Annotated in this window: 53 protein-coding genes, 4 tRNA genes, 1 rRNA gene and 1 pseudogene; 3 read left to right on the forward strand and 56 right to left on the reverse strand. The window is 54.1% G+C overall.

The genetic code is table 11. The features are described 5' to 3' along the window. The first annotated feature begins 75 nt into the window (after nucleotides 1–75). Nucleotides 76–765: a hypothetical protein gene (locus TU84_RS24420; protein WP_048373814.1), complete on the forward strand. Its 690-nt coding sequence runs from the start codon at nucleotides 76–78 to the stop codon at nucleotides 763–765. Nucleotides 766–1,329: 564 nt separating this feature from the next. On the opposite strand, the gene tnpC is transcribed toward TU84_RS24420, so the two are convergent. The 4 genes and pseudogenes from tnpC to TU84_RS26570 form a co-directional block, all read right to left on the reverse strand. Then, nucleotides 1,330–2,862: an IS66 family transposase gene (gene tnpC, locus TU84_RS24425; protein ID WP_048373816.1), complete on the reverse strand. Its 1,533-nt coding sequence runs from the start codon at nucleotides 2,860–2,862 to the stop codon at nucleotides 1,330–1,332. 18 nt (nucleotides 2,863–2,880) lie between these two features. After that, nucleotides 2,881–3,240, reverse strand: coding sequence for an IS66 family insertion sequence element accessory protein TnpB (gene tnpB, locus TU84_RS24430; RefSeq protein ID WP_019412232.1), 360 nt, complete (start codon nucleotides 3,238–3,240; stop codon nucleotides 2,881–2,883). A 69-nt stretch (nucleotides 3,241–3,309) separates the two neighbouring features. Next, complete coding sequence (locus TU84_RS26565; protein WP_241486435.1) at nucleotides 3,310–3,951, reverse strand: hypothetical protein; 642 nt, start codon at nucleotides 3,949–3,951, stop codon at nucleotides 3,310–3,312. A 404-nt stretch (nucleotides 3,952–4,355) separates the two neighbouring features. Further along, nucleotides 4,356–4,526, reverse strand: a pseudogene (locus tag TU84_RS26570) (site-specific integrase); the annotation flags it as partial. Nucleotides 4,527–4,562: 36 nt separating this feature from the next. Here TU84_RS26570 and TU84_RS24440 point away from each other — a divergent pair. Beyond that, entirely contained in the window at nucleotides 4,563–5,444 is an 882-nt protein-coding gene (locus TU84_RS24440) for an aldehyde dehydrogenase family protein (RefSeq protein ID WP_241486436.1), read from the forward strand. 293 nt (nucleotides 5,445–5,737) lie between these two features. Here the strand turns inward: TU84_RS24440 and TU84_RS24445 are convergent, their stop codons facing one another. Beyond that, entirely contained in the window at nucleotides 5,738–6,259 is a 522-nt protein-coding gene (locus TU84_RS24445) for a single-stranded DNA-binding protein (protein ID WP_048373818.1), read from the reverse strand. 9 nt (nucleotides 6,260–6,268) lie between these two features. Further along, nucleotides 6,269–7,660: an MFS transporter gene (locus tag TU84_RS24450; RefSeq protein ID WP_048373821.1), complete on the reverse strand. Its 1,392-nt coding sequence runs from the start codon at nucleotides 7,658–7,660 to the stop codon at nucleotides 6,269–6,271. A 227-nt stretch (nucleotides 7,661–7,887) separates the two neighbouring features. Between TU84_RS24450 and uvrA the strand changes: the two genes are divergently transcribed. Then, the gene (uvrA, locus tag TU84_RS24455) at nucleotides 7,888–10,722 is read left to right on the forward strand and encodes an excinuclease ABC subunit UvrA (RefSeq protein ID WP_048373823.1); all 2,835 of its coding nucleotides are present in this window, start codon (nucleotides 7,888–7,890) and stop codon (nucleotides 10,720–10,722) included. 70 nt (nucleotides 10,723–10,792) lie between these two features. Here uvrA and bfr read toward each other — a convergent pair whose 3' ends face one another. The 50 genes from bfr to rrf all read right to left on the reverse strand — a co-directional run. After that, nucleotides 10,793–11,257: a bacterioferritin gene (gene bfr / locus TU84_RS24460; protein ID WP_048373825.1), complete on the reverse strand. Its 465-nt coding sequence runs from the start codon at nucleotides 11,255–11,257 to the stop codon at nucleotides 10,793–10,795. 155 nt (nucleotides 11,258–11,412) lie between these two features. Beyond that, nucleotides 11,413–12,861: a catalase gene (locus TU84_RS24465; RefSeq protein WP_048373827.1), complete on the reverse strand. Its 1,449-nt coding sequence runs from the start codon at nucleotides 12,859–12,861 to the stop codon at nucleotides 11,413–11,415. 173 nt (nucleotides 12,862–13,034) lie between these two features. Beyond that, a complete protein-coding gene (rplQ, locus tag TU84_RS24470) occupies nucleotides 13,035–13,421 on the reverse strand; it encodes a 50S ribosomal protein L17 (RefSeq protein ID WP_047277870.1) in 387 nt (128 codons plus the stop codon). Nucleotides 13,422–13,463: 42 nt separating this feature from the next. Continuing rightward, complete coding sequence (locus TU84_RS24475; RefSeq protein WP_003176403.1) at nucleotides 13,464–14,465, reverse strand: DNA-directed RNA polymerase subunit alpha; 1,002 nt, start codon at nucleotides 14,463–14,465, stop codon at nucleotides 13,464–13,466. A gap of 22 nt (nucleotides 14,466–14,487) precedes the next feature. Then, a complete protein-coding gene (rpsD, locus tag TU84_RS24480) occupies nucleotides 14,488–15,108 on the reverse strand; it encodes a 30S ribosomal protein S4 (RefSeq protein WP_003444359.1) in 621 nt (206 codons plus the stop codon). An 18-nt stretch (nucleotides 15,109–15,126) separates the two neighbouring features. Continuing rightward, nucleotides 15,127–15,516 (reverse strand): 30S ribosomal protein S11, encoded by a 390-nt coding sequence (gene rpsK, locus TU84_RS24485; protein ID WP_002555466.1) that lies wholly within the window; start codon nucleotides 15,514–15,516, stop codon nucleotides 15,127–15,129. A 30-nt stretch (nucleotides 15,517–15,546) separates the two neighbouring features. After that, nucleotides 15,547–15,903: a 30S ribosomal protein S13 gene (rpsM, locus tag TU84_RS24490; RefSeq protein ID WP_048373831.1), complete on the reverse strand. Its 357-nt coding sequence runs from the start codon at nucleotides 15,901–15,903 to the stop codon at nucleotides 15,547–15,549. 129 nt (nucleotides 15,904–16,032) lie between these two features. Further along, a complete protein-coding gene (gene rpmJ, locus TU84_RS24495) occupies nucleotides 16,033–16,149 on the reverse strand; it encodes a 50S ribosomal protein L36 (RefSeq protein WP_002555468.1) in 117 nt (38 codons plus the stop codon). A 28-nt stretch (nucleotides 16,150–16,177) separates the two neighbouring features. Next, on the reverse strand, nucleotides 16,178–17,506 hold the full coding sequence (gene secY, locus TU84_RS24500; RefSeq protein ID WP_003444361.1) for a preprotein translocase subunit SecY: 1,329 nt from the start codon (nucleotides 17,504–17,506) through the stop codon (nucleotides 16,178–16,180). Beyond that, nucleotides 17,507–17,944 (reverse strand): 50S ribosomal protein L15, encoded by a 438-nt coding sequence (gene rplO / locus TU84_RS24505; protein ID WP_048373834.1) that lies wholly within the window; start codon nucleotides 17,942–17,944, stop codon nucleotides 17,507–17,509. Between the two features lie 3 nt (nucleotides 17,945–17,947). Further along, a complete protein-coding gene (gene rpmD / locus TU84_RS24510) occupies nucleotides 17,948–18,124 on the reverse strand; it encodes a 50S ribosomal protein L30 (protein WP_003176408.1) in 177 nt (58 codons plus the stop codon). Between the two features lie 2 nt (nucleotides 18,125–18,126). Beyond that, nucleotides 18,127–18,627 (reverse strand): 30S ribosomal protein S5, encoded by a 501-nt coding sequence (rpsE, locus tag TU84_RS24515; RefSeq protein WP_003186035.1) that lies wholly within the window; start codon nucleotides 18,625–18,627, stop codon nucleotides 18,127–18,129. Nucleotides 18,628–18,630: 3 nt separating this feature from the next. Continuing rightward, nucleotides 18,631–18,981 (reverse strand): 50S ribosomal protein L18, encoded by a 351-nt coding sequence (gene rplR / locus TU84_RS24520; protein WP_003444364.1) that lies wholly within the window; start codon nucleotides 18,979–18,981, stop codon nucleotides 18,631–18,633. Nucleotides 18,982–18,991: 10 nt separating this feature from the next. Next, the gene (rplF, locus tag TU84_RS24525; protein WP_003176412.1) at nucleotides 18,992–19,525 is read right to left on the reverse strand and encodes a 50S ribosomal protein L6; all 534 of its coding nucleotides are present in this window, start codon (nucleotides 19,523–19,525) and stop codon (nucleotides 18,992–18,994) included. 12 nt (nucleotides 19,526–19,537) lie between these two features. After that, entirely contained in the window at nucleotides 19,538–19,930 is a 393-nt protein-coding gene (gene rpsH, locus TU84_RS24530; protein ID WP_048373837.1) for a 30S ribosomal protein S8, read from the reverse strand. Nucleotides 19,931–20,142: 212 nt separating this feature from the next. After that, the gene (gene rpsN, locus TU84_RS24535) at nucleotides 20,143–20,448 is read right to left on the reverse strand and encodes a 30S ribosomal protein S14 (protein WP_048373839.1); all 306 of its coding nucleotides are present in this window, start codon (nucleotides 20,446–20,448) and stop codon (nucleotides 20,143–20,145) included. 13 nt (nucleotides 20,449–20,461) lie between these two features. Then, a complete protein-coding gene (gene rplE, locus TU84_RS24540; RefSeq protein ID WP_003186044.1) occupies nucleotides 20,462–21,001 on the reverse strand; it encodes a 50S ribosomal protein L5 in 540 nt (179 codons plus the stop codon). Between the two features lie 22 nt (nucleotides 21,002–21,023). Beyond that, complete coding sequence (rplX, locus tag TU84_RS24545; RefSeq protein ID WP_048373841.1) at nucleotides 21,024–21,338, reverse strand: 50S ribosomal protein L24; 315 nt, start codon at nucleotides 21,336–21,338, stop codon at nucleotides 21,024–21,026. Between the two features lie 11 nt (nucleotides 21,339–21,349). Further along, a complete protein-coding gene (gene rplN / locus TU84_RS24550) occupies nucleotides 21,350–21,718 on the reverse strand; it encodes a 50S ribosomal protein L14 (RefSeq protein WP_011063774.1) in 369 nt (122 codons plus the stop codon). Between the two features lie 23 nt (nucleotides 21,719–21,741). Further along, nucleotides 21,742–22,008 carry a 30S ribosomal protein S17 gene (gene rpsQ / locus TU84_RS24555; protein ID WP_003176419.1) on the reverse strand — a complete coding sequence of 89 codons (267 nt, stop codon included), beginning with the start codon at nucleotides 22,006–22,008 and terminating at the stop codon, nucleotides 21,742–21,744. A gap of 2 nt (nucleotides 22,009–22,010) precedes the next feature. Continuing rightward, nucleotides 22,011–22,202: a 50S ribosomal protein L29 gene (gene rpmC, locus TU84_RS24560; protein WP_003444371.1), complete on the reverse strand. Its 192-nt coding sequence runs from the start codon at nucleotides 22,200–22,202 to the stop codon at nucleotides 22,011–22,013. After that, nucleotides 22,202–22,615 carry a 50S ribosomal protein L16 gene (gene rplP, locus TU84_RS24565; RefSeq protein ID WP_019409905.1) on the reverse strand — a complete coding sequence of 138 codons (414 nt, stop codon included), beginning with the start codon at nucleotides 22,613–22,615 and terminating at the stop codon, nucleotides 22,202–22,204. The genes rpmC and rplP overlap by 1 nt, the downstream gene beginning before the upstream one ends. 12 nt (nucleotides 22,616–22,627) lie before the next feature. Then, a complete protein-coding gene (gene rpsC, locus TU84_RS24570) occupies nucleotides 22,628–23,314 on the reverse strand; it encodes a 30S ribosomal protein S3 (protein ID WP_003176422.1) in 687 nt (228 codons plus the stop codon). Nucleotides 23,315–23,327: 13 nt separating this feature from the next. Beyond that, nucleotides 23,328–23,660 (reverse strand): 50S ribosomal protein L22, encoded by a 333-nt coding sequence (gene rplV / locus TU84_RS24575; protein ID WP_003444373.1) that lies wholly within the window; start codon nucleotides 23,658–23,660, stop codon nucleotides 23,328–23,330. A gap of 13 nt (nucleotides 23,661–23,673) precedes the next feature. Then, complete coding sequence (gene rpsS / locus TU84_RS24580; RefSeq protein ID WP_003232420.1) at nucleotides 23,674–23,949, reverse strand: 30S ribosomal protein S19; 276 nt, start codon at nucleotides 23,947–23,949, stop codon at nucleotides 23,674–23,676. Between the two features lie 16 nt (nucleotides 23,950–23,965). Then, nucleotides 23,966–24,790 (reverse strand): 50S ribosomal protein L2, encoded by an 825-nt coding sequence (gene rplB, locus TU84_RS24585; protein WP_048373844.1) that lies wholly within the window; start codon nucleotides 24,788–24,790, stop codon nucleotides 23,966–23,968. 14 nt (nucleotides 24,791–24,804) lie between these two features. Next, entirely contained in the window at nucleotides 24,805–25,104 is a 300-nt protein-coding gene (gene rplW / locus TU84_RS24590; protein WP_003444375.1) for a 50S ribosomal protein L23, read from the reverse strand. Next, nucleotides 25,101–25,703 (reverse strand): 50S ribosomal protein L4, encoded by a 603-nt coding sequence (gene rplD, locus TU84_RS24595; protein WP_048373846.1) that lies wholly within the window; start codon nucleotides 25,701–25,703, stop codon nucleotides 25,101–25,103. Before rplD ends, rplW begins: the two co-directional genes overlap by 4 nt. Nucleotides 25,704–25,715: 12 nt before the next feature. Next, on the reverse strand, nucleotides 25,716–26,351 hold the full coding sequence (rplC, locus tag TU84_RS24600) for a 50S ribosomal protein L3 (protein WP_019409902.1): 636 nt from the start codon (nucleotides 26,349–26,351) through the stop codon (nucleotides 25,716–25,718). Nucleotides 26,352–26,432: 81 nt separating this feature from the next. After that, nucleotides 26,433–26,744, reverse strand: a complete 312-nt coding sequence (gene rpsJ / locus TU84_RS24605; protein ID WP_003186070.1) for a 30S ribosomal protein S10 — start codon at nucleotides 26,742–26,744, stop codon at nucleotides 26,433–26,435. Nucleotides 26,745–26,887: 143 nt separating this feature from the next. Further along, the gene (tuf, locus tag TU84_RS24610) at nucleotides 26,888–28,081 is read right to left on the reverse strand and encodes an elongation factor Tu (RefSeq protein ID WP_048373848.1); all 1,194 of its coding nucleotides are present in this window, start codon (nucleotides 28,079–28,081) and stop codon (nucleotides 26,888–26,890) included. Between the two features lie 35 nt (nucleotides 28,082–28,116). Beyond that, nucleotides 28,117–30,219: an elongation factor G gene (gene fusA, locus TU84_RS24615; RefSeq protein ID WP_048373849.1), complete on the reverse strand. Its 2,103-nt coding sequence runs from the start codon at nucleotides 30,217–30,219 to the stop codon at nucleotides 28,117–28,119. A gap of 30 nt (nucleotides 30,220–30,249) precedes the next feature. Beyond that, nucleotides 30,250–30,720 (reverse strand): 30S ribosomal protein S7, encoded by a 471-nt coding sequence (rpsG, locus tag TU84_RS24620; RefSeq protein WP_019409900.1) that lies wholly within the window; start codon nucleotides 30,718–30,720, stop codon nucleotides 30,250–30,252. A 124-nt stretch (nucleotides 30,721–30,844) separates the two neighbouring features. Further along, the gene (gene rpsL / locus TU84_RS24625) at nucleotides 30,845–31,216 is read right to left on the reverse strand and encodes a 30S ribosomal protein S12 (protein WP_002555494.1); all 372 of its coding nucleotides are present in this window, start codon (nucleotides 31,214–31,216) and stop codon (nucleotides 30,845–30,847) included. 214 nt (nucleotides 31,217–31,430) lie between these two features. Continuing rightward, the gene (gene rpoC, locus TU84_RS24630) at nucleotides 31,431–35,630 is read right to left on the reverse strand and encodes a DNA-directed RNA polymerase subunit beta' (RefSeq protein ID WP_048373851.1); all 4,200 of its coding nucleotides are present in this window, start codon (nucleotides 35,628–35,630) and stop codon (nucleotides 31,431–31,433) included. Nucleotides 35,631–35,694: 64 nt separating this feature from the next. Continuing rightward, complete coding sequence (rpoB, locus tag TU84_RS24635) at nucleotides 35,695–39,768, reverse strand: DNA-directed RNA polymerase subunit beta (protein WP_048373853.1); 4,074 nt, start codon at nucleotides 39,766–39,768, stop codon at nucleotides 35,695–35,697. A gap of 219 nt (nucleotides 39,769–39,987) precedes the next feature. Beyond that, complete coding sequence (gene rplL / locus TU84_RS24640) at nucleotides 39,988–40,353, reverse strand: 50S ribosomal protein L7/L12 (protein WP_048373854.1); 366 nt, start codon at nucleotides 40,351–40,353, stop codon at nucleotides 39,988–39,990. An 80-nt stretch (nucleotides 40,354–40,433) separates the two neighbouring features. Beyond that, nucleotides 40,434–40,934 (reverse strand): 50S ribosomal protein L10, encoded by a 501-nt coding sequence (gene rplJ / locus TU84_RS24645; protein WP_048373856.1) that lies wholly within the window; start codon nucleotides 40,932–40,934, stop codon nucleotides 40,434–40,436. Nucleotides 40,935–41,129: 195 nt separating this feature from the next. After that, a complete protein-coding gene (gene rplA / locus TU84_RS24650; RefSeq protein ID WP_048373858.1) occupies nucleotides 41,130–41,825 on the reverse strand; it encodes a 50S ribosomal protein L1 in 696 nt (231 codons plus the stop codon). Next, nucleotides 41,825–42,256, reverse strand: coding sequence for a 50S ribosomal protein L11 (rplK, locus tag TU84_RS24655; RefSeq protein WP_048362305.1), 432 nt, complete (start codon nucleotides 42,254–42,256; stop codon nucleotides 41,825–41,827). The genes rplA and rplK overlap by 1 nt, the downstream gene beginning before the upstream one ends. 120 nt (nucleotides 42,257–42,376) lie before the next feature. Next, the gene (gene nusG, locus TU84_RS24660; RefSeq protein ID WP_026014126.1) at nucleotides 42,377–42,910 is read right to left on the reverse strand and encodes a transcription termination/antitermination protein NusG; all 534 of its coding nucleotides are present in this window, start codon (nucleotides 42,908–42,910) and stop codon (nucleotides 42,377–42,379) included. Nucleotides 42,911–42,919: 9 nt separating this feature from the next. Beyond that, the gene (gene secE, locus TU84_RS24665; protein ID WP_016779165.1) at nucleotides 42,920–43,288 is read right to left on the reverse strand and encodes a preprotein translocase subunit SecE; all 369 of its coding nucleotides are present in this window, start codon (nucleotides 43,286–43,288) and stop codon (nucleotides 42,920–42,922) included. A gap of 45 nt (nucleotides 43,289–43,333) precedes the next feature. Then, nucleotides 43,334–43,409 (reverse strand) — tRNA-Trp (locus tag TU84_RS24670). A gap of 241 nt (nucleotides 43,410–43,650) precedes the next feature. Next, nucleotides 43,651–43,726, reverse strand: a tRNA-Thr gene (locus TU84_RS24675). Nucleotides 43,727–43,751: 25 nt separating this feature from the next. Continuing rightward, nucleotides 43,752–43,825: transfer RNA gene (locus tag TU84_RS24680), tRNA-Gly, on the reverse strand. Nucleotides 43,826–43,849: 24 nt separating this feature from the next. After that, nucleotides 43,850–43,934: transfer RNA gene (locus TU84_RS24685), tRNA-Tyr, on the reverse strand. A gap of 110 nt (nucleotides 43,935–44,044) precedes the next feature. Continuing rightward, on the reverse strand, nucleotides 44,045–44,524 hold the full coding sequence (locus TU84_RS24690) for a hypothetical protein (protein WP_048373861.1): 480 nt from the start codon (nucleotides 44,522–44,524) through the stop codon (nucleotides 44,045–44,047). Between the two features lie 7 nt (nucleotides 44,525–44,531). Continuing rightward, nucleotides 44,532–45,275: a pantothenate kinase gene (locus TU84_RS24695; protein ID WP_048373867.1), complete on the reverse strand. Its 744-nt coding sequence runs from the start codon at nucleotides 45,273–45,275 to the stop codon at nucleotides 44,532–44,534. After that, entirely contained in the window at nucleotides 45,265–46,212 is a 948-nt protein-coding gene (birA, locus tag TU84_RS25860) for a bifunctional biotin--[acetyl-CoA-carboxylase] ligase/biotin operon repressor BirA (protein ID WP_082148813.1), read from the reverse strand. Before birA ends, TU84_RS24695 begins: the two co-directional genes overlap by 11 nt. Before the next feature lie 203 nt (nucleotides 46,213–46,415). Beyond that, a 5S ribosomal RNA gene (gene rrf, locus TU84_RS24710) occupies nucleotides 46,416–46,517 on the reverse strand; the annotation flags it as partial.

Below are 46,517 nucleotides of genomic sequence, written 5' to 3' on the forward strand. Positions count from 1 at the left end.
TCTTTTCGGTCACTTGTTTGACCGCCTGGATTTTGAATTCTTCGGGATATCGCTGGTTGCTCATGGCACCTCCTAATGGGCCTCATTTTAAGGCTTGGAGGTGTCTACGAAACTAGGGGCGATTCAAGGGTGCTCGCATACCGAAGAATAATTTCTGAAGAGTTAGATAGCGATCTTCTCCAATTAAAAGAAAGCGCGGCTGCGAAAATCGCAATTGCGGCTTTTTTAGTTGGAAGAAGTACGTCCCACATGTTTTTATTGAAAGCAGTCGCTAAAAGAATTCCATCCGTCTACGTTTGGTTTGGACTTATTGCAGGGATTGTTGGTCCAACATATTGGGAGGTAGATTGGGCACGCGCTACCAAGGGAATTGAAAAAAACCTTAGAACGAAGCTTGACTGGTCGGAGCCAAACCAATCAGATCTTTCTTGGACAGAATACGAGTGGCTAACGTCGACGTTCAGAAATATCTCTCCATTCACCGAAATGCCAAAACAGCTTCCGAAAGTTCTTTCAATTGAAGTCATCCCTGGTGCCGCATGCCAGTTTAGGTTGGCCCTCGATAAAAATGGAACCACAGGCAAAAATGCGGCGAGCGATGCAGAGGCGCATGAACTAAATGCTCTTAAATCACTATTGTCAGATTTTTACTCATTAGCTGAAAAAGTAAAAAAACAACTCGGCAATAGCGAAAGTACTGGAAGACTCATTAGCACTAATGAGCACCCCACTAAATATTATTCAAAAAGGCCGAAAAAAACCTAGGCGACTCCGGAACTCCAAAGAGCAAATGAGTAAGGCCGCATGTATATGCGGCTACCTCACAACCCATACCAAAATTTAAAACAGCGTTCAGGCATCGGACAATTCAAAAAAGGAAATATAACTCCCGCGCTATTGCTCTATATTACAATTCCCACTCAATGACGAGTCACGGTCAATCATGGGCATTGGTACATCCAGCTTGTCTTTAGTCAGTCCATGCTTGCAAGCATTGTATTGCCATCTAATAAACTGCTCCAACAGACTAGTGTTTTCGGCTCTAATACGATCATTTTCATTTTCAAGACGCTTAATACGTTGTTCTGCAATACTCAGGCTGGCTGGCCTTTTGGTCGTGATGAAGCCGTTTTTTTTCTGTTCTTTCTTATGCCCGAAAGCAGTCTTAACTTGTTCATGAGAGCTGAGAGTCTGTCGAGTCGGCCGCCCCCAATCAGTGGCGCAACCGCATCACACAGCGCATCCCAACCCAGTTTTCCTTCCCATACATCGATCAAGTTAACTGTAAGCGATCCATGAACCCCACATTTTAAAGGTGGAAATCTATGGCTATCGTGGAATTTGCAGCGTGCAGTTCCACGGCAGCAAGGCCTCGAAGTCTTCTACGCTCGAGGCTTGTGGCAGGCGCTCAAGTGCGTGGCGCAGCCACGCATAGGGCTCTTGGCCGTTGGCTTTAGCCGTCTCGACCAAACTGTAAAGCTGAGCGCTGGCCATCGCGCCTTTGGGTGTGTCGCTGAACAGCAAGTTCTTGCGTCCGATAACGAAGGGCCTGATCGCACGCTCTGCCGCATTGTTGTCGATCGGCAAGTAACCAGCTTCGGTGTAGCGCACTAGCTTGATCCAGTTGCTAGCCAAGTAGCTGATGGCTTTACCCAGTGCATTTTGCGCCGTCACTTGTGGCTGGGTTTTCTCCAGCCATGTTTGCAACTGCGCCAACACCGGCAGGCTGTTTTGCTGTCGGCATTCGTGACGATGTTCATCGCCGACTTCTTTTAAATCTCGCTCGATACCGTATAGCTTGTTAATCAGATTCAGGGCGATATCGGCACGCCCGGTTTTGCCTTTCGGCTGCACCTTTTGCGCCTCGACAAACTTGCGTCGCGCATGAGCCCAACAGCCTAAACGTTCGACACCGGATTGCGCGCCCAAGGCGTTATAACCAGCGTAATCATCGGCCATCAGGTAGCCGCGATAACCTTCGAGCAGGCGCGACGGAACCTCCTGCGCCCGGCTGGTCGAGTAGTCAAAAAGGATCACAGGCTGATTCGGCGGCCCGCCGGTTTGCACCCACATCCAGGATTGGCTGCTCGGTTCTCGATCAGGTTCTTTCAGCACTTGCACACGCGTTTCGTCGCAGTGGGTGACGCGACTTTCCAGCAGTCGATCCCGCATCAAGTTGAGCAAGGGTTGCAGGTGTTCGCCGCACTGGATAACCCAGCGCGCCAAGGTTTGCCGTGGAATATTGACGCCGTGGCGACCGAGTACTTTTTCGAAGCGATGCAGTAGCAGGCCATCGACGTATTTGGTCGTCAGCAACATCGCCAAAACGCTGGGGCTGGCCATACTCTTTTCGATCAGCTGCGCCGGCTTGTCGGCCGTGACCAGCGCGGTTTCACAGCCACGGCAGGCGTAGACCTTGCGCACATGTCTGATCACGCGGATTTGCATCGGCACGATCTCGAGCTGCTCACTGATTTCCTCGCCAATGCTGTGTTTACGGCAACCGCAGGCGCAGGTCAGCTCGTGATCGGGCAGTTCGTGAATGACTTCGATGCGCGGAAGATCGGCGGGCAGAGGCTTGCGTTTGCCCCGTCGCTTGGTCGGAGCGACGACCTCTTCTTCAACCGTTTCGTCGACAGATTCGGCCACGCTTTCAGCTTCGTTGAACAAGGCCATTTGCGGAATCGTGGGACCGGCGGTCTGCTCTGACTTTCGCCCGAAAAGGCGCTGACGCAACAGCGCGTTTTCCTCTTCAAGATGAACGATCTTGCCCTTATCAGACTCGCGCTCACTCAGCATTTGCTCAAGCAGTTGCTTGAGCAAAACAGGGTCGTCAGGAAGGTCTTTGGGCATGAAAATCATGCCCTGGATTATACCGAATCAGGCGACGAATCGAGGCGTTAAAACTTGATGCGGACGGTTGCGCCACAAATCAAAACCGTCCAATAACCAGTTGAGTTCTTGAACCGTCAGCACGATGGCTTCATCCGAACAATCCGGCGATGTTTTGAAGCGCTCGGACTCCAGCCGCTTTAGCCAAAGGCAGAAGCCGTTGCGCTCCCAATACAAAATCTTAACTCGGTTTCGGGGCTTGTTGAGGAACACGAAAAGCACCGGGTCAAACACCGCGACCTTGATGTCCAGTTCGACCAGGGCGGCAAGGCCGTCGATGGATTTTCGGAAGTCGACGGGTTTGGGATACAGATAGACTTTTTCGACTTTTGCGTCGGGACGCATCATGAGGGGCTGGCTCCAGAAAGGAATCGGAGCACAGCATCGGGGATCAGATGGCGGCTTTGAATGTGGGGTTTATGGAGCGTTTACCAAGGTTTTATGTTGATGCTGGCTCCACCGATCTGCACCGTACAAACCGTCCTCACTGGCCTCTCGTGCCTTTTCTAACTGCATACGAACGCCATCCCGCTGCTGCATCAGGCGCTCTAGCCTTTCCTCGTCTCCCTTGATGCAAACCTGCTCAGTGCAGTTCAAGCAGTCGCGATGCTTCTGGCATGGCAGCATGGAGAAATCGTGAACACAGAAGCCATACTCGGTTACATGAGCAATTCCGTCTCCGACCGCATCCAGATCAGCAAACGTTACCGGAGCATTAGCCTTCACTTTATCGAGAACACCACCTAATCCAGACGACCGAGCCAGATCAACGTATTCATCGTCGCTCATGTGGTTGTAGGTAGCGTTCTGATGGATGTTCGCGCGACCTGACCACTTTGCGAGATCAAGCTGGCCGAGGTCGCCCCTTTGAGCAATTGTGTTTAAGCAGTGCCGCAACTGGTGCGAAGTCATGGAAATCTGCGAGCCATCCCGATTGGTGTAACCATAGCGACGCCAAATATTGCTTTCTTGGCCTGGGATGTAATTCAGATCTGTAGTAAAGGTGCTTTTGCCCGGAGTCCACAGCAGCAAAGGGCTGGTAGTACCGGCGTTTTTCAAGGTGCAACTCATGACGGCGAAAGCAGCAGAGTGCTTGCGAGTATCTGATGTGCCGTTCCTTGTTCTTCCACGGCCAGCCTTCCGGTAGTTGGCTATGAGCAAACTTGCTCAGGAACGCCAAGGTCAAAAACTCCCCGTTTACCTTCAGGATCTGATAAGGCTCATAGCCTTAAAATACGGACTGAGATTCAGATGCTCCACCGACAACCCTAGCGCCTTTGCCGCCTGCTCATCTGTTAATGGATCAAACTCGCCAACATTTGGACAGTCCACGTGACGATAGAACTTGTCAGGCTGCGTTTTATACCAGGTAGCCAGCCTACGCCCTTGTTCAGACATCTCGGTGAGGCGACGCACCGCCTCGACGGCTATCTCTCTCGTCACGGTTGAAACCCACTTGATATAAGCCCCTGCGGACCTCCCGATTTGTGCGTTACAAAGAGATAGCCGTGCTTCTTGGCGCCGGGCACTTTATTTCGATGACTGAGCACATAGCCACGAATCCGATCCACAAGTTCGGGCATCAACGGGAAGACACGTTCTCGTGTCTTTGCTACTGGCTCATAGGCGACGGCCACCTGTTCGGCCAAGCTCTGGTCAGCCATCCCGCGATCAAGGCCGTCGCCTTTACAGGTTCGCGACAAGACGGCCTGGCGCTGATGCGTACAGCGGCGCAACGCAGCGAACCGATTCCGGTGTACGCCGAAATGAGCTGCATCAATCCCGTGTTCCTGTTGCCTTATGCGCTGTCGATGCGCGCCAGCGAAATCGGCCGAGGATTCGTCGAGGCACTGACAATGAGTGCGGGGCAACTGTGCACCAATCCTGGCTTGGTGATTGCCCTGGAAGGCCAGCCTCTGACCCAGTTTTGCGATACAGCCCTGAATACTCTGCGCACAAAGGCGGCGGCAACCATGCTGACGCCGGGCATTCATCAGGCTTACCTCGCCGGTGTCGAGGAAACGGCCACTATCAACGGTGTTACGACGCTGGGCCAAGGTGGTCCCGCGCAAAAGCCATGTGCAGCGCAAGCCGCATTGTTCGTCACGGATGCAGCCACCTTTGTGACGACAGGACGACTGGGCGATGAAACATTCGGCCCCAGCTCGCTCATAGTCGCCTGCAAGAATGAAGAAGAAATGCTGGCGGTCGCCGAGCACCTGTCAGGCCAACTGACAGCGACCTTGCAACTGGATGACGCTGATCATGGGCTGGCAAGAAAACTGTTGCCCATTCTTGAGCGCAAAGCGGGGCGGATTTTGGCGAATGGTTACCCGAACAACGTCGAGGTCTCGCACGCGATGGTGCACGGCGGCCCGTTCCCGGCCAGTTCGGACAGTCGCAGCAGCGCGTTCGGCGCCAGCGCCATCGACAGATTCCTGCGGCCCGTGTGTTATCAGGACCTGCCTGCGGCCTTGATGCCCGCAGCACTACAGGATGGCAATCCGCTAGAACTCTGGCGGACGGTTAATGGTGAATGTGTGCTTGCCTGAGTCGAGGAGAGAGTCGGCGCTCTCTCGCCGGAGCATTTTCCTGATGGGAAAGCACTTCAAGGTTAAAAACTTCACGTCGTAAAACCATAAAAAAGCCCTATACAGGTAATGCTGTTCACTTATGAGATGCGTAAGAGTAAATGTAGGAGCGAGCTTGTCTCACGAGCTTTTAAAAGATCAAAAGATCGCGAGACAAGCTCGCTCCTACAGGGTTCGCTTTCGCTTATGTGAACAGCATTGCCCTGTACAGGGGCTTTCCGAAAGAAACCTTAGATTTAGGTCTCAGGTATTTTCTAGAACGGAATATCGTCGTCGAAGCTGTCGAAGTCCGCGGCTGGCTGTGGAGCCTGCTGTTGCGGCGCTGGACGCGACTGTTGCTGCTGTTGCTGCGGCGCAGGGCGTTGTGCCTGCTGACGCGGAGCGGATTGCTGGTAGTTGTTACCGCCGCCCTGGTTTTGCTGGTCGCCCTGTGGACGGCCACCCAGCAGCTGCATGGTGCCTTGCATGTCGACCACGATTTCGGTGGTGTAACGCTTGATACCGTCTTTTTCCCACTCACGGGTTTGCAGCTTGCCTTCGATGTACACCTGCGAACCCTTGCGCAGGTATTCGCCAGCGATTTCGGCCACTTTGCCGAACATCGATACACGGTGCCATTCAGTCTTTTCGACTTTCTGACCGGTTTGTTTGTCGGTCCATTGTTCGCTGGTTGCCAGACTCAGGTTGGTCACGGCATTACCGTTAGGCAAGTAGCGAACTTCGGGATCCTGGCCGCATGTGCCGACCAATATAACTTTGTTAACCCCACGGGCCATAACGTTCTCCTAGGCTTCGCGCACCGGCGCCGGGTTAACCAGCTGCTCAAGTGTCGCGCGATCCAATAGTTCGGTGTCCAATTTGATATAAATCGCAGACTCTTCAGTCACGACCACTGCATCTGTAACGCCCTTAACGGCCTTTAAACGCTCTGCCAGACCTGCTTCGCGCAACGCTTGAGGTGACAACGGCAAGCGCAGGCTTGTTACGTAAGGTGGTTCGCGCATGGTAACAGCAAAGACCAGCCAGAGTGCAGCCAGAGCTGCGCATCCCAGGAACACAGCCGACAAACCGCCATGCTGGAAAAACCAGCCGCCGAGTATGCCGCCCAGTGCCGAACCGAGGAATTGGCTGGTGGAATACACCCCCATCGCCGTCCCTTTGCCGCCCGCCGGTGACACCTTGCTGATCAATGAAGGCAATGACGCCTCCAGCAGGTTAAACGCGGTAAAGAACACCACCGTGCCGATCACCAACGTTCGTAAACTGTCACCGAACTGCCAGAAGAATAGCTCAGTCAGCATCAACGTACTGACGGCGCCGAGCAAAACTCGTTTCATTTTGCGTTTCTTTTCGCCGTAGATGATGAACGGGATCATGGCGAAGAAAGAAATCAGCAGCGCGGTGAGGTACACCCACCAGTGCTGCTCCTTGGGCAGGCCGGCTTTTTCGACCAGCGCCAGCGGCAAGGCAATGAAGCTGGACATCAACATGGCGTGTAACACAAAGATGCCCAAATCCAGGCGCAGCAGGTCGGGATGGCGCAAGGTGGGCAACAAGGCCTGCTTGGCCACACCGGATTCGCGGTGCTGCAAGGTGTCGGTAGAACGCGGCACCATAAACCGGATGATGACGATGCCCAGCAGCGCCATCGCCCCCGTGGCCAGGAACAACCCGGACAGGCCGAAGGCGCGGGTCAGCAGCGGCCCGACGACCATGGCAACGGCAAACGACAAGCCGATGGTCATGCCGATCATGGCCATAGCCTTGGTGCGGTGCTGTTCGCGGGTGAGGTCGGAGAGCAGCGCCATCACGGCCGCCGAAATGGCGCCAGCGCCTTGCAGGACGCGTCCTGCAATCACGCCCCAAATGGAGTCCGATTGAGCCGCCAGCACGCTGCCCAGGGCAAACACGATCAATCCGAGGTAGATGACCGGGCGTCGGCCAATGCGGTCGGAAATGATCCCGAAAGGGATCTGAAAGAGCGCCTGAGTCAGGCCGTAAGCGCCTATCGCCAATCCAATCAATGCAGGTGTAGCGCCTGCCAGGTCCATGCCATAGGTCGCCAGAACCGGCAACACCATAAACATGCCAAGCATACGGAACGCAAACACAAGTGCCAGACCGCTGGCTGCGCGGGTCTCGCTGCCACTCATGCGTTCGCTTTGGGGATCGTGCATGGAAAAACCTCATGTGAACCGGCGGCGATTCTATCAGTCCCATCGAGTAACAGCACACACAGGAGCGGGCCGCGACGCTTTGTCACGTAAAAGTTAAGAAACGCCTGACAGAACACACACCCAACGTCAGCAGCCGCTGATGACATGCAGCCATCAAGGACCTGCACAGTTTTCCCGCAGATACGTATACTCAGTCGTTTACGTTATGCCCGCCAAGCGAGGCCGCAGTGGACAAGATCCTGATACGTGGGGCACGAACCCACAACCTGAAGAACATCGACCTGACCCTGCCAAGGGACAAACTGATCGTCATCACCGGACTGTCTGGCTCCGGCAAATCATCCCTGGCGTTTGACACGTTGTATGCCGAAGGCCAGCGGCGTTACGTCGAGTCCTTGTCGGCTTATGCCCGCCAGTTCTTGTCGATGATGGAAAAGCCCGACGTCGATACCATCGAAGGGTTGTCACCGGCGATTTCGATCGAGCAGAAGTCGACCTCGCACAACCCGCGCTCTACGGTCGGTACGATCACCGAGATTTACGATTACCTGCGCCTGCTGTACGCCCGCGTCGGTATCCCGCGTTGCCCGGACCACGACATCCCGCTGGAAGCCCAGACGGTCAGCCAGATGGTTGACCTGGTGCTGGCTCAGCCCGAAGGCAGCAAGTTGATGCTGCTGGCGCCGGTGATCCGCGAGCGCAAAGGTGAGCACCTGTCGGTGTTTGAAGAGTTGCGTGCTCAGGGTTTTGTGCGGGCCCGTGTGGACGGCAAGCTCTGTGAGCTGGATGAGCTGCCTAAACTCGACAAGCAGAAGAAGCACACCATTGATGTGGTGGTTGACCGCTTCAAAGTGCGTGCTGACCTGCAACAGCGCTTGGCAGAGTCGTTTGAAACGGCCCTGAAGCTGGCGGACGGTATTGCGCTGGTCGCACCGATGGACGATGAGCCGGGTGAAGAGATCATCTTCTCTGCACGCTTCGCCTGCCCGATCTGCGGCCATGCTATCAGTGAGCTTGAGCCCAAGCTGTTCTCCTTTAACAACCCGGCTGGCGCGTGCCCGACGTGCGACGGCCTGGGGGTGAAGCAGTTCTTTGATATCAAGCGCCTGGTGAACGGTGAGCTGACCCTGGCCGAGGGCGCCATCCGCGGTTGGGACCGGCGCAACGTCTATTACTTCCAGATGCTCGGGGCGCTGGCCAAGCATTACGATTTCAGCCTTGAAGTGCCATTCAATGAACTGCCTGCCGACAAGCAGAAAGTCATTCTGTACGGCAGTGGCTCTCAGAATGTGGATTTCCGCTATCTGAATGATCGCGGCGACATCGTGAAGCGCGCGCACCCGTTTGAAGGGATTGTGCCGAACCTTGAGCGCCGTTATCGGGAAACCGAGTCCGCTACAGTGCGTGAAGAGCTGGCCAAGTTCCTTAGCACGCAGTCTTGCCCGGATTGCCGTGGCACCCGCCTGCGCCGAGAGGCTCGTCATGTGTGGGTGGGTGAGAAAAACCTGCCGGCCGTGACCAATATGCCGATTGGTGATGCGACTGAGTATTTCAGTAGCCTGAGCCTGACCGGACGGCGTGGTGAAATCGCGGACAAGATCCTCAAGGAAATCCGCGAGCGCCTGCAGTTTTTGGTGAATGTGGGCCTCGACTACCTGTCGCTGGACCGCAGTGCCGACACGCTGTCGGGCGGTGAAGCGCAGCGGATTCGTCTGGCCAGCCAGATTGGCGCGGGTTTGGTGGGCGTTCTGTACATCCTCGACGAACCCTCGATTGGTTTGCACCAGCGCGATAACGACCGTTTGCTGGGCACGCTCAAGCACCTGCGCGATATCGGCAACACGGTGATTGTGGTTGAGCACGACGAAGACGCGATTCGTCTGGCGGATTACGTGGTGGACATCGGCCCGGGTGCCGGGGTGCATGGCGGGCATATCGTGGCTGAAGGGACGCCTGCCGAAGTGATGGCGCACCCTGACTCGCTCACTGGCAAGTACTTGTCTGGCCGGGTGAAAATTGAAGTTCCTGCCAAACGTACGCCACGCAACAAGAAGCTGACCCTGTCGCTCAAGGGCGCACGCGGCAACAACTTGCGCAACGTCGACCTTGAGATCCCTATTGGTCTTCTGACCTGCGTGACCGGTGTTTCGGGTTCGGGCAAATCGACGCTGATCAACAACACGCTGTATCCGCTGAGTGCCACCGCACTCAATGGCGCCACCACCCTGGAAGCTGCTGCCCATGACAGCATCAAAGGGCTGGAGCACCTGGATAAAGTCGTCGACATTGATCAAAGCCCGATTGGCCGGACGCCGCGTTCCAACCCGGCAACCTACACCGGACTGTTTACGCCGATCCGCGAGCTGTTTTCGGGTGTGCCTGAATCCCGTTCGCGGGGTTATGGCCCGGGGCGTTTCTCGTTCAACGTGAAAGGCGGACGCTGCGAGGCGTGTCAGGGCGATGGCCTTATCAAGGTAGAAATGCACTTTCTGCCGGATATCTACGTGCCGTGCGACGTCTGCAAGAGCAAGCGCTATAACCGCGAAACCCTTGAGATCAAGTACAAGGGCAAGAGCATCCATGAAGTGCTGGAGATGACGATCGAAGAAGCGCGTGAGTTCTTTGATGCAGTCCCTGCATTGGCGCGTAAGCTGCAAACCTTGATGGACGTAGGTTTGTCGTACATCAAGCTTGGGCAATCCGCCACGACGCTGTCAGGCGGTGAGGCCCAGCGGGTCAAGTTGTCTCGCGAGCTGTCCAAGCGCGACACCGGCAAAACGCTGTACATCCTTGATGAGCCGACTACCGGCCTGCACTTTGCGGACATCAAGCAATTGCTGGAAGTGCTGCACAGGCTGCGCGACCACGGCAACACGGTGGTGGTGATTGAGCACAACCTGGATGTGATCAAAACCGCAGACTGGCTGGTGGACCTCGGCCCGGAAGGCGGCTCGAAAGGTGGGCAGATCATTGCCACCGGCACGCCGGAAGCAGTGGCTGAGATGACGCAGTCTCACACCGGCTTCTACCTGAAGCCGTTGCTGATCCGCGACCGCGCTTAATTCGCGGTATTAAAAAGCCCCTGTCATTGCGAAATGACAGGGGCTTTTTGTTGGGCGTGAAGACTGCCGATCAGAACTGCGATTGCAGGTAGTTCTGCAGACCGATGGACTTGATCAGGCCCAGCTGTTTTTCCAGCCAGTAGGTGTGATCTTCTTCGGTGTCTGCCAACTGAATGCGCAGGATGTCGCGGCTTACGTAGTCTTTGTGCAGCTCACACAACTCGATGCCTTTACACAGTGCAGCACGCACTTTGTATTCCAGGCGCAAATCGGCGGCGAGCATCTCTGGCACGGTGGTGCCGACGTCCAGATCGTCCGGGCGCATGCGTGGCGTACCCTCGAGCATGAGAATCCGGCGCATCAACGCATCAGCGTGTTGTGCCTCTTCTTCCATTTCGTGGTTGATACGCTCGTACAACTTGGTGAAGCCCCAGTCCTCGTACATACGGGAATGGACAAAATATTGGTCACGTGCAGCCAGCTCGCCGGTTAACAACGTGTTGAGGTAATCGATTACGTCCGGGTGCCCTAGCATCGCCCCACATCTCCCTGCTTGAAAGGCTGTAGTTTGAACCAAGCTGACTGTGAGGTCACGGCTAAATCGCAATAAAAACGCTAATTTGCACAGAAAACACGTCTAAATAACGCAAAAACCGCCCATTTGAGGGCGGTTCTGCTTCTCACTTAGACTTACTTCACCGTTACACCCAAGGCTTTGGCAACGCCTTGACCGTAGGCCGGGTCTGCTTTGAGGAAGTGCTGCAACTGACGCTGAACAACGTCGTCGGTCACGCCTTCCATCGCACCGGCGATGTTGTTGATGAGCAGGGCTTTCTGGTCATCATTCATCAAGCGGAACAGAGCACCGGCGTAGCTGTAGTAGTCGGTGTCTTCACGGTGGTCGTAGCGGTCTGCTGCGCCACTGAGCGCCAAGGGTGGTTCAGCATACTGCGGGGCCTGCTTGGGCGCGTCAGCGTAGCTGTTGGGTTCGTAGTTAGGCGCAGCACCACCATTGTTGCCATAGGCCATCGAACCGTCACGCTGATAGTTGTGCGCAGGCACACGTGGGGCGTTGATGGGCAGGTGCTGGTGGTTGGTGCCGACACGGTAGCGGTGCGCATCCGCGTAAGCGAATACACGGCCTTGGAGCATGCGATCAGGGGAGAGACCTACACCCGGGATCATATTGCTTGGGCCAAACGCTGCCTGTTCAACTTCTGCAAAGTAGTTGAGCGGGTTACGGTTGAGCTCAAGTTCGCCGATCTCGATCAACGGGAACTCTTTTTGCGACCAGGTTTTGGTGACATCGAACGGGTTGTCGCGATGCGTTGCCGCTTGGGCCTCGGTCATGATCTGGATGCATACACGCCATTTAGGATAGTCACCGCGCTCGATGGCTTCGAACAGGTCGCGCTGGGCGTAGTCCGGGTCAGTGCCTGCCAGACGTGCGGCTTCTTCTGGTGGCAAGTTCTTGATGCCTTGCTTGGTTTTGTAATGCCACTTAACCCAATGACGCTCACCGGCCGCATTGATCAGGCTGTAGGTGTGACTGCCAAAACCGTGCATATGACGGTAGCCATCAGGAATGCCGCGGTCCGAGAACAGGATGGTGACCTGGTGCAGCGATTCTGGTGAATGCGACCAGAAATCCCACTTCATCTGCGCACTTTTCAGGTTGCTTTGCGGCAAGCGTTTTTGGGTGTGGATAAAGTCAGGGAATTTCAGCGGATCACGAATAAAGAAAACTGGGGTGTTGTTACCCACGATGTCCCAGTTGCCTTCTTCGGTGTAGAACTTGAGGGCAAAACCACGCGGGTCGCGCTCGGTGTCAGCAGAGCCACGTTCACCGCCCACGGTTGAGAAGCGCAAGAAGGTCGGGGTTTGCTTGCCAACGGTGTCAAACAGCTTGGCGCTGCTGTATTGGCTGATGTCACGGGTCAGTGTGAACGTGCCATGGGCAGCCGAACCTTTGGCGTGCACACGACGTTCTGGAATGTTTTCTCGGTTGAAGTGCGCGAGCTTTTCGATCAGGTGAAAGTCATCGAGCAACAACGGGCCCCGAGGCCCAGCCGAACGAGAGTTCTGATTGTCAGCAACAGGGGCGCCGCTGGCGGTCGTCAGGGTTTTGGTCTGGCTCATGCTAATCCTTCCTCAGTCAGTCTTGATGCTGCCGGCTAATCGGCTGAGGAAGAGTATTGACCACGATACCTGTGTGGGCAAATGCATTAAATTGTCGAACTCAATAGCTTTTTATTATCGAACGGACACAAAAAACCGGGCACTAGGCCCGGTTCTTTGTAGAGACTGACGTCTTACTCAGCGGATACAGCTTCACCGCCAACTGGACGATCAACCAACTCGACGTACGCCATAGGCGCGTTGTCGCCAGCGCGGAAACCGCACTTGAGGATGCGCAGGTAGCCACCCTCACGAGTTGCATAACGCTTGCCCAGATCGTTGAACAGCTTACCAACGATAGCTTTCGAACGAGTGCGGTCGAAAGCCAGACGGCGGTTAGCAACAGAATCGTTCTTGGCCAGAGTGATCAGCGGCTCAGCAACGCGACGCAGTTCTTTGGCTTTCGGCAGAGTCGTTTTGATCAGCTCGTGCTCGAACAGCGACACTGCCATGTTTTGAAACATAGCCTTGCGGTGCGAGCTAGTGCGGCTCAGGTGACGACCACTTTTACGATGACGCATGGTTCATTCCTTACCAAACACAACGTTCGGTGATTACGACGATCAGGCAGTCGCCTTGTCGTCCTTCTTAAGACTTGCAGGCGGCCAGTTGTCGAGGCGCATGCCGAGGGACAGACCACGGGAGGCCAGAACGTCCTTGATTTCAGTCAAGGATTTCTTGCCCAGGTTCGGAGTCTTCAACAGTTCTACTTCGGTGCGCTGAATCAAGTCACCAATGTAGTAAATGTTCTCCGCCTTAAGGCAGTTGGCCGAACGCACGGTCAGTTCCAGATCGTCAACCGGACGAAGCAGGATCGGATCGATCTCGTCTTCCTGTTCGATAACCACTGGCTCGCTGTCACCTTTGAGGTCGACGAATGCAGCCAACTGCTGTTGCAGGATGGTTGCAGCACGACGGATAGCCTCTTCAGGATCCAGTGTACCGTTGGTCTCCAGATCAATTACCAACTTGTCCAGGTTAGTACGCTGCTCGACACGGGCGTTTTCCACCACGTATGCGATACGGCGAACCGGGCTGAACGAAGAGTCGAGCTGCAAGCGACCGATGCTGCGGCTTTCGTCTTCATCGCTCTGACGCGAGTCGGCTGGTTCATAACCACGACCACGAGCTACGGTGAGCTTCATGTTCAAGGCGCCGTTAGACGCCAGGTTGGCGATTACGTGATCGGGATTAACGATCTCGACATCATGATCCAGCTGAATATCGGCAGCGGTAACCACCCCCGAACCCTTCTTCGACAAGGTCAGCGTAACTTCGTCACGGCCGTGCAGCTTGATAGCCAGACCTTTAAGGTTCAACAGGATTTCAATTACGTCTTCCTGTACACCTTCGATGGCGCTGTACTCGTGGAGCACACCATCAATCTCGGCCTCGACTACTGCACAGCCTGGCATTGAGGACAACAGGATGCGGCGCAGCGCGTTGCCCAGGGTGTGGCCAAAACCACGCTCGAGAGGCTCGAGAGTGATTTTAGCGCGGGTTGGACTGACAACCTGCACATCAATGTGGCGGGGTGTCAGGAACTCATTTACCGAAATCTGCATGGATGCACCTATTTTCTAGCCCTTACTTGGAGTAGAGCTCGACAATCAGGCTTTCGTTGATGTCGGCGGACAGATCACTGCGAGCTGGAACGTTCTTGAAAACGCCCGACTTCTTCTCAGTGTCTACTTCTACCCATTCTACGCGACCACGTTGGGCACACAGATCGAGAGCTTGGACAATGCGAAGCTGGTTCTTTGCTTTCTCGCGGATAGCGACCACGTCACCAGCACGAACCTGGTAGGACGGAACGTTAACGGTTTGACCGTTTACGCTGATCGACTTGTGCGATACCAACTGACGGGATTCGGCACGAGTAGAACCAAAGCCCATACGGTATACGACGTTATCCAGACGGCATTCGAGCAGTTGCAACAGGTTTTCGCCAGTTGCGCCTTTCTTGCCAGCAGCTTGTTTGTAGTAGCCGCTGAATTGACGCTCGAGAACGCCGTAGATACGACGGACCTTCTGCTTTTCACGCAGTTGGGTGCCGTAGTCGGATTGGCGACCGCGGCGTTGGCCGTGGATGCCTGGAGCAGCTTCAATATTGCACTTCGATTCGATAGCGCGCACACCACTCTTCAGGAAGAGATCAGTGCCTTCACGACGTGCCAGTTTGCATTTTGGACCAATGTAACGAGCCATTCTTTACAGTCTCCTGGATTACACGCGGCGCTTCTTCGGCGGACGGCACCCGTTGTGCGGGATTGGCGTCACGTCGGTGATGCTGGCGATCTTATAGCCACAGCCGTTCAAAGCACGGACAGCGGACTCACGACCTGGACCTGGGCCCTTAACGTTAACGTCAAGGTTTTTCAGGCCATATTCCAGCGCAGCTTGACCAGCACGTTCAGCAGCTACTTGAGCAGCGAACGGGGTGGACTTGCGAGAACCGCGGAAACCCGAACCACCGGAGGTAGCCCAAGAAAGCGCGTTACCCTGACGGTCGGTGATGGTCACGATTGTGTTGTTGAAAGACGCGTGGATGTGGGCGATGCCATCAACCACTGTCTTTTTTACTTTTTTACGAGGACGAGCAGCAGGTTTTGCCATGACTAAATTCCTGTCGATTCGCTGGTGCGATTACTTGCGGATCGGCTTACGCGGACCTTTGCGAGTACGCGCGTTGGTCTTGGTACGCTGACCGCGCACTGGAAGACCACGACGATGGCGCAGACCGCGGTAGCAGCCCAAGTCCATCAAGCGTTTGATTTTCATGTTGACTTCACGACGCAGGTCACCTTCAGTGGTGAACTTTGCCACTTCGCCACGCAGCAACTCAATCTGCTCGTCGCTCAGATCCTTGATCTTAGCGGCTGGGTTTACACCAGCATCCACACAGATTTTCTGTGCAGTAGTGCGACCAACACCAAAGATGTAGGTCAGCGAGATAACAGTGTGCTTGTTATCTGGAATGTTAACGCCTGCAATACGGGCCATTCAGTGGGACTCCAATTGACAGCTACCTACGCCCCGGAAGCCAAGAAATAGGGCGCGAGATAATATCGCTGTAATAACAAATAATCAACCCAGCAGCGCACTAGCTGCTGGGCTTCAAACAGATCACACTCAGCCTTGGCGCTGTTTGTGACGTGGTTCCGCGCTGCAAATTACCCGAACAACACCTTCGCGGCGAATAATCTTGCAGTTACGGCACAGCTTTTTCACCGATGCACGAACTTTCATCACCAACTCCTCTAACCTTATGGGAACTTCAGCGCAGCATGCCGCTGCCGTAGCCCTTCAGGTTGGCTTTCTTCATCAGGGATTCGTACTGGTGCGAAACGAGGTGCGATTGTACTTGCGACATAAAGTCCATAACAACCACGACCACGATCAGCAACGAGGTCCCGCCAAGGTAGAACGGAACGTTTGCCGCAACCACCAGGAACTGGGGCAGCAGACATACGGCCGTCATATAAAGAGCACCGAACAGAGTCAAACGAGTCAAAACGCCATCAATATAGCGTGCCGACTGCTCACCTGGACGGATACCCGGAATAAAGGCACCGGACTTCTTCAGGTTTTCCGCTACGTCTTTCGGATTGAACATCAACGCCGTATAGAAGAAGCAGAAGAAAATAATCCCTGCACTAAACAGCAGAATATTCAACGGCTGACCAGGAGCGATCGACTGCGAGATGTCCTGCAACCAGCCCATACCTTCAGACTGACCGAACCAGGCACCCAGCGAAGCCGGGAACAGCAAAATGCTGCTCGCAAAAATAGCCGGAATAACACCGGCCATATTCACTTTCAGCGGTAGGTGGCTAGTCTGCGCAGCAAACACCTTGCGGCCTTGCTGACGCTTGGCGTAGTGAACAGCAATACGACGCTGACCACGCTCAATGAACACCACGAAACCGATAATCGCTACTGCCAGCAAACCGATAGCAACCAAGGCGAAGATATTGATATCGCCCTGACGCGCAGACTCAAAAGACTGCCCAATTGCTCTCGGAAGACCGGCGACGATACCCGAAAAAATCAACATCGAGATACCGTTGCCAACACCACGCTCAGTAATCTGCTCACCCAGCCACATCATGAACATTGCACCCGCCACAAATGTGGTTACTGCAACGAAATGGAAGCCTAGATCACCAGTGAACGCTACGCCCTGCCCCGCCAGACCAATGGACATGCCAATGGCCTGGACGAGAGCGAGAGCGACAGTGAGGTAGCGGGTGTACTGGCTTATCTTGCGACGACCAGCTTCACCTTCCTTCTTCAACTGCTCCAGCTGTGGGCTGACAGCGGACATAAGCTGCATGATGATCGATGCCGAAATGTACGGCATGATCCCCAGCGCAAAAATACTCATCCGCTCCAGCGCACCGCCGGAAAACATGTTGAACAAGCTAAGTATGGTCCCCTCATTCTGTCGAAACAGGTCCGCCAGCCGGTCGGGGTTAATGCCTGGAACTGGAATGTGTGCGCCTATCCGGTAGACGATAATCGCCAGGAATAGAAAACGCAGACGAGCCCAGAGCTCGGATAACCCGCCTTTGCTGAGCGCTGAGAGAGCACCTTGCTTAGCCATTTATTCCTCGAACTTGCCGCCAGCTGCTTCGATAGCCGAACGCGCACCTTTGGTGGCGCCGATTCCCTTGCCGATTGTGACAGCGCGAGTAACTTCACCGGACAGCATGATTTTCACACGCAGTACGTTGACGTTGATCACGTTGGCATCTTTCAGGGTCTGCAGAGTAACGATGTCGCCTTCCACTTTAGCCAGCTCGGACAGACGCACTTCTGCGCGATCCATAGCTTTCAGGGAAACGAAACCGAACTTAGGCAGACGACGATGCAGCGGCTGTTGACCGCCTTCAAAGCCTGGAGCAATAGTGCCACCGGAGCGGGAAGTTTGACCTTTGTGACCACGGCCACCAGTCTTACCCAAACCACTACCGATACCACGGCCCGGACGATGCTTTTCGCGACGGGAACCCGGCGCTGGACTCAGATCATTGAGTTTCATCGATTAACCCTCGACACGCAGCATGTAGTAAGCCTTGTTGATCATCCCGCGATTCTCGGGAGTATCCTGGACTTCTACAGTGTGACCGATGCGACGCAGACCCAGACCCTTAACGCACAATTTGTGGTTAGGGATGCGGCCGGTCATGCTTTTGATCAGCGTTACTTTTACGGTAGCCATGATCAGAAGATCTCCTTGACGCTTTTGCCACGCTTAGCAGCGATGGACTCAGGAGATTGCATAGCTTTCAAACCTTTGAAAGTGGCGTGAACCACGTTTACCGGGTTAGTCGAGCCGTAGCACTTAGCCAGAACGTTCTGAACGCCAGCAACTTCGAGGACAGCACGCATAGCGCCGCCAGCGATGATACCGGTACCTTCAGAAGCAGGCTGCATGTACACCTTCGAAGCGCCGTGAGCGGACTTCATTGCGTACTGCAGAGTTGTGCCGTTCAGGTCAACTTGAATCATGTTGCGGCGAGCAGCTTCCATTGCCTTCTGGATCGCAGCAGGCACTTCACGTGACTTGCCACGGCCGAAGCCAACGCGCCCTTTACCATCACCAACCACGGTCAACGCGGTGAAAGTGAAGATACGGCCGCCTTTAACGGTTTTGGCTACGCGGTTAACTTGAACCAGCTTCTCAATGTAGCCTTCGTCGCGCTTTTGGTCGTTATTTGACATAACTTAGAACTCCAGCCCAGCTTCACGAGCAGCCTCAGCCAGCGCTTTCACGCGGCCGTGGTACTTGAAGCCAGAGCGGTCGAAAGCCACCTGCGAGACGCCAGCGGCTTTTGCACGCGTAGCGACCAGCTGGCCAACCTTTGTGGCCGCGTCGATGTTGCCAGTGGCAGCATCACGCAGTTCTTTGTCCAAAGTCGAGGCGCTTGCCAGGACTTTGCTGCCGTCGGCCGAGATGACCTGGGCATAGATGTGCTGCGAAGAGCGGAACACGCAGAGACGCACGACTTCTAGTTCGTGCATTTTCAGACGTGCTTTGCGAGCGCGACGCAGTCGAGTAACTTTTTTGTCGGTCATTTGCTAGGCCCTACTTCTTCTTGGCTTCTTTACGGCGGACGACTTCGTCCGCGTAACGCACACCTTTACCTTTGTAAGGCTCTGGTGGACGGAAGTCGCGGATCTCAGCGGCCACTTGACCTACCAGCTGCTTGTCGATGCCCTTGATCAGGATATCGGTCTGGCTAGGGGTCTCAGCGGTGATGCCTTCCGGCAGTTCGTAATCCACTGGGTGCGAGAAGCCAAGAGCCAGGTTCAGCACTGTGCCTTTTGCTTGCGCTTTGTAACCAACACCGACCAGCTGGAGCTTACGCTCGAAGCCTTGGCTTACGCCTTGGACCATGTTGTTTACCAACGCACGAGTGGTACCAGCCATTGCGCGAGTTTGTTGATCGCCATTGCGAGCAGCGAAACGCAGCTCACCAGCTTCTTCAACGATTTCAACCGACGAATGGATGTTCAGTTCTAGAGTGCCTTTAGCACCCTTCACCGAAAGCTGTTGGCCGGCGAATTTAACTTCGACACCAGCTGGCAGCTTAACGGGGTTCTTAGCGACGCGTGACATGCTTATCCCCCCTTAGAACACTGTGCAAAGAACTTCGCCGCCGACACCGGCAGCGCGCGCAGCACGATCCGTCATCACACCTTTGTTGGTGGAGACGATGGACACACCGAGGCCGCCACGAACTTTTGGCAGATCATCGGAGGACTTGTACTGACGCAGACCTGGACGGCTAACGCGCTTAACTTCTTCGATAACCGGACGGCCTTCGAAGTACTTCAGCTCGATAGACAGCAGTGGTTTGATTTCGCTGCTGATCTGAAAATCCGCGATATAACCTTCGTCCTTCAGAACTTTGGCTACAGCTACCTTCAACGTGGAAGACGGCATGCTTACGACAGACTTTTCAGCCATCTGGGCATTACGGATTCGAGTTAGCATGTCCGCTAACGGGTCCTGCATACTCATGGGCTAGACGCTCCTGATACAAAAAGAATTAGCCTTGCGGCTACAACTGTCACCGAGTGACTCCGTGCTCAAAAAGCACAGGCTCTGGCGAGCCGGTCATTCTAGACACACGCCAGAAATGAATCAAGCCCCAATAGGGGCTTGATTCAAGTACAAGGTCACCGGCTGTCAGGATCTTGCGACCCCGACAGCGATAACTTTGTCGGTACGCCTTACCAGCTAGCTTTAACCAGACCTGGTACGTCACCGCGCATTGCTGCTTCACGCAATTTGTTACGGCCCAGGCCGAACTTGCGGTAAACACCGTGCGGACGACCAGTCAGGCGGCAGCGGTTACGCATGCGCGAAGCGCTTGCGTCACGTGGCTGCTTCTGCAGAGCGATTTGAGCTTCCCAACGTGCTTCTGGACTTGCGTTCAGATCAACGATGATAGCTTTCAGCTCAGCACGCTTCTTGGCGAACTTGGCAACCGTGAGCTGACGTTTCAGCTCGCGGTTTTTCATGCTCATCTTGGCCATGGTCCTACTCCAATCAGTTGCGGAACGGGAATTTGAAAGCACGCAGCAATGCGCGACCTTCGTCATCCGTCCGAGCAGTGGTGGTCAGGGTGATGTCCAGACCGCGAAGAGCATCGATTTTGTCGTAGTCAATTTCCGGGAAAATGATCTGCTCTTTAACGCCCATGCTGTAGTTGCCACGACCATCGAAGGACTTGGCATTCAGGCCGCGGAAGTCGCGAACCCGAGGCAGGGAGATCGACAGCAGACGATCCAGGAATTCGTACATACGCTCACGGCGCAGAGTTACTTTGACGCCGATCGGCCAACCTTCACGGACTTTAAAGCCAGCGATGGATTTGCGAGCGTAGGTCACAACAACTTTTTGACCGGTGATTTTTTCCAAATCAGCTACTGCGTGCTCGATGACTTTTTTGTCGCCGATCGCTTCGCCCAAGCCCATGTTCAGGGTGATTTTGGTAACGCGCGGAACTTCCATCACGTTCGAAAGCTTAAGTTCTTCCTTAAGTTTCGGAGCGATTTCCTTCCGGTAAATCTCTTTTAGTCGTGCCATGGTCTCATCTACCTAGCAGTGTTCAAGCATCAACCGCTTTTTGGGTCGACTTGAAGACACGAATTTTTTTGCCTTCTTCTACTTTGAAACCAACGCGGTCAGCCTTGTTGGTTTCGCCGTTGAAAATGGCCACGTTAGAAGCGTCCAGTGGAGCTTCTTTCTCGACGATACCGCCTTGCACGCCCGACATCGGGTTAGGCTTGGTATGACGCTTAACCAGGTTCAGACCACCAACAACCAGACGGTTGTTAGCGAGAACCTTAAGCACCTTACCGCGCTTACCTTTGTCTTTGCCGGCGATCACGATGATCTCGTCGTCACGACGAATCTTTTGCATGTCGGATCTCCTTACAGCACTTCTGGGGCGAGCGAGACGATCTTCATGAACTTCTCGTTGCGAAGTTCACGGGTCACTGGCCCAAAGATACGGGTGCCGATCGGCTCTTGCTTGTTGTTCAGAAGAACAGCAGCGTTGCCATCAAAGCGGATAATGGAGCCATCAGCACGACGTACGCCGTGACGAGTGCGGACTACTACAGCAGTCATCACTTGGCCTTTTTTCACTTTACCGCGAGGAATTGCTTCCTTGACGGTAACTTTGATGATGTCACCGATACCAGCGTAACGACGATGGGAGCCACCCAGCACCTTGATGCACATAACACGGCGTGCGCCGCTGTTATCGGCCACATCGAGCATGGATTGAGTCTGAATCATATAATTTCTCCGACCCCTAGTCCTTAGACTTCCACAGCGCGTTCGAGAACATCAACCAGAGCCCAAGACTTAGTCTTGGCCAGCGGACGAGTTTCACGAATAGTGACTTTGTCGCCGATGTGGCACTGATTGGTTTCGTCGTGCGCGTGCAGCTTAGTCGAACGCTTAACGTATTTACCGTAGATCGGGTGCTTAACGCGACGTTCGATCAGAACGGTGATGGTCTTGTCCATCTTGTCGCTGACAACACGGCCAGTCAGCGTACGGACAGTTTTTTCGGCTTCAGCCATGATTACTTACCTGCCTGCTGTTTGAGCACAGTCTTCACGCGAGCGATGTCACGCTTAACTTGCGAGAGCAGATGCGACTGCCCCAACTGGCCAGTTGCTTTCTGCATGCGCAGATTGAACTGGTCGCGCAGCAAGCCGAGCAGTTGCTCGTTCAGCTGCTGTGCGGATTTTTCACGAAGTTCATTCGCTTTCATCACATCACCGTCCGTTTAACAAAGGAGGTGGCGAGCGGCAGCTTTGCAGCAGCCAGGGCGAAAGCCTCACGCGCCAGCTCTTCAGAAACACCCTCGATTTCATACAGGACTTTGCCTGGCTGAATCTGGGCAACCCAGTATTCCACGTTACCCTTACCTTTACCCATCCGAACTTCGAGAGGCTTTTTGGAAATAGGCTTGTCCGGGAATACACGGATCCAGATCTTGCCGCCACGCTTAACGTGACGGGTCAGTGCACGACGCGCTGATTCGATCTGACGAGCGGTGAGACGACCACGAGCAACAGACTTCAGCGCATACTCGCCGAAGCTGACTTTGCTACCGCGCAGTGCCAAGCCACGGTTGTGGCCAGTCATTTGCTTGCGGAACTTCGTACGCTTAGGTTGTAACATTTTGCGTACCCCTTACTTAGCAGCTTTTTTACGAGGCGCTGGTGCTTGTGGCTTCAGCTCTTCTTGGCGACCACCGATTACTTCGCCTTTGAAGATCCAAACCTTTACACCGATCACACCGTAAGTGGTGTGAGCTTCGTAGTTGGCATAGTCGATGTCGGCACGCAGGGTGTGCAATGGCACACGACCTTCGCGATACCATTCAGTACGTGCGATTTCAGCACCGCCGAGACGACCGCTCACTTGGATTTTGATGCCTTTGGCACCAATGCGCATAGCGTTCTGTACAGCGCGTTTCATCGCGCGACGGAACATTACACGACGCTCCAGCTGCTGAGCTACGCTCTGCGCAACCAGCATACCGTCGAGTTCCGGCTTGCGGATCTCTTCGATATTGATGTGCACAGGCACACCCATTTGCTTGGTCAGGTCCTGACGCAGCTTCTCAACATCTTCACCTTTCTTCCCGATAACGATACCTGGACGAGCGGTGTGGATGGTGATGCGTGCAGTTTGGGCCGGACGATGGATATCGATACGGCTTACGGACGCGCTTTTTAGTTTGTCTTGGAGGTATTCACGCACCTTCAGATCAGCGAACAAGTAGTCCGCATAAGTCCGGCCGTCTGCGTACCAGACGGAGGTGTGCTCCTTGACGATTCCCAGGCGAATGCCAATGGGATGTACTTTCTGACCCATCTCTTCGACTCCGTTACTTGTCAGCAACCTTGACAGTGATATGGCAAGACCGCTTGACGATGCGATCAGCGCGGCCTTTGGCACGCGGCATGATGCGCTTCAGCGAACGCCCTTCGTTGACGAAAACGGTGGCGACTTTCAGGTCGTCAACGTCAGCGCCTTCGTTATGCTCGGCGTTGGCTACGGCCGACTCCAGCACTTTTTTGATGATCTCGGCGGCTTTCTTGTTGCTGAAAGCCAACAGGTTGAGCGCTTCGCCCACCTTCTTCCCGCGGATCTGGTCGGCGACCAAGCGGGCTTTCTGGGCGGAGATTCGAGCGCCCGACAACTTAGCGGCTACTTCCATCGTTCCTTACCCCTTAACGCTTGGCTTTCTTGTCAGCCACGTGCCCACGATAAGTGCGGGTACCGGCAAACTCGCCTAGTTTATGGCCAACCATGTCTTCGTTCACAAGAACTGGAACATGCAGACGACCGTTATGCACAGCGATGGTCAGACCGACCATTTGTGGCAGGATCATCGAACGACGCGACCAGGTTTTCACCGGTTTGCGATCGTTCTTTTCCGCCGCCACTTCGATCTTCTTCAGTAGGTGAAGATCAATAAAAGGACCTTTTTTCAGAGAACGTGGCACTGTCGTATCCCTCTATTTACTTGCGACGACGGACGATCATTTTGTCGGTACGCTTATTACCACGAGTCTTCGCGCCCTTAGTCGGGAAGCCCCATGGCGATACCGGATGACGACCACCAGAGGTACGACCTTCACCACCACCATGTGGGTGGTCAACCGGGTTCATGGCAACACCACGAACGGTTGGGCGAACGCCACGCCAGCGTTTGGCACCAGCTTTACCCAGCGAACGCAGGCTGTGCTCGGAGTTCGAGACTTCGCCCAGCGTTGCACGGCATTCAGCCAATACTTTACGCATTTCACCAGAACGCAGACGCAGGGTCACGTAGACACCTTCGCGAGCTACCAGCTGAGCCGAAGCACCAGCGGAACGAGCGATTTGCGCGCCTTTACCTGGCTTCAATTCGATGCCGTGTACGGTGCTACCTACTGGAATGCTGCGCAGTTGCAGCGAGTTACCTGGCTTGATCGGGGCCAAAGCACCCGAGATCAGCTGGTCACCAGCGCTCACGCCTTTAGGGGCGATGATGTAACGGCGTTCGCCGTCTGCGTACAGCATAAGAGCAATGTGAGCAGTACGGTTTGGATCGTATTCGATACGCTCAACAGTGGCTGGAATGCCATCTTTGTCGTTGCGACGGAAGTCGACCATACGGTAATGCTGCTTATGACCACCACCGATGTGACGCGTGGTAATGCGGCCATTGTTGTTACGACCACCAGACTTCGATTTTTTCTCGAGCAGCGGTGCGTGAGGAGCGCCTTTGTGCAGCTCCTTGTTGACCACCTTGACCACATGACGGCGGCCAGGGGAAGTCGGTTTGCATTTAACGATTGCCATGATGCACCCCTTCCTTACTCAGCACTGCTGCTGAAATCGAGATCTTGGCCTGGCTGAAGGGAGATTACTGCCTTCTTCCAGTCATTACGCTTGCCCACGCCGCGAGCGGTGCGCTTGCTCTTACCCAGAACGTTCAGGGTAGTAACACGCTCAACTTTCACGCTGAACAGGCTTTCGACGGCCTTCTTGATTTCCAGCTTGGTTGCGTCTGTAGCAACCTTGAAAACGAACTGGCCTTTCTTGTCTGCCAGAACCGTAGCCTTCTCGGAAACGTGCGGGCCAAGCAGAACTTTAAATACGCGTTCCTGGTTCATCCCAGCAGCTCCTCGAATTTCTTCACGGCCGACACGGTGATCAACACCTTGTCGTATGCGATCAGACTAACTGGATCGGAACCTTGCACGTCACGTACATCAACGTGTGGCAGGTTGCGAGCAGCCAGGTACAGGTTCTGATCAACAACTTCGGACACGATCAGGACGTCAGTCAGACCCATGCCATTCAGTTTGTTCAGCAGATCTTTGGTTTTTGGCGCTTCAACAGCGAAGTCCTGAACCACGACCAGACGATCAGTACGCACGAGTTCAGCAAGGATGGAGCGCAGTGCTGCGCGGTACATCTTCTTGTTGAGCTTCTGAGAGTGATCCTGTGGACGAGCTGCGAAAGTGGTACCGCCGCCACGCCAGATTGGGCTACGGATAGTACCAGCACGAGCACGGCCAGTACCTTTCTGACGCCAAGGGCGCTTACCGCCACCACGAACATCAGAACGGGTCTTTTGCTGCTTGCTACCTTGACGGCCGCCGGCCATGTAGGCCACGACTGCTTGGTGAACCAGCGTCTCGTTGAATTCGCCGCCGAAAGTCAGTTCGGAAACTTCGATCGCCTGAGCGTCATTTACGTTTAATTGCATGTCAGCTTCCCCTTAACCGCGAGCCTTGGCCGCTGGACGTACAACCAGGTTGCCGCCAGTAGCGCCAGGAACAGCACCCTTGACCAACAACAGATTGCGTTCAGCGTCGACGCGCACTACTTCGAGGGACTGCACGGTCACGCGCTCAGCGCCCATATGACCGGACATTTTTTTGCCCTTGAATACACGACCAGGAGTCTGGCACTGGCCAATAGAGCCCGGGACGCGGTGGGAAACGGAGTTACCGTGAGTGTTATCTTGGCCACGGAAATTCCAACGCTTGATCGTACCCTGGAAGCCTTTACCTTTGGACTGACCGGTTACATCAACCAGTTGACCAGCAGCGAAGATTTCAGCGTTGATCAGATCGCCAGCTTGGTACTCGCCTTCTTCAAGACGGAATTCCAGCACGGTACGACCAGCAGCAACGTTTGCCTTGGCGAAGTGACCCGCCTGAGCAGCGGTTACACGCGAAGCGCGACGCTCGCCGACAGTGACTTGCACTGCACGATAGCCATCGGTTTCTTCAGTTTTGAACTGGGTGACGCGATTCGGCTCGATCTCAATGACCGTGACCGGAATGGAGACACCTTCTTCGGTGAAAATACGGGTCATACCGCATTTACGACCGACTACACCAATAGTCATGTTGTAAACCTCATGAGTGTACGGGGCTTTCACCCGCTATGGCCGCCCATTTCAGAGCGTTACACGACTAAGACCCAAGTCTTAGCCGAGGCTGATCTGCACTTCCACACCGGCCGCAAGATCAAGCTTCATAAGTGCATCAACGGTTTTATCCGTTGGCTGAACGATGTCCAGAACGCGCTTATGAGTACGGATCTCGTACTGGTCACGCGCGTCTTTGTTGACGTGCGGGGAGACCAGAACGGTGAACCGCTCTTTACGGGTAGGCAGTGGAATTGGACCACGCACTTGAGCACCAGTACGTTTCGCGGTTTCCACGATTTCCTGGGTTGATTGGTCGATCAGGCGATGGTCAAAAGCCTTCAACCTGATACGGATTTGCTGATTTTGCATTGGATTTCAGACTCCAGATTGCTGTTCCCACCGAGCGCAATACGCCCGTTTAAAGGAGGCGCAATTCTATAGACGACCCCACTAGGTGTCAACTCAATAAAAAAAGCCCCCGCTGAGCGGGGGCTTTTTCATGCAATCATCGATTACTCGATGATTTTGGCTACGACGCCAGCGCCGACGGTACGACCGCCTTCACGGATAGCGAAACGCAGACCATCTTCCATTGCGATGGTTTTGATCAGGGTAACAGTCATTTGAATGTTGTCACCTGGCATTACCATTTCAACGCCTTCTGGCAGTTCGCAGTTACCAGTCACGTCAGTAGTACGGAAGTAGAACTGTGGACGGTAGCCTTTGAAGAACGGAGTATGACGGCCGCCTTCTTCTTTGCTCAGAACGTATACTTCTGCGGTGAACTTGGTGTGAGGCTTAACAGTGCCTGGCTTAACCAGAACCTGACCACGCTCAACGTCGTCACGCTTGGTACCACGCAGCAGAACGCCGCAGTTCTCGCCAGCACGACCTTCGTCGAGCAGTTTGCGGAACATTTCAACGCCGGTGCAAGTGGTAACAGTTGTGTCACGCAGACCAACGATTTCCAGTGGATCTTGAACGCGAACGATACCGCGCTCGATACGACCAGTTACAACAGTACCGCGACCAGAGATCGAGAATACGTCTTCGATTGGCATCAGGAACGGCTTGTCGGTCAGACGAACTGGTTCTGGGATGTAGGTATCCAGAGTTTCAACCAGTTTACGAACGGCAGTGGTGCCCATTTCGTTTTCGTCGTTACCTTCCAGAGCCATACGAGCAGAACCGATGATGATCGGAGTGTCGTCGCCTGGGAAGTCGTAAGTGCTCAGCAGATCGCGCACTTCCATCTCAACCAGTTCCAGCAGCTCAGCGTCGTCTACCAGGTCAGCCTTGTTCAGGAAAACCACGATGTACGGAACGCCTACCTGACGGGACAGCAGGATGTGCTCACGAGTTTGTGGCATCGGACCATCAGCGGCCGAACAAACCAGGATCGCGCCGTCCATTTGGGCAGCACCAGTGATCATGTTCTTCACGTAGTCAGCGTGACCTGGGCAGTCAACGTGAGCGTAGTGACGAATAGTCGAGTTGTACTCAACGTGAGCAGTGTTGATGGTGATACCACGAGCTTTTTCTTCTGGCGCGCTGTCGATCTTGTCGAAGTCAACACGAGCAGAACCGAAAACTTCGGAGCAAACACGAGTCAGAGCTGCGGTCAGCGTGGTTTTACCATGGTCAACGTGACCGATAGTGCCAACGTTGACGTGCGGTAGGGAACGATCAAATTTTTCTTTAGCCACGACAATTAACTCCTTGCCTAAAGGACTGAACTAAATCAGCCTTGTTTTTTAGTAACAGCATCGACGATGTGCGACGGCGCTGTATCGTATTTTTTGAATTCCATAGAGTAGCTTGCGCGACCCTGAGACATGGAACGAACGTCGGTCGCATAACCGAACATCTCGCCCAACGGAACTTCAGCACGAATAACTTTGCCGGAGACCGTATCTTCCATACCCTGGATCATGCCGCGACGACGGTTCAAGTCGCCCATCACGTCACCCATATAGTCTTCAGGTGTAACAACCTCTACCGCCATGATCGGCTCAAGCAACTCACCACCGCCCTTCTGGGCCAGTTGCTTGGTAGCCATGGAAGCAGCCACCTTAAACGCCATCTCGTTGGAGTCGACGTCGTGGTAAGAACCATCAAACACGGTAGCCTTCAGGCCGATCAGCGGATAGCCGGCAACAACACCGTTCTTCATCTGCTCTTCGATACCCTTCTGGATAGCCGGGATGTATTCCTTAGGAACCACACCACCTACCACTTCGTTCACGAACTGCAGACCTTCCTGACCTTCGTCAGCAGGTGCAAAACGGATCCAGCAGTGACCAAACTGACCACGACCGCCGGACTGACGAACGAACTTGCCTTCGATTTCACAGTTCTTCGTGATGCGCTCACGATAAGAAACCTGAGGCTTACCGATGTTGGCTTCAACGTTGAACTCACGCTTCATCCGGTCAACCAGGATGTCGAGGTGCAATTCGCCCATGCCGGAGATGATCGTCTGACCAGTCTCTTCATCAGTTTTAACGCGGAAAGACGGGTCTTCCTGAGCAAGTTTGCCCAGTGCGATACCCATTTTTTCCTGGTCATCCTTGGTTTTTGGCTCAACGGCAACCGAAATAACCGGCTCCGGGAAGTCCATGCGAACCAGGATGATTGGCTTGTCAGCGTTGCACAAGGTTTCACCAGTGGTGACGTCCTTCATGCCGATCAAGGCCGCGATGTCACCAGCGCGTACTTCCTTGATCTCTTCGCGGGCGTTAGCGTGCATCTGCACCATACGACCCACGCGCTCTTTCTTGCCTTTAACCGAGTTGATTACGCCGTCACCGGAGTTCAACACGCCCGAGTAAACACGGACGAAGGTCAAAGTACCCACGAATGGGTCAGTCGCGATCTTGAACGCCAGAGCCGAGAACGGTTCTGCGTCATCTGCATGACGCTCCAGCTCGATAGTCTCGTCATCCGGGTCAGTACCCTTGATGGCAGGAATATCTACCGGGGCCGGCAGGTAGTCGATCACGGCGTCGAGAACCAGGGGAACGCCCTTGTTCTTGAAGGAAGAACCGCAAACAGCCAAAACGATTTCGCCGGCGATAGTACGCTGACGCAGAGCCGCTTTGATTTCCGGGATGGTGAGTTCTTCACCTTCCAGGTACTTGTTCATCAGCTCTTCGCTGGCTTCGGCCGCAGCCTCGACCATGTTGCTGCGCCACTCTTCAGCCAACTCTTGCAGTTCTGCAGGAATAGCTTCACGACGAGCAGTCATACCCTTGTCAGCATCGCTCCAGTAAACCGCTTCCATGGTCATCAGATCGATCTGACCCTGGAAGTTGTCTTCGGAACCGATAGCCAACTGGATAGGCACCGGAGTGTGACCCAGACGAGTTTTGATCTGACCGATCACGCGCAGGAAGTTCGCACCAGCACGGTCCATCTTGTTTACGTAAACAAGACGCGGAACGCCGTACTTGTTGGCCTGACGCCATACGGTTTCGGACTGAGGCTCAACACCCGAGGTGCCGCAGAACACAACAACCGCGCCATCGAGTACACGCAGGGAACGCTCAACTTCAATAGTGAAGTCTACGTGGCCCGGGGTATCGATTACGTTGAAGCGGTAGTTATCGTACTGCTTGTTAGAACCCTGCCAAAAGGTAGTGATCGCAGCAGAAGTAATGGTAATACCACGCTCCTGCTCCTGCACCATCCAGTCTGTGGTCGCGGCGCCATCATGCACCTCGCCCATCTTGTGACTTTTGCCAGTGTAAAAAAGTACCCGCTCAGTAGTCGTGGTTTTACCCGCGTCCACGTGTGCACAGATACCAATGTTACGGTAGCGGTTAATCGGTGTAGTACGAGCCATAAAGCCCTCGCAAAGTGAATAGCGCTGAAATTAGAAGCGGTAGTGCGAGAAAGCTTTGTTAGCTTCAGCCATACGGTGCACGTCTTCACGCTTCTTAACTGCTGCGCCCTTGCCTTCAGCAGCGTCCAGCAGTTCGCCAGCCAAGCGCAAAGCCATAGACTTTTCGCCACGCTTACGTGCGAAGTCTACCAACCAGCGCATTGCCAAAGCGTTACGACGGGAAGGACGAACTTCGACCGGAACCTGGTAAGTAGCACCGCCTACACGGCGCGACTTCACTTCGACCAGCGGAGCGATGGCGTCGAGTGCTTTCTCGAAGAGTTCCAGGGGATCGCCGTTCTTACGTTCTTTAACCTTTTCCAGCGCGCCATAAACGATACGCTCGGCAACGGCTTTTTTACCGCTTTCCATCACGTGGTTCATGAACTTGGCCAGGATTTGGCTTCCGTATTTTGGATCGTCAAGCACTTCGCGCTTGGCTGCTACGCGTCTTCTTGGCATGGATAAGCCCTCAAACGGTCTTCAGGTTAGCTCGGGACCATTACACCCTGCGGATGCACGCCCGACCTTACTCTTATCGACTCAGAAAAAAAGAAATCTGCATTTATTTACCAGCGACCGAAGACTACTTCGGCTTCTTGGTACCGTACTTCGAACGACCTTGGTTACGACCTTTAACGCCGGAAGTATCCAAAGAGCCGCGAACGGTGTGATAACGAACACCTGGCAAGTCTTTTACACGACCGCCACGGATCAGTACCACGCTGTGTTCTTGCAGGTTGTGACCTTCACCACCGATGTACGAGGAAACCTCGAAACCGTTGGTCAGGCGCACACGGCATACTTTACGCAGTGCCGAGTTAGGTTTTTTCGGCGTAGTTGTATACACACGGGTGCATACGCCACGACGTTGCGGGCAGTTTTGCAGCGCAGGTACGTCGGATTTCTCGACGATACGCTTACGCGGCTGACGTACCAGCTGGTTGATAGTTGCCATCTACTAGCTCCACTGTTGTCTTGCGACGCTATTGTCTTGCAAGAAAAGCAAAATGGCAGGAACGAATCCCCGCCAAATTTAGGGGTACAAGAGTCTAAAGAGGATCCTGCCCCCAGTCAAGGCAAAGCCCCGACCCCTCCCCCATCAAAGCTCGACTAATTGTCTTGATTCGATGAACGGAAAGACCGGGGCCTACCCTTATTTATCGCAGAACTCAGTTACCGCTAGAGTTCAGCGCTTCGGTCAGTGCAGCTTCCACTTCACTGGCGCTTACGCGCAATGGCTTGTCTGCATCACGGCGACGCTTACGCTCGCTGTGGTAGGCCAAACCAGTACCTGCCGGGATCAAACGACCCACGACAACGTTTTCTTTCAGGCCGCGCAGGTAGTCGCGCTTGCCAGTTACCGCTGCTTCGGTCAGTACGCGGGTTGTCTCTTGGAAAGAGGCCGCGGAGATGAACGATTCAGTCGACAACGACGCTTTGGTGATACCCAACAGAACGCGAGTGAACTTGGAGACAAATTTGTCTTCGTTACCCAGGCGCTCGTTTTCGACCAGTACCTGCGTGAGCTCCATCTGGTCGCCCTTGATGAAGGAGGAATCGCCAGACTCGGAAATTTCAACTTTACGCAACATCTGACGCAGGATGGTCTCGATGTGCTTGTCGTTGATCTTCACGCCTTGCAGACGGTAAACGTCTTGAATCTCGTTAACGATGTACTTGGCCAGCGCACTCACACCCAGCAAACGCAGGATGTCGTGTGGATCGCTTGGACCGTCGGAGATAACTTCGCCGCGGTTCACTTGCTCGCCTTCGAAGACGTTCAGGTGACGCCACTTTGGAATCAGCTCTTCGTACGGATCGGTACCGTCGTTCGGGGTAATAACCAGACGGCGCTTGCCTTTGGTTTCTTTACCGAACGCGATGGTGCCGCTGACTTCAGCCAAAATAGAGGCTTCTTTCGGACGACGCGCTTCGAACAAGTCAGCAACGCGTGGCAGACCACCGGTGATGTCTCGAGTTTTCGAAGTTTCTTGCGGAATACGAGCGATAACGTCACCGATCGCGATTTCCGCACCATCCGCTACACCAACCAATGCGTTGGCTGGCAGGAAGTACTGGGCCGGTACGTCTGTACCTGGCAACAGCAGATCCTTACCATCAACACCTACCATCTTAACGGCCGGGCGAATTTCTTTGCCGGCAGCTGGACGGTCTTTGGCGTCAAGCACTTCAATGTTGGTCATACCGGTCAATTCGTCAGTCTGACGCTTGATCGTGATGCCTTCTTCCATGCCCACGTAGGTCACGGTACCTTTCATTTCGGTAACGATTGGGTGAGTGTGCGGATCCCACTTGGCTACGATCGAGCCAGCGTCAACCTTGTCACCTTCTTTAACCGAAATTACGGCACCATACGGCAGTTTGTAACGCTCACGCTCACGACCGAAGTCATCAGCGATTGCCAGCTCACCCGAACGCGATACTGCTACCAGGCAACCATCTACACGCTCAACGTGCTTCAGGTTGTGAAGACGGACAGTACCGCCATTCTTCACCTGAACGCTGTCAGCAGCAGAGGTCCGGCTTGCCGCACCACCGATGTGGAACGTACGCATTGTCAGCTGTGTACCTGGCTCACCGATCGACTGAGCAGCGATTACGCCGACAGCTTCACCGATGTTCACCTGGTGACCACGAGCCAGATCGCGACCGTAGCACTTGGCGCAGATACCGAAACGGGTTTCGCAGCTGATTGGCGAACGAACGATCACTTCGTCGATGCTGTTCAGCTCGATGAACTCAACCCACTTCTCGTCAACCAGGGTGCCAGCAGGAACGATAACTTCATCAGTACCTGGCTTGAATACGTCACGGGCGATTACTCGACCCAGTACGCGCTCACCCAACGGCTCTACAACGTCGCCGCCTTCAATGTGCGGAGTCATCAGCAGACCGTGTTCGGTACCGCAGTCGACTTCAGTTACTACCAGATCCTGCGCTACGTCTACCAGACGACGCGTCAAGTAACCGGAGTTAGCCGTTTTCAAGGCGGTATCCGCAAGACCCTTACGAGCACCGTGAGTGGAGATGAAGTACTGAAGTACGCTCAAACCTTCACGGAAGTTCGCAGTAATCGGCGTTTCGATGATGGAACCGTCCGGCTTGGCCATCAGACCACGCATACCGGCCAGCTGACGGATCTGCGCAGCAGAACCCCGTGCGCCGGAGTCGGCCATCATGTACATGGAGTTGAACGACTCTTGCTCAACTTCATCACCGTGACGGTCGATAACCTTCTCTTTCGAGAGGTTCGACATCATCGCCTTGGAAACTTCATCGTTAGCTTTCGACCAAAGGTCGATTACTTTGTTGTACTTCTCGCCCTGTGTAACCAGGCCCGAGGCGTACTGGCTTTCGATTTCTTTCACTTCGTCGGTAGCAGCACCGATGATGCGCGCTTTTTCATCCGGGATAACGAAGTCGTTAACACCGATCGAAACGCCGGAAATAGTCGAGTAAGCGAAACCGGTGTACATCAACTGGTCAGCGAAGATCACAGTCTCTTTCAAACCAACCACGCGGTAGCACTGGTTGATCAGCTTGGAGATTGCCTTTTTCTTCATTGGCAAGTTGACGACGTCGTACGACAGGCCTTTTGGAACAACCTGGAACAACAGCGCACGGCCGACAGTGGTGTCGACGATACGGGTGTTGGTCACGCTGCCGCCATCACGGTCGTTAACGGTTTCGGTGATCCGTACTTTAACCTTGGCGTGCAGTGCGGCTTCGCCGGCACGGAACACACGGTCAACTTCTTGCAGATCCGCGAATACACGACCCTCGCCTTTGGCGTTGATCGCTTCACGGGTCATGTAGTACAGACCCAATACAACGTCCTGCGAAGGAACGATGATTGGCTCACCGTTCGCTGGCGACAGAATGTTGTTGGTCGACATCATCAACGCACGGGCTTCCAACTGGGCTTCCAGTGTCAGCGGTACGTGTACAGCCATCTGGTCGCCGTCGAAGTCGGCGTTGTACGCAGCACAGACCAGAGGGTGCAGCTGGATAGCCTTACCTTCGATCAGTACCGGTTCAAATGCCTGAATACCCAGACGGTGAAGCGTTGGCGCACGGTTGAGGAGCACCGGGTGTTCGCGAATTACTTCAGCGAGAACGTCCCAAACTTCTGGCAGCTCGCGCTCAACCATTTTCTTGGCGGCTTTAATGGTGGTAGCAAGACCACGCATTTCCAGCTTGCCGAAGATGAACGGCTTGAACAGTTCGAGTGCCATTTTTTTAGGCAGACCGCACTGGTGCAGACGCAGGGTCGGACCTACGGTAATTACCGAACGACCCGAGTAGTCAACACGCTTACCGAGCAAGTTCTGACGGAAACGACCTTGCTTACCCTTGATCATGTCAGCCAAGGATTTCAGAGGACGCTTGTTCGAACCCGTGATGGCGCGGCCACGACGACCGTTGTCCAGCAAGGCGTCGACAGCTTCTTGCAACATACGCTTTTCGTTACGCACGATGATGTCCGGAGCGGACAGATCAAGCAGGCGCTTCAAGCGGTTGTTACGGTTGATCACTCGACGATACAGATCGTTGAGGTCGGAAGTCGCGAAACGACCACCGTCCAACGGAACCAACGGACGCAGATCTGGCGGCAGAACCGGCAGAACGGTCAGCACCATCCACTCAGGAAGGTTGCCGGAGCCCAGGAAGGCTTCCATCAACTTCAAGCGCTTGGACAGCTTCTTGATTTTGGTTTCGGAGTTGGTTTGCGGAATTTCTTCACGCAGACGGCCAATCTCGTGTTCCAGATCGATAGCGTGCAGCAGCTCACGCACAGCCTCGGCACCCATACGGGCATCGAAGTCGTCGCCGAACTCTTCCAGCGCTTCGAAATACTGCTCGTCGTTCAGCAGCTGACCTTTTTCAAGGGTGGTCATGCCTGGATCGATAACAACATAGCTCTCGAAGTAGAGAACGCGTTCGATATCACGCAGGGTCATGTCCATCAGCAAGCCGATACGGGACGGCAGCGATTTCAGGAACCAGATATGGGCAACTGGCGAAGCCAGTTCAATGTGAGCCATGCGCTCACGGCGGACCTTGGCCAGTGCAACTTCAACGCCGCACTTCTCACAGATCACACCGCGGTGCTTCAAGCGCTTGTACTTACCGCACAGGCACTCGTAATCCTTTACCGGGCCAAAGATTTTGGCGCAGAACAGGCCGTCACGCTCAGGCTTGAACGTACGGTAGTTGATGGTTTCCGGCTTTTTAACTTCACCGAACGACCACGAGCGGATCATCTCAGGCGATGCCAATCCAATACGGATGGCGTCGAACTCTTCGACTTGACCCTGGTTTTTCAGCAAATTCAGTAGGTCTTTCAAGGCCTTTCCTCCTGGCGGAGCAGAGAGCGGGCAGTGCAGCCCCGCTCTCGATTCGCGTCACGTGTTATTCGGTTTCCAGATCGATATCGATGCCGAGGGAACGAATTTCTTTGATCAACACGTTGAAGGACTCGGGCATGCCCGGCTCCATACGGTGATCGCCGTCCACGATGTTTTTGTACATCTTGGTACGACCGTTCACATCGTCCGACTTCACTGTGAGCATTTCTTGCAGAGTGTATGCCGCGCCGTAAGCTTCCAGCGCCCAGACCTCCATCTCCCCGAAACGCTGACCACCGAACTGCGCCTTACCACCCAACGGCTGTTGGGTAACCAGGCTGTAAGAACCAGTAGAACGAGCGTGCATCTTGTCGTCTACCAAGTGGTTCAGCTTCAGCATGTACATGTAGCCAACGGTAACCGGACGCTCGAACTTGTTGCCGGTACGACCATCAGTCAGCACCATCTGGCCGCTGTCTGGCAGGTCTGCCAAACGAAGCATTGCCTTGATTTCGCTTTCTTTGGCACCGTCGAACACCGGGGTAGCCATCGGTACACCGCCGCGAAGGTTCTTCGCCAGATCAAGGATTTCTTGATCAGAGAAGTCATCCAGGCTTTCTTGACGACCGCCAATTTCGTTGTAGATCTCATGCAGGAACTTACGCAGGTCAGCAACCTTGCGCTGTTCTTCAATCATGAGGTTGATCTTCTCGCCCAAACCTTTGGCTGCAAGGCCCAAGTGGGTCTCGAGAATCTGACCAACGTTCATACGCGAAGGTACGCCCAACGGGTTGAGGACAACATCAACCGGGGTGCCATTGGCATCGTACGGCATGTCTTCAACCGGCATGATCACGGAGACCACACCTTTGTTACCGTGACGACCGGCCATCTTGTCACCCGGCTGGATGCGACGACGGATTGCCAGGTAAACCTTGACGATTTTCAGCACGCCTGGAGCCAGGTCATCGCCCTGCTGCAGTTTGCGCTTCTTGTCTTCGAACTTGTCGTCCAGCAGACGACGGCGATCGATGATGTAAGCCTGAGCTTTCTCAAGTTGCTCGTTCAGAGCATCTTCAGCCATGCGCAGCTTGAACCACTGACCGTGCTCAAGACCGTCCAGGACTTCATTGGTGATTTCCTGGCCTTTCTTCAGACCGGCACCACCTTCGGCAATTTGACCGACCAGGGCAGAGCGCAGACGTTCGAATGTAGCGCCTTCAACAATGCGGAACTCTTCGTTCAGATCCTTGCGGATTTCGTCCAGCTGAGTCTTCTCGATCGACAGGGCACGAGCATCGCGCTCTACGCCATCACGAGTGAAGACTTGTACGTCAATGACAGTACCTTTGGTACCGGTTGGTACGCGCAGGGAGGTGTCTTTAACGTCGCTGGCTTTTTCACCGAAGATTGCACGCAGCAGTTTTTCTTCCGGGGTCAGTTGGGTCTCGCCTTTCGGAGTGACCTTACCTACCAGGATGTCGCCCGGGCCAACTTCGGCGCCGACGTAAACGATACCGGCTTCGTCCAGCTTGTTCAGTGCAGCTTCACCCACGTTCGGGATGTCTGCAGTGATTTCTTCAGGGCCAAGCTTGGTGTCACGGGCCACACAGGTCAGTTCCTGAATGTGGATCGTGGTGAAACGGTCTTCTTGAACAACACGTTCCGACAGGCAGATGGAGTCTTCGAAGTTGAAGCCGTTCCATGCCATGAAGGCGATACGCATGTTCTGACCCAGAGCCAATTCACCCATATCGGTGGACGGACCATCGGCCATGATGTCGCTGCGCTGAACCCGATCACCTTTACGCACCAGCGGACGCTGGTTGATGCAGGTGTTCTGGTTGGAGCGGGTGTATTTGGTCAGGTTGTAGATATCAACACCAGCTTCGCCGGTCTCAACTTCATCATCAGCAACACGAACCACGATACGGCTTGCATCGACGGAATCAATAACGCCGCCACGACGAGCCACGACGCAAACGCCGGAGTCACGAGCTACGTTACGCTCCATGCCAGTACCTACCAGCGGCTTGTCAGCGCGCAGTGTTGGTACAGCTTGACGCTGCATGTTCGAACCCATCAACGCACGGTTGGCGTCGTCGTGCTCGAGGAACGGAATCAGCGACGCAGCAACCGAAACTACCTGTTTCGGCGAAACGTCCATCAAGGTGACGTCTTCCGGCGCCTTAACGGTGAATTCGTTCAAGTGACGAACAGCTACCAGTTCATCAACCAGGACTTTCTGATCGTTCATGGTGGCCGAAGCCTGAGCGATAACGTGATCCGCTTCTTCAATAGCAGAAAGGAACACGATCTCGTCGGTAACCAACGCGTCTTTCACTACACGGTACGGGCTCTCGAGGAAGCCGTACTGGTTGGTGCGCGCATAGGCAGCCAAGGAGTTGATCAGACCAATGTTCGGACCTTCTGGCGTTTCAATCGGGCATACACGACCGTAGTGAGTCGGGTGTACGTCACGAACTTCAAAGCCGGCACGCTCACGCGTCAGACCGCCCGGGCCCAGTGCAGAAACACGGCGCTTGTGGGTGATCTCGGACAGCGGGTTGTTCTGGTCCATGAACTGGGACAGCTGGCTGGAACCGAAGAACTCTTTCACTGCCGCAGCCACTGGCTTGGCGTTGATCAAGTCTTGCGGCATCAGGCCTTCGCTTTCAGCCATCGACAGACGCTCTTTGACCGCACGCTCAACACGTACCAGGCCAACGCGGAACTGGTTTTCAGCCATTTCGCCTACGCAGCGAACACGACGGTTACCCAGGTGGTCGATGTCATCGACGATGCCTTTGCCGTTACGGATGTCGACCAGAGTCTTCAGTACCGCGACGATGTCTTCTTTGCACAACACGCCCGAACCTTCGATTTCGGTACGACCGATACGACGGTTGAACTTCATCCGGCCGACCGCAGACAGGTCATAGCGCTCAGGGCTGAAGAACAGGTTGTTGAACAGAGTCTCGGCAGCATCCTTGGTTGGAGGCTCGCCAGGACGCATCATGCGATAGATCTCAACCAGCGCTTCCAGTTGGTTGCTGGTGGAGTCAATTTTCAGCGTGTCCGAAATGAACGGACCGCAGTCGATATCGTTGGTGTACAACGTTTCGATGCGTACGACTTGGCTCTTGGCAACTTTTGCCAGGATTTCAGTGGTCAGCTCGGTGTTGCACTCAGCAATGATTTCGCCGGTCGCCGGGTGCACGATAGCTTTGGCCGTTGTGCGACCCAGGACATAGTCCAGAGGCATAACGAGCTCTTTGATACCGGCTTTTTCCAGCTGGTTGATATGGCGAGCAGTGATACGACGGCCCTGCTCAACAATCACCTTGCCTTTGTCATCGGTAATGTCGATGGCCGCGATTTCACCGCGCAGGCGCTGAGGCACCAGTTCCAGGCTGATGCTTTCGCCTTGAACGTGGAAAACGTTAGTGGTGTAGAACGCTTCCAGTACTTGCTCAGTGCTATAGCCGAGCGCGCGCAGCAATACGGACGCAGGCAGCTTGCGACGACGGTCAATACGTACGAACACGCAGTCTTTAGGGTCGAACTCAAAGTCCAACCACGAACCACGGTAAGGAATGATACGCGCGGAATACAGCAGCTTACCGGAGCTGTGCGTCTTGCCGCGGTCGTGGTCAAAGAACACGCCCGGGGAACGGTGCAGCTGGGAAACAATTACACGCTCGGTACCGTTGATTACGAAGGTACCGTTTTCAGTCATCAGGGGGATTTCACCCATGTAGACTTCTTGCTCTTTGATGTCCTTGATCGCTTTATTCGACGATTCTTTGTCGAAAATGATCAAACGAACCTTCACCCGCAAAGGTACGGCGTAAGTCACACCGCGCAACACGCATTCTTTGACATCAAATGCCGGTTCGCCCAGGCGATAACCGACATACTCCAGCGCAGCATTGCCGGAGTAGCTGATGATCGGGAAAACGGATTTGAAGGCCGCATGCAGGCCCACGTCGCGGAACTGATCTTTAGTCGCTCCCGCCTGCAAGAATTCACGATACGAATCCAGCTGGATTGCCAAGAGATACGGCACATCCATGACGTCCGGCAACTTGCTAAAGTCCTTGCGGATACGTTTTTTCTCAGTATATGAGTAAGCCATCAGCGTTCCCCAGCTTGGTCACCTGCTTGTTTGGCCTCTCCCGACGGGAGCAGCCAGAAAATCGTGCAAACCCCTTGGTTTGCTCCACCGCACAGGGTGGTTACAGCTCGTTTATGGCGCCAACCCAGTCGGCTGCCAAGAACGGAAAAAGGCCGGTGGCATGAGCCACCAGCCATCAGCCTCAGCTTAACGCTTGGGCTGGAGACGCAAGGTCGATGCTTACTTCAGCTCGACTTTAGCGCCTGCTTCTTCCAGAGCAGCTTTGGCTTTGTCAGCTGCGTCTTTAGCAACAGCTTCCAGAACCATTGCTGGAGCGCCGTCAACTACTGCCTTGGCTTCTTTCAAGCCCAGACCAGTCAGTTCACGAACAGCCTTGATCACGTTTACTTTCTTCTCGCCAGCTTCCAGCAGCATGACGTTGAATTCAGTTTGCTCTTCAACGACAGCAGCAGCAACAGCAGGACCAGCAGAAGCAGCAGCAGCCGAAACGCCGAACTTCTCTTCCATTGCTTTGATCAGCTCAACGATTTCCAGAACGGATTTCTCGCCGATTGCTTCGATGATTTGCTCGTTAGTCAGAGACATGACTATAAATTCCTGTATTGGGGTGACAGCCTATGCGGCCATCGAAATAAACAATAAACGCTGAAAGGAGTTACTCAGCCTTAAGCTGCAGCTGCTTCTTTCTGGTCGCGAAGTGCCGCCAGAGTACGAGCCAATTTGCTGGTAGCGCCTTGAATCACGCTCATCAGCTGAGAAATTGCTTCGTCACGGGTCGGCAGGCTTGCCAGTACGTCGATCTGATTAGCTGCGAGGTACTTGCCCTCGAACGCAGCTGCCTTGATCTCGAACTTATCCTGACCTTTAGCGAACTCTTTGAACAAACGGGCAGCAGCGCCTGGGTGTTCGTTGGAGAATGCGATCAAGGTCGGGCCAGTGAACACGTCGTTGAGAACACTGTATTCAGTGTCAGCAACAGCGCGCTTGAGCAGGGTGTTACGTACAACACGTACGTATACGCCAGCTTCACGAGCCTCTTTACGGAGTCCGGTCATAGCGCCAACTGTCACGCCGCGGGCATCAGCCACAACAGCAGACAGGGCAACTTTGGCAGCCTCGTTGACTTCAGCGACGATGGCCTTCTTGTCTTCGAGTTTAATTGCCACGGGTTTAACTCCTGCTTGTTACCGTTTCATCTGACCTGAGTCGGATGTCGTTTTGGTGTCTGATTCGGTAAGGAACCGGGAGCACCATCTGCGTAGGCTTGAGGTTTAAGACTTGCGCCGCCTACGGTCTTGGATAGCCCCCGCCAGGCAGGGACCCCAATCTTTCATTGGCGCAGCATGCTGCGCCAATTTGTCTTACGCGTTCAACGAACCTTGGTCGATGACCAGGCCTGGGCCCATAGTGGTGCTCAGAGTAACGCGCTTAACATAAATACCTTTCGAGGAAGCTGGCTTGATACGCTTCAAATCAGCGATCAGGGCTTCAACGTTTTCCTTCAGTTGAACAGCGTCGAAACCGACCTTGCCAACGGAAGTGTGGATGATACCGTTTTTGTCGGTGCGATAACGAACCTGACCAGCTTTTGCGTTCTTAACCGCAGTTGCTACGTCTGGAGTTACAGTACCAACCTTAGGGTTAGGCATCAGACCACGTGGACCGAGGATCTGACCCAACTGACCTACAACACGCATTGCGTCCGGGGAAGCAATAACTACGTCGTAGTTCAGGTCGCCGCCTTTCATTTCGGCAGCCAGGTCGTCCATACCAACGCGATCAGCGCCAGCAGCCAAAGCAGCTTCAGCAGCTGGACCCTGGGTGAACACAGCTACACGTACAGTCTTGCCAGTGCCGTGTGGCAGCACAGTTGCGCTACGAACAACCTGGTCAGATTTACGTGGGTCTACGCCCAGGTTAACAGCGATGTCGAAAGACTCGCTGAACTTAACAGTCGACAGCTCAGCCAGCAGAGCAGCAGCGTCTACAAAGTTGTAAGACTTGCCAGCTTCAATTTTACCGGCGATTGCCTTTTGACGCTTAGTCAGCTTAGCCATTACACACCCTCCACGTTAAGGCCCATGCTACGAGCAGAACCGGCGATGGTACGCACGGCTGCATCCAAATCAGCTGCAGTCAGATCCGCGTTTTTGGTTTTCGCGATTTCTTCCAGCTGAGCACGGGTAACGGTGCCAACCTTAACGGTGTTAGGGCGAGCCGAACCGCTAGTCAGACCAGCAGCCTTCTTCAGCAGAACCGAAGCAGGGGTCGACTTGGTTTCGAATGTGAAGCTACGGTCGCTGTATACAGTGATGATCACTGGAGTCGGCAGGCCTGGCTCAATACCCTGAGTACGGGCGTTGAAAGCTTTGCAGAATTCCATGATGTTCACACCGTGCTGACCCAAAGCTGGACCAACAGGTGGGCTTGGGTTGGCCTGAGCGGCCTTCACTTGCAGCTTGATGTAAGCGGTAATCTTCTTGGCCATGAGGCACTCCAATTACGGGTTCAGACGCCTAACTTAAAAGGCTCCCCGGTTACTTGCGTGTTTATCCCAGTGACGACAAAACCCCACGACCGAAGCCGTGGGGTTGGGATGCGTGTTCAGCTAGACCTTTTCGACCTGGCTAAACTCTAGCTCCACCGGAGTGGAACGTCCGAAAATGAGCACAGCCACCTGGATGCGACTCTTTTCGTAGTTAACTTCTTCGACCGTGCCGTTAAAGTCGGCAAACGGACCGTCGGTGACGCGAACAACTTCACCCGGCTCGAACAGTGTCTTCGGCTTGGGCTTGTCGCTGCCATCAGCAACGCGACGCAGAATTGCTTCTGCCTCTTTGTCTGTAATCGGTGCAGGCTTATCAGCAGTGCCACCGATGAATCCCATAACACGAGGGGTATCCTTGACCAAGTGCCAAGTACCTTCGCTCATGTCCATCTGGACTAGCACATAACCAGGGAAGAACTTGCGCTCGCTTTTGCGTTTCTGGCCATTACGCATCTCAACCACTTCTTCAGTGGGAACCAGAATTTCGCCGAAGCCATCTTCCATGCCTGCCAGCTTAATACGCTCAATCAAAGAGCGCATAACATGCTTTTCGTAACCCGAATAAGCATGCACTACGTACCAACGCTTAGCCACGGGACACCCTTAGCCAACAATCAAGGAAACAAGCCAGCCGAGCAGGGAATCCAAACCCCACAACAGCAACGCCATAACAAGAACAACAGCCACTACGATCAACGTAGTCTGCGTAGTTTCTTGGCGAGTCGGCCATACGACTTTACGAATCTCAGTACGAGCTTCCTTTACCAAGACAGCAAACGACTTGCCTTTTGCGGTTTGCAAACCCACATAGGCAGCAACAGCAGCAATCACAAGAAGTGCAATGACGCGATACAGGATCGGCGAACCAGAATAATACTGATTCCCAACAACGCCAACTACCACAAGGGCAACCACTACTAGCCACTTGAGGAGATCGAAGCGAGAGCCTTGAACTTCAGCCTTGGGAGTCATCAAAGAGGATCCTGTGAAAAGAAAGCCAGACGCATTGAGCGAATCTGGCAGGTCAGGAGGGAATCGAACCCCCAACCTACGGTTTTGGAGACCGTCGCTCTGCCAATTGAGCTACTGACCTAAAACATTATCGAGCCGCCGATTATGCAGACCCGAGAGAGACTTTTCAACAACCTTTGCAATTACTTTATCGCCAAGCCCAAAACCTAACGACACGTCAGCAGCAGAATGCAGGCCACCAACGACAGCAATCGCCAACCAGAGCAGCAACACCTTACAACAGCGCCACCAGCAAACACTCCGGACAAGCTTTTCAGCCCGTTAAAACAAAGGCAGATATTTTCATATCTGCCTTGTTTATATGGAGCTCTTGAGCGGATTTGAACCGCTGACCTCACCCTTACCAAGGGTGTGCTCTACCAACTGAGCTACAAGAGCAAAACACCATTGAAACCAGCGCGAATGGAGCGGGTGGCGGGAATCGAACCCGCATCATCAGCTTGGAAGGCTGAGGTTCTACCACTAAACTACACCCGCAAATCATGCTGATTTGCGCAAATATGGTGGAGGGGGAAGGATTCGAACCTTCGAAGTCGTAGACGTCAGATTTACAGTCTGATCCCTTTGGCCGCTCGGGAACCCCTCCTGAGCTGAGCGGGATTCTACAGCATCCCAACCCTTTGTCAACCGCTTTTCTCAATTAAATCATTAAGTTAGCTTGATGACTCACTTCACATTTAAAACCGTTTCCGGTGTTCACTGTGGAGCGGGCGCCATTCTATGCAAACTATCGGACGCCTGCAACCCCTGGCACTGCTTTTTTTCGTATTTCAACTCATTGAATTCATTGAGAAGACTTTGTAGAACCTTTTCAACAGCCTGCACATTGTCCGATGGAGAAAGGACCAGGACAAAATCACCTGCGCCCGCACCTTCCAGGCTGTCCAAACCACTCTTTATTCCTGCATCTGACAAACTTTTTTTAATCTTGGCCTCAGCGTCAGAACGGATCAACCCGCTCAGGTAGAAGCAGACACCTTTATCACTGCTCGCGCTTTCTCCAGACTGTACAGGGACAAGCCCTGTTCGCGTTTCACTCAGCAGCTGTATTTCCTGCTTGCTTCCTTTGTACAACGATAGAGATACAACCTCCTTCGCTTTAAGAGGAGCCTCTTGCTGATGCCATACAAAGTAGAAAATATTCAATACAACAAGCAGCAGAAACAACCAGCGCATAGAAACCTCAATAAATAGGACAAGCTGCAGCCAAGCCTATGAACACAAGATCTTTCACCAAACGACCCTCAGGCACAGCGCAAGCCACGAGATCTGCATCACCGCCCGTGAGAAACACCTCGAAATCATCCCCCCAGTAATCACGTGCCAATTGCAACTGACTCAGGACAAACCCTCGCAACATCATTAGACAGCCACGCTCCACAGCTTCAACAGTCGTCCGCCCGGGACTATTTCGCAACAACGCCTGCTCAGCCGAAAGGTTGTCATATCTGATTCGCCGGGTATGCGTGCGCAACTCGTTACGCATTAACGGTAATCCAGGGCATATGAACCCACCCAAATGCTTACCGTCTTTAGCCACAAAATCGGCTGTTACGGCTGTACCCAGATCCAGGACAAGACAGGCGCGCCTGGAGAGCTCATAAGCGCCGATCAAGGCTAGCCAGCGGTCCAAGCCTAGACGCTCAAAGTCCTCATAGCCGTTCGTTACTCCCGCCATCACTCTTGCCGGGCTTGCACACACTACTTCTACCGAGAATGTGGACGACAAAAGAGCAGCCAGACTCGCAGTTTCACCGTCACTGCGCACACTCACCAAACGGCAGCGCGTGATGCGCAGCAACGGGCTAGCCAAGAGCGCGGCTATGAGACCAACATCGGAATCTACAACGCCACCATCGACCACAGTATTGCTATCAAGTACTCGCCACTTGATAAAACTGTTACCGCAATCCATTTCAAGAATCATGGCGCAACCTCAAGCTCAGCTCGCCACCACTAAAAACCTTCTCCTGACCCGCGACATTAAGACGCAACGCCCCCTGCTGATCCACACCAGCGACCACGCCATCAACAGTGTGTGTACCCGCAATCAACGTAACCTCACGCCCTTGCCACAAATGGTTGGACTCCCACTCTGCCTGAATAGCAGCAAATCCTTCAGCCTCGTGGCGAATCAGATAACCCTGCAAATTGCGACCCAAGGCAACAATCAGCTCATTCCGATTGATCGCCTGACCCGCCTCCAAGCGAACGGATGTCCAGGACTGATCGACATCACTGGCGACCATCATATTAACGTTGATGCCGATGCCTATAACGACATGACACACATCAGCTGGATCACCCACCAGCTCCAGCAGAATACCGGCGATTTTTTTATTGCCCACCAGTACATCGTTGGGCCACTTTAAACCCGCATCGCGACTACCAAATTCACGAAGCGAACTCAAAACCGCCAGACCGACAATTAAACTCAGTCCTTCAAGCTGACGCATGCCACCATCAATTCGAAGTACCAGGCTGTAATAAATATTTTCGGCAAACGGGCTGATCCACTTTCTCCCCCTGCGTCCTCGACCTGCGCTCTGCTGCTCGGCCAGAATTACAAAAGGCGCCTGAACTCCTCCCGAAATTTCGCGCAAAGCTTCTGCGTTCGTCGAATCGAGGGACTCATGTATGGAAACAGGATAAGGGCTATCAGCGAGCTGATCGCGCTCGAGAAGCTCAAGCGGCGCGGCCAATTGATAGCCACGACCACGAACTTTATGGATAGGCAGGTTCAGGTCAGCTTCCAAACGCTGCAACTGCTTCCAGACCGCACTACGGCTTATGCCGAGCGCAGCACCCAGCGCTTGCCCAGAATGAAAACGACCATCTTTAAGAAGCTTCAACAACGTCAGCATGCAAGTTACGCCTCACAATCAGGCACGCATAATAACGACGAGCCACGCTATTGCATAGAAACCCTGTAAGAGAAGGACTGTACAACACTGATAAGCAACGCAACGCTGTAACGCGCAGCGCGCCTTGTCCCGTCGACAATGTTTTTTCGAGCACAAAAACAAAATCCCTGTCTGCGTGAGCAGACAGGGATTTCGGAATTTAATCTTGACGATGACCTACTCTCACATGGGGAAACCCCACACTACCATCGGCGATGCATCGTTTCACTACTGAGTTCGGGATGGGATCAGGTGGTTCCAATGCT

It is taken from the genome of Pseudomonas helleri, assembly GCF_001043025.1.
GTDB classification, from domain to species: Bacteria; Pseudomonadota; Gammaproteobacteria; order Pseudomonadales; family Pseudomonadaceae; genus Aquipseudomonas; species Aquipseudomonas helleri.

Excerpts from the sequence above, each read along its gene's own strand:
- TU84_RS24420 (WP_048373814.1), top strand. The coding sequence starts at position 76 with ATGGGCCTCATTTTAAGGCTTGGAGGTGTCTACGAAACTAGGGGCGAT.
- tnpC (WP_048373816.1), bottom strand. The coding sequence starts at position 2,862 with ATGATTTTCATGCCCAAAGACCTTCCTGACGACCCTGTTTTGCTCAAG.
- tnpB (WP_019412232.1), bottom strand. The coding sequence starts at position 3,240 with ATGATGCGTCCCGACGCAAAAGTCGAAAAAGTCTATCTGTATCCCAAA.
- TU84_RS24445 (WP_048373818.1), bottom strand. The coding sequence starts at position 6,259 with ATGGCCCGTGGGGTTAACAAAGTTATATTGGTCGGCACATGCGGCCAG.
- TU84_RS24450 (WP_048373821.1), bottom strand. The coding sequence starts at position 7,660 with ATGCACGATCCCCAAAGCGAACGCATGAGTGGCAGCGAGACCCGCGCA.
- bfr (WP_048373825.1), bottom strand. The coding sequence starts at position 11,257 with ATGCTAGGGCACCCGGACGTAATCGATTACCTCAACACGTTGTTAACC.
- TU84_RS24465 (WP_048373827.1), bottom strand. The coding sequence starts at position 12,861 with ATGAGCCAGACCAAAACCCTGACGACCGCCAGCGGCGCCCCTGTTGCT.
- rplQ (WP_047277870.1), bottom strand. The coding sequence starts at position 13,421 with ATGCGTCATCGTAAAAGTGGTCGTCACCTGAGCCGCACTAGCTCGCAC.
- TU84_RS24475 (WP_003176403.1), bottom strand. The coding sequence starts at position 14,465 with ATGCAGATTTCGGTAAATGAGTTCCTGACACCCCGCCACATTGATGTG.
- rpsD (WP_003444359.1), bottom strand. The coding sequence starts at position 15,108 with ATGGCTCGTTACATTGGTCCAAAATGCAAACTGGCACGTCGTGAAGGC.
- rpsK (WP_002555466.1), bottom strand. The coding sequence starts at position 15,516 with ATGGCAAAACCTGCTGCTCGTCCTCGTAAAAAAGTAAAAAAGACAGTG.
- rpsM (WP_048373831.1), bottom strand. The coding sequence starts at position 15,903 with ATGGCCCGTATTGCAGGCGTTAACATTCCAGATAACAAGCACACTGTT.
- rpmJ (WP_002555468.1), bottom strand. The coding sequence starts at position 16,149 with ATGAAAGTTCGTGCATCGGTGAAAAAGCTGTGCCGTAACTGCAAGATT.
- secY (WP_003444361.1), bottom strand. The coding sequence starts at position 17,506 with ATGGCTAAGCAAGGTGCTCTCTCAGCGCTCAGCAAAGGCGGGTTATCC.
- rplO (WP_048373834.1), bottom strand. The coding sequence starts at position 17,944 with ATGAAACTCAATGATCTGAGTCCAGCGCCGGGTTCCCGTCGCGAAAAG.
- rpmD (WP_003176408.1), bottom strand. The coding sequence starts at position 18,124 with ATGGCTACCGTAAAAGTAACGCTGATCAAAAGCATGACCGGCCGCATC.
- rpsE (WP_003186035.1), bottom strand. The coding sequence starts at position 18,627 with ATGTCAAATAACGACCAAAAGCGCGACGAAGGCTACATTGAGAAGCTG.
- rplR (WP_003444364.1), bottom strand. The coding sequence starts at position 18,981 with ATGACCGACAAAAAAGTTACTCGACTGCGTCGCGCTCGCAAAGCACGT.
- rplF (WP_003176412.1), bottom strand. The coding sequence starts at position 19,525 with ATGTCACGCGTCGCTAAGAACCCCGTTAAGCTGCCAGCTGGTGTCGAA.
- rpsH (WP_048373837.1), bottom strand. The coding sequence starts at position 19,930 with ATGAGTATGCAGGACCCGTTAGCGGACATGCTAACTCGAATCCGTAAT.
- rpsN (WP_048373839.1), bottom strand. The coding sequence starts at position 20,448 with ATGGCCAAGATGAGCATGAAAAACCGCGAGCTGAAACGTCAGCTCACG.
- rplE (WP_003186044.1), bottom strand. The coding sequence starts at position 21,001 with ATGGCACGACTAAAAGAGATTTACCGGAAGGAAATCGCTCCGAAACTT.
- rplX (WP_048373841.1), bottom strand. The coding sequence starts at position 21,338 with ATGCAAAAGATTCGTCGTGACGACGAGATCATCGTGATCGCCGGCAAA.
- rplN (WP_011063774.1), bottom strand. The coding sequence starts at position 21,718 with ATGATTCAGACTCAATCCATGCTCGATGTGGCCGATAACAGCGGCGCA.
- rpsQ (WP_003176419.1), bottom strand. The coding sequence starts at position 22,008 with ATGGCTGAAGCCGAAAAAACTGTCCGTACGCTGACTGGCCGTGTTGTC.
- rpmC (WP_003444371.1), bottom strand. The coding sequence starts at position 22,202 with ATGAAAGCGAATGAACTTCGTGAAAAATCCGCACAGCAGCTGAACGAG.
- rplP (WP_019409905.1), bottom strand. The coding sequence starts at position 22,615 with ATGTTACAACCTAAGCGTACGAAGTTCCGCAAGCAAATGACTGGCCAC.
- rpsC (WP_003176422.1), bottom strand. The coding sequence starts at position 23,314 with ATGGGTCAGAAAGTACATCCCATTGGCATTCGCCTGGGAATCGTCAAG.
- rplV (WP_003444373.1), bottom strand. The coding sequence starts at position 23,660 with ATGGAAGTAGCCGCTAAGTTGTCGGGCGCTCGAATCTCCGCCCAGAAA.
- rplB (WP_048373844.1), bottom strand. The coding sequence starts at position 24,790 with ATGGCAATCGTTAAATGCAAACCGACTTCCCCTGGCCGCCGTCATGTG.
- rplW (WP_003444375.1), bottom strand. The coding sequence starts at position 25,104 with ATGAACCAGGAACGCGTATTTAAAGTTCTGCTTGGCCCGCACGTTTCC.
- rplD (WP_048373846.1), bottom strand. The coding sequence starts at position 25,703 with ATGCAATTAAACGTAAATGACGCTCAGGCGATCGAAGTTTCCGAACTG.
- rplC (WP_019409902.1), bottom strand. The coding sequence starts at position 26,351 with ATGACTATTGGTGTAGTCGGTCGTAAATGCGGTATGACCCGTATTTTC.
- rpsJ (WP_003186070.1), bottom strand. The coding sequence starts at position 26,744 with ATGCAAAATCAGCAAATCCGTATCAGGTTGAAGGCTTTTGACCATCGC.
- fusA (WP_048373849.1), bottom strand. The coding sequence starts at position 30,219 with ATGGCTCGTACTACACCGATTAACCGCTACCGTAACATTGGTATCTGT.
- rpsG (WP_019409900.1), bottom strand. The coding sequence starts at position 30,720 with ATGCCAAGAAGACGCGTAGCAGCCAAGCGCGAAGTGCTTGACGATCCA.
- rpsL (WP_002555494.1), bottom strand. The coding sequence starts at position 31,216 with ATGGCAACTATCAACCAGCTGGTACGTCAGCCGCGTAAGCGTATCGTC.
- rpoB (WP_048373853.1), bottom strand. The coding sequence starts at position 39,768 with ATGGCTTACTCATATACTGAGAAAAAACGTATCCGCAAGGACTTTAGC.
- rplL (WP_048373854.1), bottom strand. The coding sequence starts at position 40,353 with ATGTCTCTGACTAACGAGCAAATCATCGAAGCAATCGGCGAGAAATCC.
- rplA (WP_048373858.1), bottom strand. The coding sequence starts at position 41,825 with ATGGCTAAGCTGACTAAGCGTCAAAAGGCAATCGCCGGTAAAATTGAA.
- rplK (WP_048362305.1), bottom strand. The coding sequence starts at position 42,256 with ATGGCCAAGAAGATTACCGCTTACATCAAGCTGCAAGTGAAGGCCGCT.
- secE (WP_016779165.1), bottom strand. The coding sequence starts at position 43,288 with ATGACTCCCAAGGCTGAAGTTCAAGGCTCTCGCTTCGATCTCCTCAAG.
- TU84_RS24690 (WP_048373861.1), bottom strand. The coding sequence starts at position 44,524 with ATGCGCTGGTTGTTTCTGCTGCTTGTTGTATTGAATATTTTCTACTTT.
- TU84_RS24695 (WP_048373867.1), bottom strand. The coding sequence starts at position 45,275 with ATGATTCTTGAAATGGATTGCGGTAACAGTTTTATCAAGTGGCGAGTA.
- birA (WP_082148813.1), bottom strand. The coding sequence starts at position 46,212 with ATGCTGACGTTGTTGAAGCTTCTTAAAGATGGTCGTTTTCATTCTGGG.